This is a genomic window from Streptomyces sp. GL_148 (assembly GCF_057834205.1).
Genome location: NZ_CM174396.1, coordinates 7,383,605 through 7,439,929, shown reverse-complemented (window position 1 = coordinate 7,439,929; position 56,325 = coordinate 7,383,605). Strand labels below are relative to the sequence as shown.

The following is a 56,325-nucleotide window of genomic DNA, read 5'->3' as shown; positions in this document are numbered from 1 at the left end:
GTGGGATGAAGGCCGGCCCGGGCCCGCGCGGCGTTCCACGCCCCGAGCTCCCGGCGCCGTAGGCGATGCCCCACTCGTACGAACAGCATGTCCCCCGGCCGGATCCGGACCCCTTGGGCCGCCTCCGCCGCGGTCAGGTCATCGGCGGTCACGTGATCCCCTGGCTCCAGCCAGGGCACGCCCCGCAGCCGCGGAACGTCCAGGAGCACGCCACGGCCGACGATGCCGTCCCGGACGACCTCGACGGAGAGCGCACGGGCTCCCTCGGGCGTCACGGTGCTCGCCGGCACGCCGTTGTAGAGCTCCCCGTCGAACAGCACATGGCACAGCGCGTCGAGATGACTGTCCGCGTCCCCGTGCACGTTCATCGCGAACCGGTCGCGGGCGAAGTGCAGCCCGCCGGCACCGGTCTCACCGGCGGCGGGGGCGATCATCCGGTGGTGTGCGGGGTCGGGATTGTCCGGGCCGGGCAGGGTTTCGATGGGCGCGGCCAGGGACACCGTGAGTCCGGAGCGGACCTCGGCGGCGGCGGCCACCACCCGCTCGGACGTCAGGTGGCCGAGCGTACCGCGCCGGTCGCCCGGGGGACGCGGGCTCCTGTCGCGCAGCTCCTCGTACAACGCACGAAAGGCGTCATCGGTCATGGGCCTCGGCGTTGACGGCCCGGTGTCCGGGGTCACCAGGACCCCCACGGGGCCAGGCCCCACCGGAAGACGTGGCTGCCGCCCGGTTCCAGGACGGTGAGCGCCGTGCCACTGCGGAAGGCGTCGGCCGGACAGGACATCGGCTCGATGGCGACGCCGCGCCGACGCCGCCCGGGCTCCGACAGCGTGTCCCCGGTGTAGACCTGCACGTACCGGATGCCCTCGAGGAGCCGTACGTCGATGCCGCGGAGCCCCGAAGGGTGCACCAGCCGAACCACGCAGTGGCCTGCGGGGTCCCGGTCGAGCCCCGTGTAGGCGGTGTCCAGTCGTTGCTCGCCGATGGGCCGGGCGATGCGGAAGTCGTACGCCGTGCCGTCGACCGGCTCCTCACCGGTCGGCAGGCCGTGTTCGTCCGTACTGAGCCGGTGGCGGGCCGGCACGGTCAGCAGCGCGGTGTCCACCAATTCGGTGCCCACGGTCAGATAGGGGTGCTGGCCCACGCCGTAGGGTGCGGCCGTGTCCCCCACGTTGGTGGTGGTGACGGTGGTCTCGAGCCCCTCCCGGCCAAGCCGGTACTCGGCGGCGACCTCCAGCTGGTAAGGGTATCCAGGCTGCGGGAAGAGGACGGTGCCCACCGTGACCGCGTCCTCGCTGCGGGCGAGCAGCTGCCACGCCACCCACCTCAGGAGCCCGTGGATCGCATTGTTGTTCTCCGGTTCGGTCAGCGGGAGTTGCAGGTCTTCAGCCCCGAACCGATAGCGCCCGCCGTCCACCCGGTTCGGCCAGGGCACGAGAAGCTGCCCCCGTCCGCCGGTGATCCTCTCGTCGGCGGCGAATCCGTCGAGAAGCGGCCGCCCGCCCACCTCGTAGTGGCGCAGGGCGCCGCCCAGCTCGACCACCACCGCCGCCTGCGCACCGTGGCGCAGCCGCCACTGTTCTCCTGATGCTGTGGGGGGCATGTGCGGCTCCTCGGTCGGTACGGCGTAGAGCTGGGCGACGACGGCTGCGACAACGGCTTCCGGGGGCTGGTCGACGTCCACCACACAGGCGTGCTCGTCGGGCTCCGGCTCCTGGAGGTCGGCGAACTGACTGTCCAGCAGCTGTGCGGGGAAGAAGTGGCCGTGCCTGGACAGCAGCCGGGAGCGGATGAGTTGCCGTGAACCGTGCAGATGGACCAGACGTACTTCGGGCCGTCCCCCGGCCAGTTGGTCCCGGTAGGCGCGCTTGAGCGCGGAACAAGCCACGACAGCGGGTTCCCGCGCTGCGATCCGCCGGTCGATCCATGCCTCGAGGGCAGCCAGCCACGGGCGTCTGTCCTCGTCGGTCAGGGCCTCGCCGGCCGCCATCCTGGCCCGGTTCGCCGGGGTGTGGAAGTCGTCGGCGTCCCTGTGCGCCCAGCCGAGCCGGTCGGCCAGCAGCAGCGCCACCGTGGACTTCCCCGACCCCGCCACGCCTGTCACGAGCACCACGGTTGCGGGCACCTTCGTGCCGAGGGCTTCCGGCTCGTGCGGCGGTCCCCGCATGGGTTCGCGCACGTGGTGACGCGCCATGCGGCCTCCTTCGTTCGGTGCCACCGGCCGGTCCCGTCTCCGGCCGGGTACTTCCACTCTCGGTACGCGCAGTCCGCGGCGCACCTCGGCCACCGTGCGGGGCGACCTCAGGCGGAGCCGGACGGGCCGGCGGCAGGGGGATGCGCGGTCTGCGGTTCCGCGGGTTTGCCCACCGGTGGAACGGCGGATCCGGGCGGCAGCAACTGGGTCGTCACAAAAGCCACGACGGCCGCCAGGATCACCACGGGAACCATGGCGACGCTGCCGAGCACCAGGACGACGAGCACGATGCTGCTGACCGGCAGCCGCAAGGCACTGGTCGTCGCGGCCGCCATGCCCGCGGCCATTCCCGGTACGACCCCCAGGCCCGGCAGGGGCGCGAGCAGCACGCCCACGGCGCAGCCCAGGAACAGCGAGGGAAACACCGGGCCGCCTCGCAGGCTGCCCAGGCACAAGGAGTAGGCCACTCCCGTGCAGAGCAGTACGGCGATCAGGGCCCCGACCCCCCAGGAATGCGGATCGGCGGCCATCCGGCTCAGCGTCGCCTGGCCGGAAGACGCCACGTCCGCGGGCGACCGGCCGGTGGTGAGCGCGTACACAGCGGCGCAGGCGCCTGCTGCCAGGGCAGACAGGGTCGTATGGACGACGGGACGCTTCGCGACGAACCGCGCGGTCATCCGGCCCCCTCCCATGATCAGATGAACGACGACACCAATGGCCACTGCCATCAGGACCGCCCAGACCACGTCTCCGGCATCGAGCCGCGGAGCGGGCACGCCCACTTTCACCGAGAGGCTGGTCGCGCTGAATCCGGTCCAGCGGCCGAAGCCGGTGAACACGAGTGAACCCACCCCGCTCGACAAGAGCGCGGGCAGCATGACCGCGAACAGCTGTGGCCCGCCCACCCCGGCCACCTCGATGAGCATCACCCCCGCGATGAGCGGGTTTCCGAAGATCACCGCGACTGCAGCCGCTGCTCCTGCCGCGCCCAGGAGTGCCGTGCTCTTGGCCGTCGCCGGCACCCGCGCCAGATCCCTGAAGAGCAGGGCCAGGCCGCCGCCGAGGGCGATCAACGGCGCCTCCGGTCCGAGCGTGGCTCCGAGGGGAAGACTGATCACGGCGGCGAGGATCACGCCGGGCAGGGCCCGCGGCGTGATCCCGCCCGTGTGCAGTCCCGAGGCGGGGATGTGGCCTCCGGCGCCGGGCAGGTGGGTGACCACGAGCCCGACGGCCGCGCCGGCCACGAGCAGCAACGGCAGCGGCCACCACCACGGCGGGGCGCCCCACCCCAGAGCCTCAGGTAGATCGCCCCACATCAGGTGTTCCAGCTTGTGGAGTGCGACCAGGAACCAGAAAGCCACCAGCGACACCGGAACACCGATGAGGGCACAGAACACGAGCGCCTTCAGATAGCCGGGGCTGCGCAGCAGTTCACGCAGCCGGTCCGCCTCTTCGGGTTGTGTCCCCCCGCCAGGCCCCGCGGGGCGCGGATCCGACGCCGTCATCCGACGTGTCCCGTCTCGGTTCTGCACGTCATCACGGCTGTGCGGGCGATGCCACGAGGGGGTCCGGGCATGTTCGCTCATCTCCCAGGGGGTGCGGGTGGACCGTAGCGGACCGGGTTCGCCCGGCTGGAGTCTTCAGGCGACGGCCGGTTCGGCGGGAGCCGTCGTCGACTCTGCCGCGTCCAGCGAGGCCGGCAGGGCCCGGACGGGGGTGCGGCCGTTCGCCGCCAACTGGGCGCCGATGCCGTCGTGACCACTCCTCACGAGCGGATTGCGGTCTGGGCCGTACCCACAGCCCGTGGTCCAGGGGCGCTCGCCACGACACACGGCGACGGACAGACCTCCAGAGCCATTGCAGCATCCCGCCGGAGGCTTCGCATGTCCGGACGGAACTGCATGGCGGCCACGGTCTCCGGCGCGAAGAACGCCGGCGGCCAGGTCCCGGATGCCGGTGGGCAGTTCAGCGCAGCAGTGCGGCGACGGCAGCCGCCGGTTTGGTCGCGTCGGGTTCGTCGCCGGTGATCAGATCCGCGTATACGAAGGACTCGCCGATGCGGGTGATGACGTACGCGAGGTCCGGGAGTTCCATGGCCCCCGAGTCGAAAGGTACCTGTCGTCCGATGGCACAGCTTCGATCCCATAATCCCTAGGGCCTGTCGTCAAACTCCCGTCTGCCTCGCGACGCCTGGCACGCGCTCTCGTCGCACCGGGCGAAAGCCCGAGTACGTCCAGTACGCGGACTTTCGCCCGGCGCGCCGAGAGCACGCACCAGACGCCGCGCGGCCGCCCTTCGGGCGACGACGGGAGTTTGACGACAGGCCCTAGCGCCGCCCTGCTCCGGGAGCGCCACGGCGCCCAAGACTCGTTCTGGAAGCCAACCACCGCCCCACAGCCCGAACGGGATGCCACGCGCCTCCGCCTCGGGGCGGAATCGTCTCGGGCTAGGCGCATTGATCACTCAATGAGCCGCGGCCCCTCGAGAGCAATCCGATGCCTCGGATGGACCCTCAGCCAGCCGCACCCGCCAGCGGTCTCTTGCACCGACTCGCCCGATCGGCGTTCTGCGCCATCGCAAGGACCCCTTGTCATCCCAAGAATCCGTGAAGAGCGGACGAAACGTTTCCCCCGATCTGGTCACCGGCAAATGGCTAACGACCGATGAACTTGCAGGCATCTTGAACGTCGATCCCTCCACGCTCCGTCGCTGGCGCACTGCCCGTCCCCTGCAAGGGCCGCCGTTCGTCCCTGTGCCCGATCGCGTCACCCTCTACAGCGCGATTGACGTCGAACACTGGCTGCGCAGTCGCCGTGTCGATCCCGAACAGGCGGCCTGACATGGCGATAGCGACACCCAGCGCCGCCGTCGAAGCCGTTCCGATCGGGGTTCGTCTCACCGCTGATGTCGAGTGTCGGCCCAATCGCCCCTCGCCCTACCGGGCACGCGTGCGCTGGTGGGACCCCGAGACCAAGTCCCGCAAGTCCATCTCCGAGGCCAAGGAGACCGAGGATGAAGCTCAGGAGTGGATCTCGGCCCTGGTCGAAGCCGCCCAGGCCGGCATCAACCCGTCGCTTGCCACCATGCCGCTGGCCGACTACGGCACCGCGAACATGGACCTCGCGCTTCGAGGACTGGAACTCAAAACGCTCGACCCCTATATGGCCGGCTGGCGTCTGCGCGTAGTGCCCTCCCTCGGGCACCTGCCGGTTCGGATGATTACCAACGGTGCAGTGGACCGCACCGTCTACCGGTGGATCGCAGACGAGCTCAGCCGCTCCACCGTGAAGAACACCATCGCCGTCCTCGTTCGCGTCACGGAGCAGGCCGTTCGCGACGGGCTCATCAAGGTCAACCCTGCCCGGGTCAGTGGCTGGCAGCACCAGTACCAGCAGGTCGAGGACGAGCTGAACGACCCACGTGCGCTCGCTCTGCCCGACTGGGAGACCCTCCAGGCCCTTGCCAAGGCCCTGGTCGCTCGCTCATACGGCCAGTACCAGGGATGGGGCGACGTGGTCACGTTCGCCGCATCCACGGCAGCCCGCATCGGCGAGGTCTCCGGAGTCCGCGTCAAGGACATCGACACCGACAACTGGATCTGGACCGTACGACGGCAGACCACCCCCGCCCAAGGCGGGCTCGTCGACAAGGCCACCAAGGGCAAGCGCGCCCGCAAGGTACCCCTAATCGAGGAAGTACGGCCGATGGTTGCCCAGCGGCTGCTGGCCGTCGGCAATGACCCCGATGCCCGGATCTTCTTCGGACCGCGTGGCGGTCGCATCTCCACTGCGGTCCTGCGCGACGCCACTCACTGGGACGACGTCGTCACGGAACTCGGCTTCGAACACCTCCGACGGCACGACCTGCGCCACACCGGACTGACCTGGTTCGCCGACGCCGGCGTGCCGCTTCACGTCCTACGCAAGATCGCCGGGCACGGCTCGCTGACCACCACTCAGCGCTACCTGCACCCCGACGCCGGCCAGATCACCGCAGCTGGTGCCGCGCTGTCTGCGCACCTCATGGTGCTGCGTGCACCTCGTTCGCTGCCAGTCACGGCCGTCACCGCAATCTGACCCGCACTGACCGCCCTGGTCCCCAACTGGTCCCCAACTGGTCCCCAAAAACGATCAAGGGGCCGTTTTGGATTGCTCCAAAACGGCCCCTTGATCTGCGACTCTTTCGAGTCGGGACGACAGGATTTGAACCTGCGACCCCTTGACCCCCAGTCAAGTGCGCTACCAAGCTGCGCCACGTCCCGATGCCCGTTGACCTGGGGTTTCCCCTGGTTGAACGCGCAGGAGAACGATACCGCACTTCCGGCAGTGGTCGCGCGCACCTTTCTTCTTCGTGGCGGAGCGGGCGGGGGCGAGGTGGGAGGCGGAGTGGGGGCGGGGTGAGGGGGTGTTGACCTCAAGTGCACTTGAGGTTGCACGATCGGTTCATGACACCGACAGCACCCGCGGATGCCCGCTTCCGCTACGAAGATCTGGGGGCTCTCATGGCCCTCATGACCGGGGCCGAGAAGCACGGTCCCGCCGCCACCTCCACGCTCGACGCGCTGTGGGTGCTCTACGACCGGGTCCTGCGGGTCGGACCCGGCAGCGCCGGGGATCCGGGGCGGGACCGGTTCCTGCTGTCGAAGGGGCACGGGCCCATGGCCTACTACGCCGTCCTCGCCGCCAAGGGGTTCTTCCCCGTCGACTGGCTCAGCGGGTTCGGCGCGTACGACTCTCCCCTCGGGCACCACCCGGACCGCACTTTGATCCCCGGCGTGGAGATCGGCAGCGGCTCTCTCGGGCACGGGCTGCCGCTTGCCGTCGGGAGCGCGCTCGGACTGCGGGCCCAGGGGCTCACCGACCCGGCCGTGTGGGTGCTGATCGGGGACGCCGAGCTGGACGAGGGAAGCAACCACGAGGCGATCGCGTACGCCGGCTCGGCCGGTCTGGAGCGGTTGCACACGATCGTGATCGACAACGACTCCGCGACCCACGGCTGGCGGGGCGGCATCGCCTCCCGGTTCGAGGCGGCCGGCTGGTCGGCGGTCACCGTGGACGGCCGGGACCACGCGGCGCTGCACACGGCGTACACCACACCTCATCCGGGCCGGCCCCACGTCGTGGTCGCCCGGGTCGAGAAGAAGCACTAGCGAACTCCGAGGGGGAGACATGGACACCATGCGCGAACGGTTCATTTCAGTCACATCGCGTGCGCTCGACGAGGATCCCCGGCTGGCCCTCGTGCTGGCCGAGATCACCATGGACGGCTTCCGGCCCGCCCAAGGCCGCCATCCGGACCGGGTGATCAACGTCGGGATCCGCGAGCAGCTGCTGGTCAGCGTGGGCGGCGGCCTGGCCCTCACCGGGCTGCGCCCCGTGGTGCACACCTTCGCCAGCTTCCTCGTGGAGCGGCCCTTCGAGCAGGTCAAGCTCGACTTCGGGCACCAGGGCACGGGCGGGGTGCTCGTCAGCGCGAGCGCGAGCTACGACTGGCCGGCCGGCGGGTTCACCCACATGGCGCCGGGCGACGTGGCCCTGCTGGACACCCTGGACGGCTGGACCGTGCACGTCCCGGGCCACCCGGACGAGGCCGAGGCGCTGCTGCGCCACGCCTACGCCGCCGGGGACGACAAGGTCTACGTACGGCTCTCCGCCCAGTCGAACAGGGCGGCCCGCCCCGTCGCCGGACCGGGCTTCCAGACCGTACGGGAGGGGCGTGCGGGCGTCGTCGTCGCCGTCGGGCCCCTGCTCGACAACGTCCTCGCCGCGACCGAGGGCATGGATGTGAGCGTGCTGTACGCACCGACCGTACGGCCCTTCGACGACGCGGCGCTGCGCGCAGCCGTCGGGCCCGGCCCGGCCGACGTGGTGCTGGTCGAGCCGTACCTCGCCGGCACCTCCACGGCTGCCGCGAACCAGGCACTCGAAGCGGTCCCGCACCGGGTGCTCGGCCTGGGGGTCGGCCGGGCCGAGCTGCGCCGCTACGGCACGATCGACGAGCACACGGCGGCCCACGGACTCGACCCGGCCGCACTGCGCGCACGGATCGCCGCCTTCATTCCGCGGTGACCGGGCTCTTCATTCCGCGGTGACCGGCCCGTTCACTCCGCGGCGAGCGGCCACTTCACTCCGCGGCGAGCGGCCCCTTCGGCCCGGGACGGTCCAGTTCCGGATGGGCCGCCACCAGGCGCTTGGGGGCCGCCTGGCGCCAGGAGTCGGTCAGGATCGAGCGCAGCTCCGCCGCGTCCTCCACCGCCGCGAGCCGGACCCGTAGCCACGCGTAGTTGTCGTCGTGGCCGGGCCGTATGAAGAACTTCTCCGGCTCCGCCGCGATCAGCTCGGCTCGGTCCTCCTGGGGACACTTCACCCCGATCGAGGTGTCGTCGTCGGCCAGCGCCGCGAAGATCTTCCCGCTCTTGGCGCCTTTGCCGCCCTCGCCGCCCTCGCCGTTCGCTGCGCCGCCCACCCTGAAGGTGGGCATGCCCCAGGCCAGTTTCTCGCTGCTGTCCGGGAGTGACAGCGCGATCTTCCGGACGTCCTCCGCCGTCGTGGCCATCCCCCGACTCCTCTCCGGACACGGATGGTGCCTCGTCTGCGACCGTAGCCCCGGGCACTGACATTCACCCTCGGGCCGCGCGGTCCTCCCGTTCGTGCAGCAGCTCGACCAGCTCCGCCGCCAGCGCCTTCACCTTCGCCAGCCCCGCCAGGCCCCACCGCCTCGGCACCACGTCCACCGCGCACACCGTCCCCAGGACGATCCCGCGCCGGTCGGTCAGCGGCGCGCCCGCGTAGGAGCGCACCCCGCTCTCGTCCACGACGGCGTTGCCCGCGAAGCGCGCGAAGTCCCGTACGTCCTCCAGCACCAGCGCGCGCCGCCGTACCACCACGTGCGGGCAGTACCCGTGGTCCCGGGGGAGCGCCCGCGCCGGATAGCCGCTCGCCGGGGCCTCGGCCGCATGGTGCAGGCCGGCGAAGAACTGGCGTTCCTCACTGATGAAGTTGACGCCCGTGTACGGCGCCGCGAGCTCGTCGGCGACCCGCCGCGCGAACGCGTCCAGCTCACCGTCCGCCCGCTCTCCCAGCCCCAGTTCACGCAGTCTCAGCACGCGCGCGGGCGCCTCCCGGTCCACCGGTGTGAGCAGCAGGTGTCCGGTCGATTCGTAGTAGGTCATGCTGTCTCCCCCACATCGTCGGGTACGTCGTACGCGTCCGGTGCGACGCGTCGAGCAAGTGGTGGACCAGGGCCGCCAGCACCCCCGTCGCCGAGCTCGCCAGGCGTGCGTCGCAGCGCACGACGGGCACGTCCGGGCCGAGCCCCAGGGCGTCCCGCACCTCGCCGGCGGTGTAGCCGTGCCCGCCGTCGAACTCGTTGATGGCGACGACGAAGCCGATCCCCCGCCGCTCGAAGAAGTCCACGGCGGGGAAGCAGTCGGCGAGGCGGCGCGTGTCGGCGAGCACCACCGCCCCCAGCGCGCCCGCGCACAGCTCCTCCCAGAGGAACCAGAAGCGCTGCTGGCCGGGCGTGCCGAAGAGGTAGAGCACGTGCCCCTCGTCCAGGGTGATCCGGCCGAAGTCCAGCGCCACGGTCGTGGTCGTCTTCGCCTCGACCCCGTCCAGCGGGTCGGCGGCTTCGCTCAGCCCGCTCAGCAGTTCCTCCGTGCTCAGCGGCTCGATCTCGCTCACCGCGCCCACGAAGGTGGTCTTTCCCGCCCCGAACCCGCCCGCGACCAGGATCTTCAAGGTCGCGGAGGATCCGCGGGAGGCCTGGTCAGAGTCGTTTGCGCAGGCCATCGAGCACCGCCCGGAGCAGGGACTGATCGTCGTCGGCGAAGGAGCCGCCGGTCGGGAAGCAGGGCGCCCGTACCGTCACGGCCCCGTGTTCCATCAGGTCGCCGAGGACGACCTTGACCACCACCGCGGGCAGCCTCAGATGTCCCGCCACCTCGGCGACGGTGACCGCGGCCGAGCCCGCGCACAGCCGGAGCGCGAGGGCGTGCTCGGCGCCGAGCGGCGCGCGCGGGCGCACTCCGGTCGCCGTCACCAGCGACAGCAGGTCGAGGGCCACGGACGGCCGCGTCCGCCCGCCGCTCGCGGTGTACGGACGGATGACCCGGCCCGCCGAATCGTCCAGCCACGGCGCATCGCGCGGTCCCCCCGGTGCCGTTGCCCCCCTCGCACGGGCCCTCATCGCTCCGCGTCGGCGGCGGGCCGCCTCGGCGGGGCCGCCAGGTACGGGCGGACGCTCTTGACCAGCATGGCCATCTCGTAGCCGAGCACGCCCGCGTCGGCCTCCCGGTCGGCCAGTACGGCCAGGCAGGTGCCGGATCCGGCCGCCGAGACGAAGACGAGGGCGGTGTCGAGCTCGACCACCACCTGCCGGACCTCGGCGCCCTCCGCGAACCGGGACCCGGCGCTGCGGCCCAGCGCGTACAGCCCGGAGGCGAGGGCCGCCAGGTGGTCGGCGCTGTCGGCGTCGAGTCCGTGCACGCAGGTGACGAGCCCGTCGGCGGTGAGCAGGACCGCGCTGCGCGTGTAGGGCACCCGCTGGACCAGACCGCTGAGCAGCCAGTCGAGGTCCGAGAGCCGCGGGGTCGTCGTACTGATCGTGGTCGCCACTTCGCCGCCCATGGGGGTGCGCTCCTTCGCTGTCGGGTGAGAGGCCGGGGTCACGTCTGGTGCTCCGACTGGGCGAGGCCGAAGCCCCGTTGGAAGGCGGCCATCAGGCCCGGGTCGTGCACGGGCCGCTCCGCGCCTTCGGCGCCGCCCGGCCGGGGTACGGGGGCCTCGCGCAGCTGGGGCACCAGGTGTTCCTGGGCCCGCCTGCGGGGCAGCGGCGGCCGTTCTCCGCCGTCCCGGGCAGCGGGCACGGGCAGCGGCGGCGCGAGCGGCGCCACCACGGTCTCCGGCGGCGCCGCGACCGTGGAGGCCGCCAGCGTGGCCGCCCCCGCGATCACCACCGGTTCCGGACCTGCGGATTCCGCACCTGCCGGTTCCGCACCCGCGGGCCCCGTACGAGGCACCCTGCCCGGTGCGCCTGCGTCCCGGCCCGGTACGCCAAAGTCTCGGCCCGGTGCACCTGCGTCCCTGCCCGGCACCACCGGCGGGGCGCCGGACGGCTCCGGCGCGGGCAGGGGCACCCGTACCGGCTCCAGCCGTGGCGCGCCCGTCCCCTCGCCGGTCCCCCAGGAGGTGGCCCGGGAGCCGCCCAGGGCGTCGGCGGCGCTCGGCGCCTCGGCCCCCAACAGCTCCTGGGGCAGGACCAGTACGGCGAGCACGCCACCGTAGATGTTCGACTTGAGCTCAACGGCGATCCCGTGCCTGCGGGCCAGTGCCGAGACGACGAACAGGCCGATCCGCCCGTCGGCCAGCAGCTGCCGGACGCTGATCTGGTCGGGGTCGCCGAGCAGCGCGTTCATCCGGTGCGCTTCTTCGGGAGGCATGCCGAGGCCCCGGTCCTCCACTTCGACCGCGATCCCGGCGGTGACCCGCTCCGCGCGCACCACGACATCGGTGTCGGGGGCGGAGAACACGGTGGCGTTCTCGACGAGTTCGGCCAGCAGGTGCACGACGTCGGCGACGGCGTGGCCGCGTACGGAACCGCCCGCGGGGGGCACCACCTTGACCCGGGTGTACTGCTCGACCTCCGCGACCGAGGAGCGCAGTACTTCGCTCAGGTCGACGGGCCGGGTCCACTGGCGGCGCGAGGCGGCTCCGCCGAGCACCGCGAGGTTCTCCGCGTGGCGCCGGATCCGGGTGGCGAGGTGGTCGACGTGGAAGAGCTCCTTGAGCAGGTCCGGGTCCTCGACCGTGTCCTCCAGGTCGTCCAGCAGCGAGATCTCGCGGTGGACGAGGGACTGGAGGCGGCGCGCGAGGTTGACGAAGACCTCGACCTTGCGGTCACTGTCGGAGGGCGCGACGGGGCCGCCGAGGCGGACCAGGGTCGCGTGGGCCTGTTCGCGGGCGCCGCGCAGTTCCTGGGAGAGCAGCCAGAACTCGTCGATCCCCGCGGTCTCGCCGCCGAAGGACGGCGTGGCCGGACCGCCGCGCACCGGGCGGGCGGGCAGCTCGCCGCGCTCCAGCCGGTCGGCGGCGGTGTGCAGCTCGTGACGGCCCCGGACGCTGGAGCGGCGCAGCGCCTCGCAGCGGTCGCGCACGGTCTTGGCCGCGCGCTGGGCCCCGAGCAGGGCGGCCGCGAGCGCGCCGGCGAAGAGGAGGGCGCAGCCGCTGAGGACCGGATACAGCCGGGGGTCGCGGGCGCCCGCGCCCCCGCCGAGCTGGAGCGCGAAGATCACCGCGGCGGCACCGCTGAGCCCGGCGGCGAGCGTGGGCAGCAGGGCGGCACGGATCAGCTGGGGCCGTATCTGCCGGCCGGGACCGGTGACGGCATGTCTCGACGGGGAGTGGCGGGCGGCGCGGAGTCCGGACATCGTCGTCCTCGGTATGTGGGGCCCGGCCCCCGGGCTTCCCGGGATCCGGTGTTGATCACCGGATACCCACGCTAGACCGCACGCTCGGCCCCAGGACGGCCAGTTGGGGAACTTCGCCCGGGTGCTTCCCGCTCCCGATGGAGCGCTCGCACGACAGCCCGAATGCGCCGGGAGCGCGCACTCCCCGGCGCCCCGCGGGCACGCGCCGTCCCCCGGAGCCCCCGCCCGCACCTCACCCCTCTCCTGCCCCACCGACTGCGGCCGCCTACCGGAGAGTCACGTACTCGACTTCAGTATATGCAGTCCAATTCCAAGAATTTCCTATGTAGATGCAGCCCTAAAGGCCTGCTAGAGTCCGCATGCGCCGCTCACAAACGAGCGGCGGAATGGCCGGTCCGTACCCCTGGCCTGCCTCTGAGCGGCGTACATCCGCGAGGCAGACAGCCGTTGTGATGCCGTGACAGCTCCGCACCGACGACGCCCGTGCGCACCGGCTCAGCCAATCGCCTCATCAGATAGGGACATCCACATGACCGCAGGACGTCTGCGCCGCTTCGCCACGGGCAGGGCGCTGCTCCTGGGCGCCGTACTGGCCCTGGCCGTACCGGGAACCGCCCACGCCAACACCGTGGGCGTGACCGTGAAGACTCCCGGGGCCACCAGCGGACCCGGCTCCGCCAACTCCGAGATATCGACCCACGCGGACTGCGCATCCGGCCTCGCCTCCGGCGGCGGGATCAACCAGGCCATCGGCACCGGCGCGAGTGTGAACGGCAACCACGTCAACGGCACCTCGCCCAGCTCCGACGGCACCACCGAGTACACCGGCTCCACCGGGGTCGTCGCCGCCGACGTGACGCACTGGCTCGGCATCGGCGGAAGCGGGGGCCAGGTCAACGCCTCCTTCTCCACCACCCCCTACGCGATGTGCTTCACCAGCAGCCTGATCAACCACACCCAGGTCGTGATGAACAAGGCCAACACCCCCACCACCGGGGCGACGGTGGGCCGCGTCACGGCGACCTGCCCGGCCAACACCCGCTTGCTCGGCGGCGGCGCCCGCACCACCCCGGGCAACACGGGCAGCCTCAAGGTGATCGCGAGCTTCCCCACCTTCAACAACTCCGCCCACAGCTACGGCGCGAAGGCCGCCGCGAACGGGGAGACCAACCCCGACTCCTGGTCGGCCGTCGGCTGGGACTCCGGCGCCAACGCCGCCAACTACACCTACGCCTACGCGATCTGCAGCGGAAGCGGCATCACCGTCACCGGCGCCACGGTGACGGTCCGCTACGCCGAGGTGAGCGGCCCGACGTCCGGGAGCACCGGCCAGACGGCGACCGCCGGCTGTGGCGGCGGTGACGGGAACCTGGTCAGCGGCGGCGCCGCGATCAGCGGCGGCTCCGTGACCACCACCGACTTCACCGGTCCGGCTTCGGGCGGCGACCACCTCAACGGAGGCTTCCCCAGCACCTCCGGCGGCGCCGCGGTCGGCGACGGGACCACCACGGCGGCGTACTGGACGGCCGCCGCCCACACCGGAGGCCAGTCTTCGCCCGGCACCTACACGGACGTCTGGGCGCTGTGCGCCGACGACGGCGTCTGAGGCGACGGTTCCGGACGAGCGGCCCCGCACCTGACATCAAGAGAGAGAATCCGATGAGCACCACACTCCGGCGCAGTTCCGCCGCCGCCACCGGCAGGGCCCTGCTCTTGGCCGCCCTGCTGACCGTGGCCGTACCGGGAGCCGCGTACGCCAAGACCGTCGATGTCACCGTCGTCACCCCCGGGGCCACCATGGGCCCCGCGACCCCCTTCACCGGGGTCTCCTCGCACGCGGACTGCGCCAACGGCCTGGTCTCGGGCGGCGGCGCCGACCAGACCATCGGGAACGACGAGAGCTCCAACGGCAACCACGTGATGGGCATGGTGCCCAGTGCCGACGGCGCCAACGAGTACACCGACACGCCGGGGATCGTCGGCAGGGACGCCACGCACTGGATGGCGTTCGGCGGGAGCGGCAGCCACAGCAGCGCCGCCTTCTCCACCACCCCCTACGCGATCTGCCTCCAGAGCAACCTGATCCGGCACAGCCAGGTAGTCATGAACAAGGCCCCCGGGCCCTCCACCGCACTGACGCACCGTCTCGTGACGGCGACCTGCCCGGCCGGCACGGTCCTGATCGGCGGCGGCGCCCGCACCACTCCGGCCAGCGTCGGTAGCCTCAAGCCGATCGCCGGCTTCCCCACCTTCAACGACGCCGAGCACCACTTCGGCTCGATCGCCGCGGGCGACGGCGAGCGCGACCCCGATTCCTGGACGGCGGTCGGCGGGATCGGCGGCGGCCGCGGCGCGGACAACATGACCTACGCGTACGCGATCTGCAGCGCGGGCGACATCAACCTCGAGCACGTCTCCACGACGGTCCGCTTCACCGAGGTCAGCGGCCCGAACACGGCCTCGACGGGACAGACGGCGACGGCCGGCTGCTCCCGCGAGGACGGGACGCTGGTCAGCGGTGGCGCCGCGATCAGCGGTGGCAACGTGACCACGACCGACTTCAGCAAGGCGACCTCGGGCGGCCCCCACCTCAACGGCAGCTTCCCCAGCGACGCCGCCGGCACCCCGGCCGGTGACGGGGGTTCCGACCCGTCGTACTGGACGGCTGCCACCCACAGTGGCGGTTCGCCCTCCCAGGGCAGCTACTCCGACGTTTGGGCGCTGTGCCTGGACGTGCAGCACGGGCACAAGAAGTAGCTCGCCCGGCACCACCGGAGAGCGGGACTTCCTGATCCAGGAGGTCCCGCTCTCCGTCTTCCGAGGCCGACGAGCCTACGAGGCTACGAGCCCACCGCCTCCGGCTCCTCACGGGTCACGGGGGCCGCTCCGGCCGCACCGTCCGCTCCGGCCGCACCGTCCGGGCCGTCCGCCCGCACGGCCGCGGCGGGGCGGACCACCGTGACCGGCGGGGGCGAGCCCGCGGCCACGAAGGGCCGCCACCACGGCGCGCTCGGCGCGTCGGCCGCACCCGGCTCGAAGGGCTGCCCCGGGATCGGCAGGGCGATCGCCGCCCCGGCCCCCGCCGCGGCGGTCACCGTGCCTTCCCCGGGCTCGTCCCACGGGTGCGGGGCCAGGTTGAAGGTGCCCCAGTGGATCGGCAGCATCGTCCCGCGCGGGACGCCGCCCTGGAGATCGAGGTGGGCTCGTACGCCCTCCTCGGGAGTCATGTGGATGTCCGTCCAGAACTCCGAGTACGCCCCGATCTGGATCATCGTCGCGTCGAAGGGCCCGTGCGCCGCGCCGATCTCCTTGAAGCCGGGGAAGTAGCCGGTGTCCCCGCTGTGGTAGATCCGGTGCTCGTCGCCGGAGACGACCCAGGACGCCCACAGGGTGAACTGCTGGTTGCGCAGGCCGCGCCCGCAGAAGTGCTGGGCGGGGGTGGCGGTGAGCGAGAGTCCGGCGACCTTGGTGGTCTCGTTCCAGTCGAGCTCGCGCAGCCGGTCGGCCGGGACTCCCCAGCGCTCCAGGTGCGCGCCGACGCCCAGCGGGACGGCGAAGACCGTGTCCGTACCGGCCAGGGCCTTGATCGTCGGCAGGTCGAGGTGGTCGTAGTGGTCGTGCGAGATCACCACCACGTCCACCTCGCCCAGCGAGGCCAGCGGTACGGGTACGGGGTGCAGGCGCTTGGGCCCGGCGAAGGGGAAGGGGGAGCACCGCTCGCCCCAGACCGGGTCGAAGAGCACCCGGCGCCCGTCGATCTCGGCGAGCACGCTGGAGTGACCCATCCAGGTCAGCCGCAGGCCGCTGACCGGCGGCTTCGACAGCTCCGCGAGGGTCGTCGGGTAGACCGGGATGGGAGCGCCGGGGCTACGCCGGAGCCGCTGCTCCTTGTGGAAGTAGATCTTGGCGAACTCCGCCATGGACCCGGAGGGTCTGGTACGGGTCCCGGCCGGGTTCTGGAACACTCCGTCGGCGAAGTTCGGCGAACGCCGGATCCGCTCCAGCCGGGCACCGGACGGGTCCGCGCCGAAGGCTTCGGGCCGCAGTGCACGCAGCCGTGGACGCAAGGGACGGGAGCCGGTCAAGGCGCCTCCAGTGTGGGGGGTGCGGGCAGGGCGTTCTCATGGTTACCACCATCCCAACGCGTGACACTCCCCAAGGATTCCGCTACGCGCCTGCGAACGCGCCCGGGACCCTCCCCGCCCTGCCCCACACCGCCTCTACAGCGGCAGCAGGTCCGGCCGCTTCGCCTCCACGTGGTCCCCGGAGGACTCCCCGCGCAGCCTCCGGCCGATCCACGGCACCAGGTGCTCGCGGGCCCAGTGGATGTTGTCGCGGGTGGTGTCCACCGATCCGCGCGGGCGCATCGGCGGCCAGGGCTGGTCCGGGTCGGCCGGCGTGTCGAGGCCGAGCACCTGGGCGGCGCGCAGGGCGACCCGGGTGTGCCCCTCGGGCGAGAGGTGCAGCCGGTCGTCGTCCCAGGCCCGCCGGTCCTGTACGGATTTCAGCGACCAGAGGTCGAGTACGGGGCACTCGTACCGGTCGGCGATCGACCGGACGTGCGCGCTGAACGTCGCGATCTTGCCCCGCATGTGCTTGAGGACCGGCACGTCGCGCGTGTCGAAGCCGGTGGTGATCACGACCAGGCCGACGGATCCGGCGAGGTCGCGCACGGCCGCCTCGTACCGCTGCGCCACGTCGTCCGGATCGCTGCCGGGCCGGATGATGTCGTTGCCGCCCGCGCAGAAGGTCACCAGGTCCGGTGCGAGCTCCTTCGCCCGGGGGACCTGCTCGGCCACGATCTGGTCCAGCAGCCGGCCCCGTACGGCCAGGTTCGCGTAGCGGAACCCGCCGGAATCGGCGTACTCGCCGGAGTCGCCGGAGTCGCCGGATTCCTCGTGCCCCTCCTCGTGCCCCTCCTCGCGCCGGTCGGCCAGGAGGACGGCCAGCCGGTCCGCCCAGCCGAGGAAGGTGTCCCCCGGTCCCGGGTCCCCCACGCCCTCGGTGAAGCTGTCCCCGAGCGCCGCGTACGAGCCAATGGTCTTCGTCTTGGATGTCGTCGTCGCTGCCACGGGAGCCCATACTTCACCCCGGATCATGACCTACGCGACCGTAGCCAGGGCCTTACGGACCGTGATCTTCACCACCCCCGGGACGGGGAATAACAACGGCGGACCTGTCCGTGGTCGGACTCGGGCTCACCGGCGACGGAGGTGTACGAGAACGTGGCGCCGTCCCGGTTTCCGGGAGGCCGTAACAGCTTCCGAGAGGCAGGCTGGTCCCATGGGGTCACATCCTCGCCCGCCCGTTCGGTCAGGACCGTTCCCTCGACCAGGAGTGGGCGCTCACGGCGCGCTCCTGTTCACACTGGCCCAGTGTGCGCCCTTCGCGATCGCGCTGGGCGTGCTCGGCATCGAGCTCTCGCCCGCACACGATCTGGTCACCGGTCCCGTTCTCACCACGACGCCGGCGCTGGCCGCGCTGACGATGGGCCCGGTGGGCACGCTGTCCGCGGCGGCCCTGGCTGCGGGTGTGAACGCGACCTCCGCGACGTACAACCAGTCGTGGGGAACCCAGACCCAGCTGATCATCGGCAACTTCCTGGGGATCATCGTGGTGTCCGTGGCCAGTGTCACCTTGAGCAAGGCGGTGCGCGCGCGCAGGCAGAGCGAACTCGACCAGGTACGCCGGATCGCAGTGGCGGCCCAGGAGGTCGTCCTGCGGCCCGTCCCCGAGCTCCTGGGCCCGGTGCGGGCGGCCAGCATGTGCCTCGCGGCCGGGACCGGAGCACAGGTGGGCGGAGATCTGTACGAGGCCGTACAGACGCGCTACGGCGTCCGGCTGATCGTGGGGGACGTCCGGGGGAAAGGGCTGTCCGCCATACGCGCGGTCGCGGTGGCACTGGGCGCGTTCCGGGAGGCCGTGCACTACGAGGACGAACTGCAGGAGGTCATGAACCATTGCGCGGCCGCGCTGCGGCGGGAGGCCGCCGTCTCGGGTACCTACTCTCAGGCAGAACTTCCCGAAGTACTCCTGGAGGGGTTCACCACCGCGCTCATCGCCCAGGTGCCGGACGAACAGGTGGTGCACCTGGTCAACCGCGGCCATCCTCCTCCGCTGGCGCTCCGCCACGGCAAGGTTCAGACCCTGATGCCGACCTCGCCCATGCCGCCCCTCGGTCTCGAAGACCTCGTGGACGGCCCTCCCGCCACACCGGAGAGCTACCCGTTCCTGCCCGGTGACCGGCTGCTGCTCTACACCGACGGCGTGATCGAAGCCCGCAACCGTGCCGACGACTTCTTCCCGCTGCCGGAGACCATGGAGCAGATACCCGCGGACACCTCCCCACAGGAGTTCCTGGACGAACTGCACCAGGCGTTGATCCGCCATACCGAGGGCCTCTTGACGGACGACGTGGCGATGATCCTCATCGACCGGCTCGTATGAAGCGGGCCGGTACGCGGGCCCGCGCAGCCGGCGCGACGACCGTGTCACCACCCCGCAGCAGGCCTTTCTTCCGACCTGCGCGAGTGGGGCAAGCGGGACCGGGACCCCCCTCCGGTCCCGGCCCCGGCTCAGACGAGCAGCCGGGTCTCGGCGCTCGGCAGTTTGCTCCACCAGTGGCCGTACCGCCGGTAGACCTCCGGTTCGCGGTCGGCCAGGAAGGCCGTCAGCCCCCGGGCCTCGTCGGCGAGCGCCTCCCAGACCTCCTCCCGCAGGGGGTGGAAGGCGGTCGCCTCGATCCCGCCGCCGACGCCGGCCCGAACCCCTCCAGGTAGCGCATGACCAGCGTCCGCAGGGATTCCTCCGCCGCCTCCGGGTCCGCCGGTACCGTGCGCGGCCGGCGCGGGCGTGCAGGGTCAGCCGCATCAAGGTCGACTTGACGACCTCGCGCCCCGTGAAGGCGGCGTCGAGGTCCGCCGGGTCGAAGCCGGAGAGCCGGTTCCACAGCGCGAGGTACGGCGAGGCCGCGTGCTGCGCCTGCAGGGCGACCACCCGGCGGACCGCGTCACCGACGTCCATCACCTCGCGCCGCAGCAGCAACTGCCGTGCGAGCGTGGAGCGGTTGAGCTCCCCTGCGCTGACCTTCATGCCACGACGACCGTCCAGTCCCCCGTCGAAACGGGCAGCCTGACCGGCACCTCGGACAGCGCCTCGGATTCAGATGCTGACGCCCTTCGACCGGAGGTAGGCCAGCGGGTCGATGTCCGAGCCGTAGGAGGGCCCGGTACGGATCTCGAAGTGCAGGTGCGGGCCGGTCGAGTTGCCCGTGGAACCGGAGAGGCCGATGGTCTGCCCGCCGGTGACGTCCTGGCCGGACGAGACGGACAGCTGGGAGAGGTGCGCGTACTGGCTGTACTTGCCGTCGGCGTGCCGGATGACGACCTCGTTGCCGTACGCGCCGCTCCAGCCGGCGGAGACCACGGTGCCGGCGCCGACCGCCTTGACGGTGGTGCCGCTGCTCGCGGCGAAGTCGACACCGGTGTGGTAACCGCTGGACCACATGGAGCCGGCGGTCTTGTACGCGGTGGAGGTGCCGCCACCGACCGGGGCGACGAAGCCGGTCGACGTGGAGCCGCCCTGCTGCTGCTCGGCGGGTGCCTTGGCGGCGGGCGCGGCGGCCTCGTCGAAGGAATCCGACGAATCGCCGGAAGTGGAAGAATCGGAGGAATCGGAGGAAGCGGAGGAAGCGGAGGAAGCGGAGGAAGCGGAGGAAGCGGACTTCTTGGCCGGCTTCGGCGTTTCCGCCGGCGCGGACTCGGCCGGAGCCGAGCCCTTCGCACCGAGCGTGAGCTTGAGCCCCGGGTGGATCAGCGACGGGTTGGTGCCGACGGCCTCGAGGTTGTCCGCGTAGAGCTGTTCCCAGCCACCGGCGAGGTGCCGGTCCGCGGCGATCTTGGAGAGGTAGTCGCCGGGCACCACGGTGTAGACGGTGGGAGCGGCCTGCGCCGCGGCGGGCGCGGCGGCGGGCGCAGCCTGGAGCGCGGCCCCCACCTGCGGAGCCTTGACCGGAGCGGCGGCCGGGACGCCCGCGGCATGGGCGCCGGTGGCGCCGAGCAGCGGAAGCGCGAGGGCCGCGCCACCGGTGCCCGCGACGGCGAACCCGCGGGATATCGAGCGGGACTTGGGACGGCGGTGCTTACCCGTTCCGGACATGTCGAATTCCTCTCCGACGCCTGCGAGGTGAGCTGTCGGGTTCGGACTGGAGATGTCCGGCCGCCTCCGTGCCGGTGAACAGCACATGTACGGCTTCACCCCGAGCTGTCCCGTTATAAAGATCTCGACCGGAGATCCGGAACAGCGGCTTACCTGGTTCCCCCGCTCCTGCCACGCGCGTGAATAGTCGGGTGCGGTTTCCGGTCGGCGGCAGGATTAGGCGGTCCGTCCGGATCGATCGCGAACGTAATCGAGCCCGGCCACGCGGAACAAGTCATGAATTCCCCAACAGAATCTTGAAGATGACGGGCCGCCGGAATTCCGGTCACCCTCCGTCCATTCCGCACCTTCAACAACCGCCCCAGCAAGGCAATTCGCCATTCGCGATCAGCCACTCACCGTCACCGTATGATCTGGCTCACGGGGGCGCGTCCGATCTCGCCTCTCGCTATGGCAAGTTGCCCGCAAGTAGCGCAATTCGGACACGTGCGACGACGACCGCACGGACGACACGGAGGAGCCCTGTGACCCAGCAGATACCCCAGAGCACGCACACCGATCCGGCGGCGCCGGCGCCGGCCCTGACCGGAGTGCGCAACTTCCGCGACGTGGGCGGCTTGCCGACCGCGGACGGCCGAAGGGTCAAGTCAGGACGACTGTTCCGAAGCGGACATCTGGCGCATGCCACCGAAACCGACGCAGACTTCCTCGCCTCGCTCGGACTGCACACCGTCTTCGACTTCCGCAACGACGCCGACCACGCGCTGGAGGGTGCGGACGTGGAGCTGCCCGGCGTGCGCAACGTCGGCATTCCGCTGTCGGATCCGGCCGACGGCCGGGAGTTCTGGAAGATGGTCCGCGAGGGGGACCTGGCGCAGCTCCGCGAGATCCTGGGCGAGGGCAAGGCCGCCGCGCGGATGTCCCGTTCGTACCGGTCGATGATCTTGACCCGTACCGCCGAGCACAGCCGGGTCGTGCACGCGCTCGCCGAGGACAGCGTCCCGGCGCTCATGCACTGCGCCGCCGGGAAGGACCGGGCCGGCCTGTCGATCGCCGTCACCCTGCTCGCGCTGGGCGTCGGGCGGGAGGCGATCCTCGCGGACTACCTGGAGTCGAACGCCCCCCACAACCGCTACCGGGTCCGCCGGGGCAGCGACTCTCCCGAGGCCCGCGCCCCCGAGGTGATGGAGCTGCTCGCCCCGCTCTTCGACGCCCGCGCCCCGTATCTGACCACGGCCTTCGACACCATCGACGAGGAGTGGGGCGGCGTGGAGCGTTACCTCGCCGAGGGTCTCGGGCTGACGCCCGAGACCCTCGACAGGCTCCGCGACCGGCTGCTGGACTGACGCCCCACGAGGTGGGCCGTCGCCCGCCGAGCCACCGGCCCAGCGGTTGACTCAGCGGTTGGCGACGGCCTGCTTCACCAGCGTCCGCCCGAAGTCCCACATCAGCGCGCCGCCGCCGTGGGCCTCGTCCATGACCGCGCGGAAGGCGCCGACGAACCGGTCGACGTCCGCCTCGTCCACGATCAGCGGCGGGATCAGCTTGATCACCTCCAGGTGGTCGCCGGAGACCTGCGTGAGGATCCGGTGCTTCTGCAGCAGCGGCACCACGACCATCTGCGCGAACAGCCCCTTGCGCGCCGCCTGCAGCATGCTCCAGCGGCTCCGCAGACCCAGCGAGGACGGCCGGCCGAACTCGATGCCGATCATCAGCCCGCGTCCCCGTACCTCGTGGAGCAGTTCGTACTCGTCCACGAGCGCGGCGAGCCGCCCGTGCAGCAGGTCGCCCATCGCGCGGGCGCCGGCCACCACCTGCTCGTCCTCCATGACGGACAGGACCGCGAGCCCGGCCGCCATCGCCTGCGCGTTGGAGCCGAAGCTGGCGGAGTGGACGAGCACCCGGTCCATGGAGGAGTAGACCTTCTTGAAGATCCAGTCCTTGCCCAGGGTCGCGCCGACCGGCACGTAGCCGCCGGAGAGCGCCTTGGCCACGCAGACCAGGTCCGGTTCGACTCCGGCCTCGTGCTGGTAGGCGTAGAAGTCGCCGGTCCGTCCGAGGCCGGTCTGCACCTCGTCCGCGATCAGCAGCGCCCCCCGCCGGTGCAGCAGCTCCTGTGCGGCGAGCAGGAACCCGGGCGGGGCGGCGAGCACCCCCTTGCCCTGGATCGGCTCCACGACGAGGGCCGCCACGTCCCCCTTCTTCAGCTCCCGCTCCAGCGCGGCCAGGTCCCCGAGGGCGACCTTGGTGTCCGGCAGCAGCGGCGCGAAGCCGTCGCGGAAGCCGGCCTCGCCGTTGACCGAGAGCGAGCCCGTGGTGAGCCCGTGGAAGGCGTGGTCGCAGTAGAGGACCCTGGGCCGCCCGGTGGCGTACCGGGCGAACTTCAGGGCGGTCTCCACCGCCTCGGTGCCGCTGTTGCCGAAGAAGACCCGGTCCAGGTGCGGGCTGTGGGTGAGCAGCTTCTCGGCCAGCAGCCCGGGCAGCGGCTGGCAGTCGAAGCGGGTGAGGTCGGCGAGCTGGGCGTCCAGCACGTCGTGCAGGGCCTGTCTGACCACCGGGTGGTGGCGGCCCAGGCCCATCACCCCGAAGCCGGCCAGCATGTCGAGGTAGTCGTTGCCCTCGGCATCCCAGAAGTGGGCTCCCTCGGCCCGCACGTAGACCTTGTCGAAGCCGATGGTGTGCAGCATCCGGGGCAGCTGGTGGTTGAGGTGGCGGGCGTGTAGTTCGTACCGCTCGCCACCCCGCTCGGCCAGCAGGGCGCCGAGGTCGAAGCCTTCGCCCCGGCCGCGCTCGCCCGCCTCCTCCCGGCCCACCGGACCCGCGCTCATGCCGACTTGTCCGGCCGGTTCCCGCCCACGGTCTCGCGGACGGCCCGCAGCGACTCCTTCAGCGACCCCATGGTGGCCAGGACGGCCGTGGGCTCGTACCCGCAGTGCGCCATGCAGTTCGCGCAGCGCGGGTCCTTCCCGCGGCCGTACTTGCTCCAGTCGGTTTCCTCGATCAGTTCCCGGTACGTGGGCACGTACCCGTCGCTCATCAGATAGCAGGGGCGCTGCCATCCGAAGAGCGAGTAATTCGGAATGGCCCAGGCGGTGCAGGGGAAATCGGCTTTGCCTTCCAGGAAGTCCAGGAAGAGCGGGGAGTGGTTGAGCCGCCAGCGCCGCCGGTTGCCGCCCGCGAAGGCCTTCTTGAAGAGTTCGCGGGTCTGTTCGACGCCGAGGAAGTGCTCCTGGTCGGGGGCCTTTTCGTAGGCGTAGGCCGGCGAGATCATCATCTCGTCCACCTGGAGATCGTCATTGAGGTAGTTCAGGACCTCGATGATGGTCTGCGGGGTGTCGGTGTTGAAGAAGGTGGAGTTGGTCGTCACCCGGAATCCGCGCCGCTTCGCCTCCTTGATGGCCGCGACCGCCTCGTCGAAGACGCCTTCCTTCGCCACCGACTCGTCGTGTCGCTCGCGCAGACCGTCGATGTGCACGGCGAAGGCGAAGTACGGGGAGGGCGTGAACTTCTCGATCTTCTTGCGGAGCAGCATGGCGTTGGTGCAGAGGAAGACGTACTTCCGCTTCGCCACCAACTGGCGCACGATCTCGTCGATCTGCGGGTGCATCAAGGGCTCGCCGCCCGCGATGGACACCATCGGCGCGCCCGATTCCAGCACGGCGCCCACCGCCTGGGCCACGGGCATGCGCTGCTTGAGCACCCCGGCCGGGTGCTGGATCTTCCCGCACCCCTCGCAGGCCAGGTTGCAGGCGTAGAGCGGTTCCAGCTCGACGATCAGCGGGAACTTCTCACGCTTGCGGAGCTTCTGTTCGAGCAGGTACGTCCCGACCCTGATGGTCTGTCGCAGTGGCATGGCCATCTGGCTCACCTCCTGGGGAGCAGCAAAGAACGGTGCCATTCGTAAAACGCGGGCAGTACGGCACGCAGTACGCGAAAGGCTGATATTCCCCCGCGAACGGTGCCGATACGGACGAGCTCATGCTCCGGAGCGTCCACGATCACCCGGACGGCCGCAACCGGACGGTCCCGGGCCCCCGGGGCGCTCCCGCTCCGGGTCGCGGTCCAGAGGGTGGCGGCCGATTCCATGTCGACTCCGATGGAGCCGCCGGCGCGCAGTCTGGCGCGCTCCTGGCCCCGGACGACGTGGTCGGATCCGGTCAGTGCACCGAGGTGTACGGTTCGGCCGGGTACGGCCCGGGCCAGCGCCTCGGCGAGCAGGGCGGTACCGGCGCAGGCGACCGTGCCGCGCGGGTCCCGGGTCTCCTCGGCGACGATCAGGTCGCCGGGGCTCATGCCGGGCAGCAGCCCGGCGCAGAATCCGGTGGCGAGCACGGCGGCGCCGTGCAGCTCCGGTTCGGCCAGCTTCCGGCCGACGGCGCGCTCGGCCGCGCGCGGGCCCATGCCGGTGCGCAGGACCTCGTACCGCTCGGGCGCGCCCCGCGCCCGGCCGCCGCGGTACGAGGTGCTGCGCAGGGCCGTGCGTTCGATGCGCAGCGCGCAGGCGATCAGCAGCGGCGGCGGGACCGCGGCGGGGCCGTCGGCCATCAGCCCTCCCATCGGGCTTCCCCGGGGGACGGTGCCGTCTGCCGGAGGGCGGCGGGATCCGCGTACCGCCCGCCCGGGCCGAACGGTTCTCCGTACAGGTAGCGGCCGAGCGCGGTGAGCGGGAAGACCTGGCGGTACAGGTGGTAGTTGATGGAGAAGTCCCAGGGGAAGCCGGTACCGGTGAAGTACGGCTCGTCCCAGGTGCCGTCGGAGCCCTGGGTGGAGACGAGGTAGCCGATCCCCCGCTGCACGGACGGCGCGTCGCGCTCCCCGGCCGACAGCAGCGCCATCAGCGCCCACGCAGTCTGCGAGGCGGTCGAGGCGCCCTTCCCCGCCCAGGACGGGTCCTGGTAGGAGCGCTGGTCCTCGCCCCATCCCCCGTCCTCGTTCTGTACGGATTCCAGCCAGTGCACGGCCCGCCGGATCGCGGGGTGCGAAGGGGCGTAGCCGGCGGCGGTCAGGGCCGGGACCACGGAGCCGGTCCCGTAGACGTAGTTGGTGCCCCAGCGGCCGAACCAGCCGCCGTTCGGGTCCTGTTCGGCGAGTAGCCAGGCGATGCCGCGCCGGGTGCGCGCGTCGCCCGCCCGGCCCTCGACGGCGAGCATTTCCACCACGTGGGCGGTGACGTCGGCCGAGGGCGGGTCGATCACCTCGCCGAAGTCGCAGAAGGGCAGCTTGTTGGGGAAGGGGCTGGTGTTGTCGGCGTCGAAGGCTCCCCAGGCGCCGTTCTTCGACTGCATGCCGAGGTTCCAGGACACCCCCCGCGCGATGGCGCCCTCCACCCGTGCCGGGTCGGGGTGCCTGACGCGGCGCAGGGCAAGGACGACTTCGGCGGTGTCGTCGATATCGGGGTAGTTGTCGTTGTGGAACTCGAACGCCCAGCCGCCCGGGGCCAGTCCGGGCCGGCGCACGGCCCAGTCCCCGCTGCGCACGATCTCCTCGCCGAGCATCCAGTCGGCGGCCTTGACCAGGGCGGGGTGGTCGGGACGCAGTCCCGCGTCGGCCAGCGCGATGGCCGCCAGGCAGGTGTCCCAGACCGGGGACTGGCAGGCTTCGATCATGCGGGCGCCGTCCGCGCGCCAGACGGCGAAGCGGTCCAGTGACTCCAGTCCGGCGCGCATCACCGGGTGCCTCAGGTCGTAGCCGAGCAGGTGCAGGGCGATGACGGAGTACACGGCGGGCGGCTGGATGCCGCCCCAGCAGCCGTCGTTCTCCTGCCGTTCCACGATCCAGCGGCCGGCGCTCGCCATGGCCGCCGCGCGCAGCCGGCGCGGGGCGAACCGGCGGTAGACGTGCAGGGCCTTGTCCATCCGCTGGAAGGCGCCGTCCCAACTGGCCAGCGGAGCGAGCTTCTTGACGGGGTACGGAGTCCGCGCGTCGGTGTGCAGCTCGTCCAGGGCGAAGGGGGCCGGGCGGACCGGGCGCAGTGCGGAGACCACGGTGAGCGGGACGATCGTCTGCCGGGCCCAGCAGCCGAAGTCGTAGATGTTCAGCGGCACCCAGGGCGGCAGGAAGAGCAGTTCGGGCGGGAGTTCGGGCAGGTGGTCCCAGCTCCACCAACCGAAGAGCGCCAGCCAGATGCGGGTGAAGACGCGGGCGCCCGCGAGTCCTCCGTGAGCCCGGATCCACGCCGAGGCGCGAGCCATGTGCGGGGCGTCGGGTGCGTCTCCGGCGAGGCGCAGGGCCACGTAGGCCTCGATGGTGGCGGACAGGTCGCAGGGGCCGCCGTGGAAGGTGGTCCAGGTGCCGTCGTCCTGTTGCTCTCCGCGGATGAACAGGGCCGCGGCCCGGGTGGTGGCCTCGTCGCGGATCCCGAGGAACTGGCGCAGCAGCAGGTCCTCGGCGTCCATGGTGACGTTGGTCTCCAGGTCGCCCTTCCACCAGCCGGCCTCGTCCTGCCGGTCGAGCAGGTCCCGGACCGCCCGCTCGGTGGCCTCGCGGACCCCGCGCAGCCCGGCGGGGCCGGGGTCCGGGCCGGCGCCCGGGGCCGGGACCGGGGGCCCGGCGCCGGGCCCGGGACCGGGCTCGTTCGGGTCGGCGCCGCAGGCATGGGCGCCGCCGTTGGTCGTCGCAGTCATGGCTTCCCCTTTGCGTGCAGTGTCCTCTGCTGTCCTGGGGTTCGCCGTCGGCCGGTACTACTGGCAGGCAGTACCGACCGGCGACTCGCGATTCATATGCGCGTACGGGTGGCGATCACCTCTTGCGCACGACGACGAAGTCGGCGAGCGCCACGAGCTGGTCGCGCACGCGCTGGTCCATGTCCACGTCGTCGAGGGCCTTGATGGCGATCTCGTACTGGCGGCGCGCCTCGTCGGCGGTCCACCGGCGGCCGCCGGCCGCCTCGATGAGTGCGGCGCGGGCCGCGAACTCCTCCTCGGAGAAGTTCTCGAAGTCGTTGCTCTTGGCGTCGGCGGCGAGCAGTTCGGCGAGTTCCTCGCAGGCCGGTCCGCCGGCGGCGAGGGCGGCGACGACGGGCAGCGACTTCTTGCGCTGGCGCAGGTCGCTCCAGGTCTGCTTGCCGGTGGACTCCGGGTCGCCCCAGATGCCGAGGAGGTCGTCGACGGCCTGGAAGGCGAGGCCGAGGTGGTAGCCGTACTCCTCCAGCTTGTCGGCCGTACGGTCGTCCGCGCCGCCGAGCACGGCGCCGATGGAGACCGCGCAGGCGAGCAGGGCGCCGGTCTTGTTGCCCTCCATCTCCAGGCACTCCTCGACGGTGACGCTCTCGCGGTGCTCGTAGGAGATGTCCTGGGCCTGGCCGTCGATGAGCTTGCGGCTCGCGGTGGTCAGGCGGCGTGCCGCGCGGCCGGCCTCGACCGTGCCGAGCTCCAGGAGCACCTCGTTGGCCAGGGCGAACAGCGCGTCGCCGACCAGGATCGCGAGGGCGGGTCCGTGGACCTTCCACACCGTGTCGCGGTGGCGGCGCTGTTCGTCGCCGTCCATCAGGTCGTCGTGGAGCAGCGAGAAGTTGTGGACGAGCTCGACCGCGACGGCGCCGGGGATGCCGACCTCGGCGGCGGCGCCGGCGGCCTCCGCCGAGAGCAGGGCGAGGGCGGGGCGCACGGCCTTGCCGCCGTCGCCGTCCGCCGGGTTGCCGTGGGCGTCGATCCAGCCGAAGTGGTAGGCGGCGACGGTGTCCATGGGCGCGGCGAGCCGGTCCACGGCGGCGCGGAGCACGGGCGTCGAGAGCGTACGGCCTCGTTCGAGGAGGGCGAGGGTGTCCGCCTTCTCCCCGCCGGCCGGGCCCGCACTGGCGTCCGTGTTCTCGACGGCCGGATTCCCCGGGTTCACTGGCTCTCCTCTGGTTCCTGTACGTACTGCGGTGCGTGATGCTGCGGTGCCAATGATGCTGCCGGTACCGGTGGTACTGGTGGTACCGATGGCGCTGACGGTGCCGGTGCCGGTGGTGGTCATACCGCCTCCTGCAAGGGGTGTTCGCGGTGGCGGCCCAGCGGGACGAGCGCGGCATGGGCCGCGCTCAGTCCGCTGCGGACGGCGCTCTCCATGGTCGCGGGCCAACCCGTCGCGGTCCACGCACCGGCGAGGAAGAGCCCCGGCGTGTCGGTCCGGGGTCCGGGCCGCAGTCGGCCGACGCCCGGGGTGGGGGCGAAGGTCGCGGTGCGCTCCCGGGTGACGAAGAAGTCGCGCACCTTGGCTCCGCGCGCGGCGGGCAGCAGCCGTTCCAGCTCGGGAAGGTACTTGTCGCGCAGGACCGAGACCGGTTCGTCGATGTCCTCGTGGGCGACCGACTGGGACAGCGCCAGGTACTGGCCGCCGTCGGGGAGCCCGGAGGAGTCGGTGCGGTCGAAGACCCACTGAACCGGGGAGCCGAGGGCCGCGAAGAAGGGTGCCTTGAGCACCTTGCGGTCGTAGACGACATGCACGTTGAGGATCGGCGCGGTGCCGATGTCGAGCAGCTTGTCGGGGTCGGCGAGCGCTCCGGCGGGCAGCAGCCCGTGCGCCTCGCGCTGCGGGACGGCGAGGACGACGGTGCCGGCGTCGAACGAGCCGCCCTCGGTGGCCACCCGCCAACCGCCCTCCGGCGTACGGGAGATGTCCGTGACCCGGGTGCGCAGTTCGGTCCGCACCCCGGCGGCGTCCAGGGCCTTGCGGGCGAGGGTGTCGTGCAGGTCGCCGAGCGGCACGCGGGCCCAGCCGATGTCGGCCGCGCCGTTCTCGGAGAGCAGGCCGGTCTTGAAGACCATGGCGGCCAGGCCCAGCGAGGACTGCCCTGCGGTGGCGTTGAGGGTGGCGATGCCGACGAGGTCCCACAGCGCCTCGATGGTGCGCGGGGACTGGCCGTACCGGCCGAGCCAGGTCGCGAAGTCCACGCCGTCGAGCGCCGGATCGGCGGGGTCGAGGCGGCGCAGCGCGAGGGCGGCGCGCCCGACGGACGCCCGCTCCGCGAGCGAGAGGTGCGGGTAGCGGGCCAGCGAGGCGGCCAGGTGCAGCGGTACGGGCAGGGCGCTGCGGCGCAGCCGGCCGAGCCGGGGGCCGCCGGGGTGGGCGACGTCGAGCACGGGTACGTCGAGCCGGTCCTGCAGGGGCGCCAGGTCCGCGCCGCCGACGCGGTCGAGGAACCACCGGTAGGCGGTGCAGCAGCGCAGGTAGACGTGCTGGCCGTTGTCGACGGTCAGCTCGCCGCGCTTGAAGGAGAACGCCAGGCCGCCGAGGCGGGGGCGGCCCTCCAGCAGGGTCACCCGCAGCCCCGCGTCGGCGAGTTCCAGCGCGGTGGTGACGCCGGCGAGCCCGCCGCCGACGACCACGGCGTCGTGGTGCGCGGTCATGCGTCCTCCTCTGTCGCGTACGGGGGCCCTCCCACAGACGCCGCCGGGCGCCCTGGGGTTGCTCCCGTCCGCCGCCGCGCCGCGGCTCGCCGGCCCGCCGGCATCAGAGCCGCCTCCTGGTGCTCTGGCGTGCGATGGTCCGCGCGTCCAGGCCTGAGAGGCCGCGGACGGCCACGTACGCCTTCTCGTGCGGCGGCAGCGAGACCCGGCCGCGGAGCACCGCCTGCGGCTCGCGCTCGATGCGGTCGAGCAGGCGCCGGTAGATGCCGGCCATGGCCGCGACGCAGGCGCCGCTGCGCCGGTCGAGCAGGGGCAGCAGCCGGTAGCCCTCCACGAACAGGGCGCGGGCGCGCCGCACTTCGTGGTGGACGAGTCCGGCGAAGTCGGAGCCGCGGGGCATCCGCTCGCTGCGGAAGCCCTCCGAGCAGCCGAACTTGGCGAGGTCCTCGGCGGGCAGGTAGGTGCGGCCGTTGCCCGCGTCCTCACGGACGTCCCGCAGGATGTTGGTGAGTTGCAGGGCGAGACCGAGGGTGTCGGCGTACTCGCCGGCCCGTGCCGCGTCGTGCGCGCCGGACCCGGCGGTGCCGAACACGCCGAGCGAGAGCCGGCCGATGGCCCCGGCCACGCAGCGGCAGTAGACCTTGAGGTCGTCCCAGGTCTCGTACGTCTCGCCGCGGACGTCCATGAGGACGCCGTCGATGAGTTCGTCGAGCCCTTCGAGCGGGATCGGGAAGCGGCGCGAGGCGTGCGCGAGGGCGACCGCGACCGGGTCGGTGTCGTCCTCGTCGACCTCCTCGGCGCGGATCCGGCCGAGCAGGGTGCGGGTCTCCTCCAGCCGGGTCAGTTTGACCTCGTGCGGCAGCGTGCCGTCGCCGATGTCGTCGACCCGCCGGGAGAAGGCGTACAGCGCGGACATCGCGTGCCGCTTGTCTGCGGGCAGCAGCCGGATGCCGTAGGCGAAGTTGCGCGCCTGAGAGCCGGTCACGGCCTCGCAGTAACCGTAGGCCGCCGCAATCAGTGAAGACGTCGCGGCCGGTGCGGACATCGCTGTCGGCGCGTCCGGTGCGGACGCGTGTGTGGGGCCCTCCACGGTCGGGCTCACCCCTTTCTCGGCGCTGTGCGCAGGACGGCGGCCACCTCGCGGAGCAGGCCGCTCTTGGTGGCCTTGGGCGGGCCGGGAAGGACGTCGAAGCCGGCGGCGGTGACGGCTCGCAGGGCGGCGCGTCCCCCACCCACGAAGCCCGCGAGCAGCAGCCGGAGCCTTCCGTGGACGCTGCCCACGAGCGGCGTGCCTTCGTCGAGGAGTTCCCGCGCCCGTTCGGTTTCGAAGGCGACGAGGGCGCGTACGGACGCCCCCGCGGACGGGGCCTTCAGGTCGGTCTCGGTGACGTGGAAGCGGCGCATGTCCTCGCCCGGGAGGTAGATCCGGTCCCGGGCGAGGTCTTCGGCGACGTCCTGGAGGTGTTCGGCGATCTGCAGGGCGGTGCAGACGGCGTCGGAGCGGCGGATCCGCTCGGGGGTGCTGGTGCCGGTCAGGTCGAGCACGAGCCGGCCCACGGGGTTGGCGGAGAGCTCGCAGTAGCCGAGCAGGTCGCCGTACGTCGCGTAGCGCGCGACCCGCTGGTCCTGCCGGTTGGCCTCAATGAGCCCGAGAAACGATGCGGGGGTGAGCCCGTGGGCGCGCACGACGGGCTGCAGGGCCAGCATCAGCGGATGGCGCGGGGGCCCGTCGGTGCCGCCGAAGACGCGCCCGAGGTCGGCTTCGAGGGCGTCGAGCATCGCGGGCCGGTCGTCCGCGGCGGCGGGGTCGAGACCGAGCAGCACGGCGTCGCGGCCGCCCGGGGCGAGGTCGCCGTCGCCGATGTCGTCGACCAGGCGGGCATATCCGTAGACCGCCATCAGGCCCTCGCGCCAGGCGCGGGGCAGGAAGGCGGGGGCGACGGGGAAGTTCTCGGAGCGCGCCTTGCCGAGGGTGGCGGCGCCCGGGTGGGCGGGGAAGGAGCCGGAGGCGTCGGGCAGCTCGTGCGGCCGGGGGCTGGTGCCGTGCCCCGGGGTCACCGCCCGCCGCCCGCGGCGGGGACGGCCGTCGTGCCTGGGGGCCGGAGAATTCCCGTAGCCATTGCCGTCACATCTCCCGTTCTACACTGCCAACCCAATACATCCTATTTCGGACACGCCGCCGCGCATTCCCCGGGGTGTCCCGGGCTATTCACCTATGGGGGAATCGCCCCTTCTTGCCCGCGATTGAGGCCTGGCCCAGCTTACGCTGTACAACGCCGCCGGGGCTCGACGGGTATTCGGTCCACCACACAATGTCGCCCGCACGCCATCGCGTGAAAAGGGGGCCGCCCGGTACGGCGGGCATCCGTACGGCATGCGACGGCCCCCGCCGCCGGACGCGGTGGGGGCCGTCGGTGGAAAACCGTCAGCTGGTCGCCTTCTCGTACGCCGCGACGACTTCCTCGGTGGGGCCGTCCATCAGGAGTTCGCCCCGCTCCAGCCACAGCACCCGGTCGCAGGTGTCGCGGATGGACTTGTTGTTGTGACTCACGAGGAAAACGGTTCCGGCCGTCTTGCGCAGTTCGCGGATGCGCGCCTCGGAACGCACCTGGAACTTCCGGTCACCGGTGGCCAGCGCCTCGTCGATCATCAGGACGTCGTGGTCCTTCGCCGCGGCGATGGAGAAACGCAGGCGCGCGGCCATGCCGGAGGAGTAGGTCCGCATCGGCAGGGAGATGAAGTCCCCCTTCTCGTTGATGCCCGAGAAGTCGACGATGCCCTGGTAGCGCTCCCGGATCTGCGCGCGGGTCATGCCCATCGCGAGACCGCCGAGTACCACGTTCCGCTCGCCGGTGAGGTCGTTCATCAGCGCCGCATTGACACCCAGCAGCGAGGGCTGGCCGTCGGTGTAGACCTTGCCGGACTCGCAGGGCAGCAGACCCGCGATGGCGCGCAGCAGGGTGGACTTGCCGGAGCCGTTGGAGCCGATGACACCGATGGCCTCGCCCCGGTACGCCGTGAAGGAGACCCCGCGCACGGCGTGGACCCGGCGGACGCCCGGTGCGTCGCCGCCCCGGCGGACTATCTTGCTGAGCGCCGCCGTGGCGCTGCCTTTGCCGGAGCTGCCGGTGTTGACCCGGTAGACGATGTGCACGTCGTCGGCGATGACGGTGGGGATGTGCCCCTGATTGTTCTCAGCCACGGCCGTAACGCTCCTCAGCCTTCCAGAAGTACACGAATCCGCCGAGTCCGATCAGGACCGCCCAGCCGACGGCGAAGGCCCAGACGTGGGGCGGCAGGTTCTCCCGGCCGTACCCGTCGATGAGCGCGAAACGGATCAGGTCCATGTAGATCGCGGCCGGGTTCCACTGCAGCACGTCCGCGATCCACGCCGGCTTGTCCTCGAGCATCGTCTTGATCGAGAACATGACGCCGGAGGCGTACATCCACGTCCGCGTGACGAACGGCATGAGCTGCGCGAGGTCGGGGGTCTTGGAACCCATCCGGGCGAAGATCAGGGCGAGGCCGGTGTTGAAGGCGAACTGGAGGATCAGCGCCGGGATCACGAGCAGCCACGACAGGCTCGGGTAGTTGCCGAATCCGATCGCGACCACGAACACGACGATCATCGAGAACATCAGCTGCTGGAGCTGCTGCAGCGAGAAGGAGATCGGCAGCGAGGCGCGCGGGAAGTGCAGGGCGCGGACCAGGCCGATGTTGCCCGGGATCGCCCTGACGCCCGCCATCAGCGAGGACTGCGTGAAGGTGAAGACGAAGACGCCGATCACCAGGAAGGGGATGTAGTCCTGCTTGGCGATGCCCTTGCCGGCGTCCAGGATCAGCCCGAAGATCAGGTAGTAGACCAGCGCGTTCAGCAGTGGGGTCGCCACTTGCCAGATCTGGCCGAGCTTCGCCTGGCTGTACTGGGCCATCAGCTTGGCCCGGGAGAACGCGATGATGAAGTGGCGGCGGTCCCAGAGCTCGCGCACGTACGCGGCCAGGCCCGGCCGGGCTCCACTGACGGACAGACCGTACTTCCCGGCGAGCTCCGCGGGGCTCAGCCCGGCGTCTTCGGACGGCCGCTTGCTCGTGGCAAGGGCTCCGTCCTGCGTTGTGTCACTCACAAGATGAAACTTTCCGTCTTCATGATGCGGCAGAAGGTGGCATCGGGCCTGAGTCGATCGGTTCGTGATCGCGCCATGGTCTCAGACCCGGACGTGTCAGATGACAGGCGGTCGGCCCAGCCGGGTCAGCCGCCAGACCGTACGCCATTTCATGGGGCGCCGGGGACCACAGGAGGTGGTCCAGCCCTCCTTGAACCCACCGAACCAGGCCTTGAGCGCGGCGCCCGAGGGCTTGCGCAGAAGCGTCAGCAGGAGCCATACGCCCACGTAGACCGGGACCAGCGGGGCGGGCAGGTTGCGGCGGGCGAGCCAGACCCGGTTGCGAGCCACCATACGGTGGTAGACCGCGTGCCGGGAGGGGGCCGTGGCGGGGTGCAGGAGCACCATGTCCGCCCGGTAGTCGATCAGCCACCCGGCGTCGAGCGCCCGCCAGGCCAGATCCGTTTCCTCGTGCGCGTAGAAGAACTGCCCCGGAAGGTCTCCCACCTGTTCGAAGACCTTCGCGCGGACGGCGTTGGCGCCGCCCAGGAAGGTGGTGACGCGCGAGGAGCGCATCGGGTCGGCGGCCCGCAGCCTCGGGACGTGCCGGCGCTGGGTCTCGCCGGTCTGCGGATCGGCGATCCGGAAGCTGACGATGCCCAGCTCGGGGTCCTCGGTGAAGGCCTGCCGGCACAGCTCGGCGGTGTCGGTGCGCTCCAGCAGGCCGTCGTCGTCCAGGAAGAGCAGGACGTCTGCGCCGAAGCCGTCCAAGCCGTCGGCGCCCGCGGTGCGGAAGGCCTCGATGCCGACGTTGCGCCCGCCCGGGATGCCCAGGTTCTCGGGCAGCTCGACGGTGCGCACGCCCGCCGCCGGGTCCGCCAGGCCGGGGAGCCGTACCCCCTGGCCCACGACGACCACCTCGACCGGGGCCCCGTCCTGCCGGGCCACCGAGTCGAGGAGCGCCTTGAGCTCGTCCGGGCGGTTGCCCATGGTGATGATGACGGCGCCCAGCCGCAGCGGCGCCGTCACTTGAGCCTGCTGGAGGCCAGGACCGACACCAGGTGCAGCACCGTCTGCAGCAGGGCGATGCCGGCGAGCACCGCGACGCCGAGGCGGGAGAAGTACAGGTCGCCGCGGACCTGGTCCAGGACGGCCAGCACCAGGATGAGCAGCGAGGCCTCGATGCCGAGGACCAGGCGGTGGAACTTGAGCGCGGCGGCGGCCCGGCGGGCGAGCGCCATGCCGGACGAGCGGGGGGTTGCCGCCGCGTCCTGGACCACGGGCTTGCCGGCCTGGTGGCGGGCCACACCGACCAGGTCGGTCTCGGCCTTGATCAGGATCGCGCCGAGCGCCGCGAGGGTGCCCAGGAAGGCCCACAGCCAGTCGATGCGCCCGCTGCCCCAGAGGTCGGAGGCGCGCAGGCCGAAGCCGACGAGCACCGCGGCGTCGCACAGGTACGCACCGACCCGGTCCAGGTAGACCCCGGACAGCGAGAACTGCTTCTTCCAGCGGGCGACCTCGCCGTCGACGCAGTCGAGCAGCAGGTACATCTGGACCGCGACCACGCCGAGGACGGCGCCCCAGACGCCCGGCACCAGCAGGGCCGGGGCGGCGAGGACTCCGGCGAGGGTCATCACGTAGGTCAGCTGGTTCGGCGTGACCTTGGTGGTGACCAGGAGGCGGGTGATGCGCAGGGAGATCTCGCGCATGTAGAGGCGCCCGCCCCAGTGCTCGCCGCTGACCCGGTCCTTGACGCCCGCCGGGTGAACGACGGGCCGGAGTTCAGCTACGGATGGTCTTGGCATAGTCGGCGTAAGCGTCCCTGATCTCGGCGGCGGACAGGTTGAGGTGCTCCAGGATCGTGAAGCGTCCCGGACGGGTCTGGGGGGCGTACTCGACCGCCGCGACGAACTCGTCCACGCTGAACCCGATCTCCTCGGGCAGCACGGGCAGCCCGTGACCGCGCAGCACCTGGACGAAGAGCTCGGACTTGTCCGTGTCCCCGCGCAGGTGCATGGCGAAGGCCGCGCCGATGCCGACCTGCTCCCCGTGGAGCGCGGAGCGTCCCGGGTAGAGCAGGTCGAAGGCGTGGCTGATCTCGTGGCAGGCGCCGGACGAGGGGCGGGTGTCCCCGCTGATCGCCATGGCGATGCCGGAGAGGACGAGCGCCTCGGCCAGCACGGTGAGGAACTCGTCGTCGCCGACCCCGCCGGGGTGGCGCAGTACGGACTCGCCCGCGGTACGGGCCATGGCGGCGGCCAGGCCGTCGACGGGCTCGCCGTTGAGGCGGTGCGAGAGCTCCCAGTCGGCGATGGCCGAGATGTTGGAGATCGCGTCGCCGATGCCCGCGCGGACGAACCGCGCCGGGGCCTCACGGATGACGTCGAGGTCGACGACCATCGCGATCGGCATGGGCACGCCGTAGGAGCCCCGGCCGTTGTCGTTGTCCAGGATGGACACCGGCGAGCAGATGCCGTCGTGCGAGAGGTTGGTGGCGACGGCCACCATGGCCAGCCCGACCCGCGCCGCGGCGTACTTCGCCACGTCGATGATCTTTCCGCCGCCCAGGCCCACGACGGCGTCGTAGCGGCGTCCCTTTATGTCGTCGGCGAGCTTGACCGCGGAGTCGATGGTCCCGTCGACGACGGGGTACCAGTCGGCGTGCGGCAGCACGGGCTCCAGCTTGGCGCGCAGCACCGCGCCGGAGCCGCCGCTGATGGCGATCGCGAGCTTGCCGGACGCGGAGACGCGCTGGTCGGCCAGGAGGCCGGCCAGATCGTCCATCGCGCCGCGGCTGATGTCGACGACGACGGGCGAGGGGATGAGCCTCGTCAGTACTGGCATGCGATCGTCCGGCCCTTGGCGAGGTCGTCGTGGTTGTCGATCTCGACCCACTTGACATCACCGATGGGGGCCACGTCGATGGTGAAACCGTCGTTGACGAGCTGCTGGTAGCCGTCCTCGTAGTAGAGGTCGGGGTCGCGCTCGAAGGTGGTCTTCAGGGCCTCGGCCAGCGCCTCGGCGGCCTCCGGCTCGATGAGGGTGACGCCGATGTACTCGCCGGTCGCGGTGGCCGGGTCCATCAGCTTGGTGATGCGCTGGACACCCTTCTCACCGTCGGTGATGACCTTCATCTCCTCGTCGGCCAGGCTCTTGACCGTGTCGAGGGCGAGGATGATCTTCTGGCCCTGGCCGCGGGCGGCGAGCAGCGTCTTCTCGACGGAGACGGGGTGGACGGTGTCGCCGTTGGCGAGGATCACACCCTGCGTGAGGACGTCACGCGCGCACCACAGGGAGTAGGCGTTGTTCCACTCCTCGGCCTTGTCGTTGTCGATCAGCGTGATCTTGACCCCGTACTTGGCCTCCAGGGCCTCCCGGCGCTCGTACACGGCTTCCTTGCGGTAGCCGACGACGATGGCGACCTCGGTCAGGCCGACCTCGGCGAAGTTGCCGAGCGTCAGGTCGAGCACGGTGATGCTCTCCTCGGCCCCTTCGGGTCCGACGGGCACGAGGGCCTTGGGCAGGGTGTCGGTGTAGGGACGCAGGCGGCGTCCGGCTCCGGCAGCGAGGACGAGGCCGATCATGCTGGTTCTCCTTCGTCATGTACGGCGGGTGCCCCTGAGGACACCCAGAAGCGGATGCTCTCCACGAGCACCACGAGTGCCACGAACACGGCGAGGGCCGTGAGCGCGACGGGGAAGTCCACGGCGCGCGACGCCAGGACGGCGGCCAGGACCGTGATCAACAGAACCCGGCCCTCGTGCCCGCCGATCGTCCGCACCAGCCAGTGCGGGGGCGCGCCGGTGCCACCGCGGATGCGGTAGACCGTGTCGTAGTGATGGTAGGCGACCGCCGCGACCAGTCCGAATGCCGCCGGAAGGGCCCCGGGGACGTCCGCCTTCGCGGCGAGGATCAGGACGGTGGTGTATTCGGCGGCCCGGAAGACGGGCGGGACGAGCCAGTCGAGGGCTCCCTTGAGCGGTGCCATGACGGCGGCGCCCGCGAGGAGGACGTACATACCGGCCGCGGCGACGCTCTGCCAGCTGCCGAAGGGCTGCTGCCAGATCATGAAGACCGCCGTCGCCATCAGAGCGAGGCCGAGGATTCCCGGCGACTGGGCGCGCAGCCGGGTCAGCACCCGGCCGACGAGCTCGGCCAGCGGGCCCGAGTCGGCCAGGTCCGCGAGCGCCTGGGCGGCCCGGTCGGTACGGGTCGCCTTGCGGGTCAGCGAGCGCAGGACCCGGCCGGCGGTGGTGTAGAGGGCGCCGAAGGCGCAGCCGACGAGCAGGGCGTAGAAGACGATCCGGGGGGTGGTCACGGCGGTCAGCACCGCGATCATGGCCCAGCGCTCACCGATGGGCAGGATGATCATGCGCCGGACCCAGACGGTCCAGCCCACGCTGTCGAGCTTGTCGGAGAGGGCCGCCGTGGGGCTCGTATTGGCGGTGGCGTCGTGGTTGGCCTCGTTGAACGAGAAGTCCACGACGTGCCGGCAGGTCATCAGGATCATGGCGCCGAGCGCCAGGGCCCAGACGTCGTCGCCGTTGCGGGCCGCACCGAGCGCGAGGCCCGCGTAGAAGGAGTACTCCTTCGCACGGTCGAAGGTGGCGTCGAGCCAGGCGCCCATCGTCGAGTACTGGAGCGAGTAGCGGGCGAGCTGCCCGTCCGTGCAGTCCAGGACGAAGGAGACGAGGAGGAGCACACCGGAGGCCACGTAGCCCCAGCGGTCCCCGGTGGCGGCGCAGCCGGCCGCGATCAGCGCGGTGATCAGCGAGGCGGTGGTGACCTGGTTGGGGGTCAGTCCGCGGCGCGCGCACCAGCGGGCGATGTAGCGCGAGTACGGGCTGATGAAGAAGGTGGTGAAGAACCCGTCGCGGGACTTCACGGCGGTGCGCAGCCGGACGGCCTCGTCGTCGACGGCCGCGACGGCGGCGGCGGCCGCCGCGCGCTCGGCGGTGGTAGCGGGCACGGCGGCGACGAGGGTACCCAGCTCGGGGCGGTGCACGGGGGTGCCGGCGGCCTCGACGGCGGCGGCGAGCCGGTCGGGGGACGGGCCGTCGCCCGCAGGGGCGGACGCTTCGAGGGCGGCGGCCCGGTCCAGGGCCGCGCGGGCGCCGGACTGCACGGCGAGAGCCCCGGTGACGGCGCAGGCGTCGAACCGCGGGTCGGTCAGCGCGAGCCGCAGCGCGTGCACGTGCCCGACGAACTCCCCGTCCACGACGGCCACCCGCTGGTCCGCGGGTACGAGCGCCAACGCGGCGGCGGTGTCCGACGGGGTGGCCGCGGGGCGGACCTCGAAGCCGAGGGAGCGCAGCTCGTCGGCGAGCGCTGATCCGGGCACCGGCAGGCCGGTAAGGATGACGGTCGGCAGACGAACTCACTCCTTGCACGCACACGGGTAACGGCCGCCGGGTGGCCCGGCGGCACGTCGGCAGAGGCTATCGGATGAACGGAAGCAGAGGTTCACCGCCTGTTTACGCCCCGATAAGCCGAAAATCACGGGCCTGTCGACCCTGTGCCGATCATCATTGACGATCGGGAGGAGCGATCACAAACCGCTGCCGGCACCGCGGCTGTTAGGCTGGCCGCAGACGCGTACGAGTTCCGCTAAAGCGTCCCAATCGCCCGAATGTCACACGGGATGTGACGAAAGACAGAAAGAGGTGGGGTTGATGACCGTCGCAGGCGTCGCCGCCCAGCGCAGCGCACTCCGGTTCATCCCCCTCTCCTTCCGGGCGTCCGGCCGGGTCTGATCACACCGATCACCCCCGTCGGCCGGAGCCCCCTTTCAAGGGTTCACGTTGACCGACAACACCGGTAACACCAGCAACTCCCACAACTCCCACAACTCCCACACCACCGATTTCAGCACCGAGAGCGACCTGTTCTTCGAGGCGTTCTTCGAGCTGCACCGCGGCCTGCCCCGGCAGTCCCCCGGTTCCAAGGCGACCACCCGCCACCTGCTGTCCCTGTGCGGACCGCTGCCCGAGCGGCCGCGCGCCCTGGATCTGGGCTGCGGTCCCGGCCCCAGCGCCCTGCTGCTCGCCGCGGAAGCGGGTGGCCGCGGGGCCAACGTCACCGCCGTCGACCTCCACGACGGCTTCCTCGACGAGCTCCGTGCGGCCGCCGCGGCCCGCGGGCTCACCGACCGCGTCCGCGCCGTCAAGGCGGACATCGGCGACCTCGCGCATCCGGACGGTTCCTTCGACCTCGTCTGGGCCGAGGGCTCCGCCTACAACATCGGCTTCGCCACCGCGCTCGCACGGTGGAAGCGACTGCTCGCCCCCGGCGGCACCCTGGTGCTGAGCGAGTGCGAATGGACCGTCGACGAACCCTCCGCCGGCGTCCGCGCCTTCTGGGACCCGCACTACGCGCTGCGCTCCACCGCCCGCAACCTGGCCGCCGTCCAGGCCGCCGGCTACCAGGTCCTCGGCGTGCACCGGCAGCCCGACTCCGACTGGGCCGCCTACTACGGTCCGCTCGGTGAGCGGGTGGCCGGGGCACCGGAGCCCGCCGGGCCCGAGGCCGCGGCCGCGCTGGGATTCGTACGCGAGGAGATCGACGTACGGGAGCGGTACGGGCACGAGTACGGGTACACCGCCTACGTCCTGCGGCCGGTGACGGCCGGGGACGGCGGCGCCTGGACCGTCCGCCCCGAGGCGGCCGGGGACGCGGCCGCCGTGCACGCGCTGAACTCGGCCGCCTTCGGGACCCCGGCCGAGGCCGACCTCGTGGACGCGCTGCGCGCGGACGCCGCCTGGCTGCCCGGCCTCTCCTACGTGGCCGAGGACCCGGACGGGTCGGTCGCGGCGCACGCCCTGTTGACCCGGTGCGAGGTGGACGGGGTGGCGGCGCTCGCGCTCGCCCCGGTGGCCGCCGCTCCCGCGCTCCAGCGCTCGGGCGCCGGCAGCGCGGTCGTACGGGCACTGCTCGCGGCGGCCGCGGAGCGGGGGGAGAACCTCGTCCTCGTCCTCGGGCATCCCGAGTACTACCCGCGCTTCGGGTTCGTGCCGGCCTCGCGCTTCGGGATCAAGGCGCCCTTCGAGGTGCCCGACGAGGCCATGATGGCGCTGGTGCTCGACGATTCGGTGCCGGTTCCCACGGGCACGATCAAGTACCCGTCCCCCTTCGGGGTTTGATGCGGGATCCGGCCCGCGGCCGGATGAACTGACCGATCGGCACGCTCCGCCCCCCGTCGCATATCACGCGACGGGGGGCGGACATGCGCAGATCACCGAAGTGGGGGCAATCCCCATTTGTACGGCAGACTGAAAGCCGAAGTCCGAAGCGAAGGATGGGTATGCCGACCACACCAGCCACCGCCGCGAACAGTGCGACCACCGGCACCGGCGCTCAAGAACCGATCATGCTCGAACTGGTCGACGAGTCCGGCAACACCATCGGTACGGCGGAGAAGCTCTCCGCCCATCAGGCGCCCGGTCAGCTGCACCGGGCGTTCTCGGTGTTCCTCTTCGACGAGCAGGGCCGGATGCTGCTCCAGCAGCGCGCCCTCGGGAAGTACCACTCCCCCGGCGTCTGGTCGAACACCTGCTGCGGTCACCCCTACCCCGGGGAGTCGCCGTTCGCGGCGGCGGCCCGGCGGACCCACGAGGAGCTGGGGCTGTCGCCCTCGCTGCTCGCGGAGGCGGGGACGGTGCGCTACAACCATCCGGACCCGGCGTCGGGGCTGGTGGAGCAGGAGTACAACCACCTGTTCGTGGGACTCGCGCAGCGGTCGGTGCGGCCGGATCCGGAGGAGATCGCGGACACCGCCTTCGTGACCGCGGAGGAACTCGCGAAGCGGCACGCCGAGGCCCCGTTCTCGGCCTGGTTCATGACCGTGCTGGACGCGGCCCGGCCCGCGATCCGCGAGCTGACGGGCGACGCGACGGGCTGGTAGCAGCAGGCCCCGGCAGGTGACGCCCGATAACGGCCGGTGGCGGCCCGTGGCGGCCGGCGATGGCCGGTCGCGGCCCCGCGGCGGGCGTCAGACCGCCGAGGTCGGGGTGGCGGCGGGTGACGCGAGGGCCGTGGTGAGCGGCAGGGCCGCCCAGATCACCTTGCCGCCCGTGGAGGTGTGCTCCACGTCGCAGACCCCGCCGGCCTCCAGCGTGATCTCCCGGACGAGGAGCAGGCCCCGGCCGCCGGTCTGGCCGAAATCGGCCTCCAGCGCCTTGGGGCGGTACGGGTGGTTGTCCTCGACGGCCACCCGTACCCACTCCCGGCCGATGGCGACCTCCACCGCGACCTCCGGCGAGAGCAGGGCCGCGTGCCGGACCGAGTTCGTCACCAGTTCGGAGACGATCAGCAGCAGGGAGTAGACCAGGTCCCGGTCGGCCGGCACCTCCTGCCGGCCGAGCAGGTCACGGACCGCACGGCGGGCCTGCGGAACGGATTCTTCTACCGCGGGCGCCGTGAATCGCCACACTCCCTCGTACGCGAGGGGGGCGGCCGCGACCTCCGGCTCCTCCCCCTTGACTGGCGGGACGCTCCCGCTCACATCCATCTCCCGGCCCCCGTCTTCACGCTCGATCGTCTGCACACGTCAAGAGTGGGGACCGGACCGCTCCGGGCCCGACCACTGACCAGAAGTCAGCATCAATCGGACACTTTCTGACCGCTGGCGTATGACAGAGTCAGTTGTTCGACCGTTCCTGATCTTCTGGGGGACGACTCTCGGCCGCCTCGCGCGTCTCGGGCGCCGCGGCTCCCGCCCCGGCCGGCGTCACCGGAACCTCGTCGTCCCTGACCAAGCCCAGGATGCGGCGGGCTCCCATGCCCACGGCGATCAGGCTCAGGCCGTCGAACAGCAGCGCGAGGGAGAAGAACGTTCCGATCACGTACAGGCTGTTGCCGGGCCAGTTGGCGAGGATCAGGAGGCCCAGCAGGATGCCGAAGGCACCCTGGACCAGGGTCAGCCCGAGGTGTGCGCCGCGCACCACGACGGCGCCGGCCAGCCGGAACACCCCGCCGGTGAGGAACAGGAGCGCGGCGAACATGGTGAGCGCCTCAGCGCTCGCCTCCGGGCGGCGCAGGATCACGAAACCGGCCGCGATGTTGATCGCGGCGACGATGACGGCGAGCCAGAAGTAGTTGCTCTTGCGGGACTGGATCGCCTGGAGCAGGCCCACCACACCGCCGAACAGCAGCAGGCAGCCGAAGAGGAACATCGTGGTCAGGGTGGCGACGCCGGTGTAGACGAGGCCCACCAGCCCGGCCACCACCAGGAGCGCCCCGAGCAGGGCCATCAGCGCGAAGCTGCGGCTGACCTTCTTCTTGTCGTCCTTCATGTCCTGTGGACCCGTACGGTCCTTGCCGTCCTTGCCGTCCGTACGCTCGGCACGGTCTGCGCCCATGGACGCGCCACCTTTCAGCTGCCCCGACGGACCCCGCGGACCCCTCCTCGACTGCCTGCCGGTCCACCGAGCTGCCGGGTCCCGGTCTCTTGATCATAGGTTTGACCGCCCGGGATAGCATCCGGCGCATGGACGCAGCCCTCCTCTCCTCCGTCGCCGACGGGGTCGCCACCGTCGTGATCTCGCACCCCGCCAAGCGCAACGCCATGACGGCCGCGATGTGGCGCGGGCTGCCGGAGCTCCTGACCGGGCACGCGGCGGATCCCGCCGTACGGGTGCTGGTCCTGACGGGGGCCGGCGAGACCTTCTGCGCGGGGGCCGACATCTCCTCGCTGACCGGCGACCAGGACCCGCAGGCCCTGGCCGTGGCAGCGGAGGAGGCGCTCGCCGCCTTCCCCAAGCCCACGCTCGCCGCGATCCGCGGGTTCTGCGTGGGCGGGGGCAGTCAGCTGGCCGCCGCCTGCGATCTGCGGTTCGCCGAGGAAGGCGCCTCCTTCGGGGTCACGCCGGCGAAGCTGGGCATCGTGTACCCGGCCTCGTCCACCCGGCGCCTCGCCTCCCTGGTGGGCCCAGCCGCCGCCAAGTACCTCCTCTTCTCCGCCGAGTTGATCGACGCGGAGCGGGCGCTGCGCACCGGGCTGCTGGACGAGCTGCTGCCCGCGGGACAACTAGCCAAACGCGTGGCGGAGTTCACGCGGATCCTGGCCACGCGCTCCCAGCTCACGCAGAGTTCGGCGAAGGAGTTCGCGGACGGCCGCACGGACCGGGACGCCTACTGGGCCGCGCAGGCCGCCGCGAGCGGCGACATCGCGGAGGGGGTCGCCGCGTTCCTGGAACGCCGCACGCCCGCCTTCACCTGGACTCCGCCTTCGGAGTGATCGAGCGGAGCAGCGCGACGATCTCGGCAGGGGCCTTGTCGGGAGAGCCCGCGTCGTAGGGCGGCTGGGGATCGTACTCGGTCATCAGCTGCACTGTCTGCGCGTACTCGTCTCCCGCGATGCGGCCGAGGAGCGTGAGCCCCATGTCGATGCCCGCGGACACCCCGGCGGCCGTCACGTACTTCCCGTCGAAGACCACCCGCTCCGAGACGGGCTCCACCCCGAACGGGGGCAACCGGTCCAGGTACAGCCAGTGGCTCGTGGCCCGGCGCCCCTCGAGCAGGCCCGCGGCGGCGAGCAGGGTCGAGCCGGTGCAGACGGACGTGGTCCACGTGCTGGTGGCGTCGACGGTCCGCAGCCAGTCCAGTACCACGGGGTTCTTCATCTCCCGGTCCGTGACCCGCCCACCGGGCACGAGGAGGATGTCCGGCCTCGTCACCTCGTCGAGCCCCTTGTCGGCGACGAGCGCGAGCGAACTCAGGTCGGTCCGTACGGGCCCCGGCCGCTCGGCCACGAACACGGTCTCGGCGCCCTGGAGGCGGCCCAGGGTGTCGAAGGGCCCGATGGCGTCCAGAGCGGTGAATCCGTCGAAAAGCAGTACGGCGATCTGCATGGCTCCTCCGGAGCGGTGGTCGGGGTCCGACGGTTGCACGGCCGGGGCGTGGCCGGGGCGTGGCCGGGCGCGGTTCCCGGGCACGTTTCGCGACGACATGACCTCATCGTGTGGCACTCCACGCGATGGCCGCAATGACGTCTAACCCACCCATCCTGATCGGGGTGAACATCGGGCCGAACCTGGCCTAGCCACGCTGCTGTGGCGGCGGATCCTGCACGTGGAGGGGTACGGCGGGGTCGCCCTCGCGGGCTTCGCCCGGCTCGGCCCGCTGACCACCGTGCCGGCCCCCGCCGCGGCGGTGACGGCCCTGTGCACGGCCCTGCGGCTCGTCGGCGCGTGACCCTCCGGGCCGGCCGCCGCTCCGCCCCGGCCCCGGGACCCGGACGGGCGGGGCGCGGATAGGATCGGGGCATCATGACTGCAACCCTCGTCGCCAAGAAGCTCACCGCCGCGCACGGTGAGCGCACGCTCTTCGCCGATCTCGACCTCGTCGTCGCCCCGGGCGACGTCATCGGCCTCGTCGGCGTCAACGGCGCCGGGAAGTCGACCCTGCTGCGGATGCTCGCCGGGCTGGACGCCCCCGAGACCGGTGAGCTGCGCCTCTCCCCGCCCACCGCGGCCGTCGGCCACCTGCCGCAGGAGCCCGAGCGGCGCCCCGGCGAGTCGATCCGCGAGTTCCTGGCCCGCCGTACCGGTGTGGCCGCGGCGCAGGCCGAGCTCGACGCGGCGACGCAGGGTCTGGTGGACGGCACCCCGGGCTCGGACGACGCGTACGCGGACGCCCTCGACCGGTGGCTGAACCTCGGCGGGGCCGACCTCGACGAGCGGGCCCTGCAGGTCGCCGACGACCTCGGGCTGTCCGTCGGCCTCGACCTGCCGATGACCGCGCTGTCCGGCGGCCAGGCCGCCCGCGCCGGACTGGCCTCGCTGCTGCTGTCCCGCTACGACGTCTTCCTGCTCGACGAGCCCACCAACGACCTCGACCTCGACGGTCTGGAGCGCCTGGAGCAGTTCGTGAAGGGGCTGCGCGCCGGCACGGTCGTGATCAGCCACGACCGCGAGTTCCTCACGCGCACCGTCACCAAGGTCCTCGAACTCGACCTGGCCCAGCAGCAGATCAACCTCTACGGCGGCGGCTACGACGCCTACCTGGAAGAGCGCGAGCGGGCCCGCAACCACGCCCGCGAGGAGTACGACGAGTACTCCGACAAGCGCTCCGCCCTGGAGGACCGGGCGACGATGCAGCGCGGCTGGATGGACAAGGGCGTAAAGAACGCCAAGCGCAAGGCCACCGACAACGACAAGTCCGCCAGGAAGTTCAGCGCCGACGCGAGCGAGAAGCAGGCCTCGAAGGCCCGCCAGACGCAGCGCGCGATCGAGCGGCTCGAGGTGGTCGATGAACCCCGCAAGGAGTGGGAGCTGCGCCTGGAGATCGCGGCGGCCCCGCGCTCCGGCTCGGTGGTCGCCACCCTGCGCGAAGCGGCAGTGCGGCGCGGGGACTTCGACTTCGGACCGGCCAGCCTGCAGATCGACTGGGCGGACCGCGTCGCCATCACCGGCGCCAACGGGGCCGGGAAGTCGACCCTGCTGGCCGTGCTCCTGGGCCGCCTCGCCCCGGACTCCGGCTCCGCCACCCTCGGCTCGGGCGTGCGGGTCGGCGAAGTCGACCAGGCCCGCGGCCTGTTCCTCGGTGACGAACCCCTCATCGATGCCTTCTGCGCGGCCGTCCCGGACACCGAACCGGCCGAAGTCCGTACCCTGCTGGCCAAGTTCGGGCTGAAGGCCGCGCACGTGACCCGCCCGGCGGCCACCCTCTCCCCCGGCGAGCGCACCCGGGCGGCCCTGGCGCTGCTCCAGGGGCGCGGGGTGAACCTCCTGGTGCTGGACGAGCCGACGAACCACCTCGACCTGCCGGCGATCGAGCAGCTGGAGTCCGCGCTGGACTCCTACGAGGGCACCCTGCTGCTGGTCACCCACGACCGCCGGATGCTCGACGCGGTCCATGTCACCCGCCGGCTGCACGTCGCGGACGGCAAGGTCACCGAGCTCTGAGGGCCCCGCCCCTCGTCGTCTAGTGCTGTGGCCGGAAAGGTTTGCCGGGTCGCGGTGTTCGGTGCGGTGCCTCGCAAGGCGGAGGGCCGTGCCTCGTACTGGACGTACTTGCACGGTCCGACAACGCGGCGAGGTGCCGTGCCGGGCGCCGCGACACGGTGAACCTTTCCGGTCACAGCACTAGGCTCCCGGGTATGGACGAACGGGGGGCCGGGACACCCTGGCACGAGCTCGAAGGGGTGGCGGCGGGGCGGGAGAAGGTTCCCGGGCTGCTGCGCGGACTGCGGATTCCTGGGCTGCGGCGCTCCTCCTGGGCCGAGTTGGAGAAGCTGATCGGCTGGCAGAGCGACGAGCCGCTGTTCGTGGAAGTCACCGGGCGGCTCATCGAGCTGCTTCCGCGCCTCGACCGGCGCCGGCGGGCCCTGGCCCTCGGCCTGCTGGCCCGGCGCGCCCAGGGCGTCGGCGAGCGCCGCGTCGGCGTGCACCGCCCGGCCTTCCTCGCCTTCGCGGCCCGTGCGCACCACCTCGTCCCGCTGGTGTCGGACCGGTCGGCCCGGGTCCGGACCGGCGCGTCCTGGGCGCTGCGCGAGCTCGGGCACGAGGATCCCACGACGCTGGACGCTCTGCGGCGGCAGGCTGCGGTGGAACGCGACCCGACGGCGCTGGTCTCCCAACTGCTCGCGGTGGGAGTGCTGTCGGGAACGGGCGACCGGGCGGCCGCCGCGGGGTGGGCCCGGGCCTGGCTGGACCACCGGCACCCCTTCGTACGACTGGCCGCCGCGCGGGTGGTGCTGCTCACGGCCGTGCCCGGGGGTGCGCAGGGCGCGGGCCGCCGCGTCGCCGGGGTCTTCGCCGAGATCGGTACCGGCCTGCTGCCGGTGGTGCCCTGGTTTCCCGAGGGCTACGCAACGATGGACCGGTTCGCGGTTCAGGTCGCGGCACATCCGCGCGAGGGGGAAGCGCTGGTCGAGGGCCTGGCCCGGCACCGGGATCCGGCCCTGCGGACCCAAGCCGTCCGGGCGGCCGGCCTCCAGCTCCGCTCCTGGCGCCACCCCGCGGCGCACCTGTGGGAGACGGTGGCCGGTGGACTGGAGGACGAGGCCGAGGTCGCGGGCGAAGCACTGATGGCGCTGGCCGACTGCGGGAAGGCGGCGGCCCCGTACGCGGACCGGATCGTGCGCGCGATCGAGCGGCCCGCCGGTCGCGTGTGGCCGGACTCGCACGCCGCGGTACGGGCCCTGGTCCACATCGGAGACCAGCGGGCGGTGCCCCTGTACCGCGAGCTGTTCGGGGACTCCTTCCTGAAGGTCGGCGCGCTGCCCGTGCACTGGGCACCGGAGCTGCTGCCCGCCTTCCGGAACCGGCTCGCGGACGGTCCCGGGGCCCCCGGCGCCGACGCGGTCCTGCGGATCCTCGCCCGGTGGGGCCCGGCCGCCGCTCCGGCCGTGCCGGAGCTGTCCGGTCTGCTGGACGGCCGGGCCGCCCGGCCGGCCGCCGAGGCTCTGGGCCGGATCGGACCGGCCGCCTCGGCTGCCGTCGGGGCGCTCGCCGGGCTCGCCCGGGGTGACGTGGTCCCGTGGCGCTTCGGCCCCGGCGGCGAACGCTCGCCGAAGCCGTGGCAGGGTGCGCAGACCGCGGCCTGGGCGTACTGGCGCGTGACGGGCGACCCTGAACTGGCGCTGAGGGCAGGCGGACCGGCGGCCCGGGCGGGATTCGGCCGCCCGGTGCTGCGCTACCTCGCCGACCTCGGGCCGCTCGCAGCCCCGTACGCCGACTCCGTGCGTGGCCTGCTCGACAGCCCGGGCGAGTGGACCAGGGTGGGCGCGGCCGAAGCCTGGTGGCGGATCACCGGCGACCCGGCGCCCGCCGTCGCGGCGCTGCTGCCGGAGCTGGCGCCGCTGGCCGAACACCGCGTCACGGAGGTGACGTTGCGGACCGTGCGCGCGCTGGGGGCGATCGGCCCGCCCGCGGCGGCCGCCCTGCCCGCGCTGCGGGCCGTTGCGGCCGCGCCGCCGCGCCGGTACGGCGCGAGCTTCCTCATGGACGAGGAACTGCTCCGGGACGCGCGGGAGGCGCTGGACCGGATCGGCGGTCCCTGACGGCTCGTACCGGGGTCGGCGGACGGGCGGACGGGCAGGGCCGGCGGACGCGCAGGGCCTATCCGGCGTCCGCCGGAGGGCGGCGGGTGCGGGCCATCTTCCGGGCCACGAAGGCCCGCGGGAGGTGGCGGACCGCCAGGGCGTACGCCCGGTAGTGCCGTCCCGTGATGCTCACCGGCCGGCGCCGGGCCAGGTCCTTCAGCGCCTGGGCCACCACGTCGTGCGGCTCCAGCCACACCGCGTCGCGCAGGGCGGTGACGTCCATCCCGGCGCGCTCCTGGAACTCGGTGCGGGTGAATCCCGGCACCACCGCCAGCACGCGGACCCCGTACGGCTCCATGTCCACGCGCAGCGACTCGCTGAAGGCCGTGATCCAGGCCTTCGCCGCGCCGTAGGTCCCGGTCGGGAGCAGTCCGGCCACCGAGGAGACGTTGAGCACCGCGCCGCGGCGGCGCTCGCGCAGGCCCGGCAGCACCGCGTGGGTGAGCCGGAGCGGCACCTTGACCAGCAGGTCGAGCATCCGCTCCTCGTCCTCGACCGGGCTGTACGGGAAGGGCGCCGGGAGTCCGAAGCCGGCGTTGTTGACGAGGATGTCCACGGGCCGGGCCCGGTCGGCGAGCCGCTCGGCGACGGCTCCGAGCCCGCCCGCGTCGAGCAGGTCGGCGGGCAACACCTCGCAGACGGAGCCGAATTCCCGGGCGAGGTCGGCGGCAACCCCCTCGAGGCGGCCCTTGTCCCGGGCGACGAGGACGAGGTCGCAGCCCTTGGCGGCGAACCCGCGGGCGAAGGCCGCGCCGAGTCCGGCGCTGGCCCCTGTGATCAGTACGGTGGTGGTCAAGAGACGTTCACTTCCTGGCTGTCGAGCACGGTGCGGAGGTCACGCGGTGAAGCCCGCCGTGGCCGGTGAGGCGTAGGCCTGGGCGACGTCCACGAGGAAGCGGGTCTCGCCTTCCAGGTCTCCTCCCTCGGCCGAGGTCTGGAGGGCCGCGGGCAGCTCCAAGGCGTTCTCGTCGGACCGCTGTTGCGGGATCCCGGCCAGCTTCGCCTGCCGCGCCTCCTTCAGTACGCAGGCCAGCGCGGCCGCACTGGCCCGCTGTTCGGGTACTCCGCTGCCGGCCACGTGGCTGCGCGCGAGCTCCGGCACGCCCGGGGCGACGTACTCGCCCAGGATCAAGATGGCGTCGCGGGTCTCGATGACCTTGCGGTAGACGAGCAGGTTGCGCGGGACCGGCGGCCACAGCAGTTCCAGCACCCGGCCGGCGCGCGGCTTGTTGAGGGCGACGTGCGGGACGGCGTGGACAAGGTCGCGCCAGAGCGGCCACAGCCGCCAGGCCGTGGCGATGTCCGAGGCCGTGCGACGGAAGGTGAACAGTGTCGGCACGAGGATCGCGGCGGCGCGGAGCAGCCCGTGCACGTTCATCAGCAGCGGGTTCGCGGGCACCGCCCAGGTGAATCCGAACAGCGCCTTGAGCAGGTACACGAACCAGAACACCCCGGCGAGCGCGGTGCCCAGGCCGAACAGCAGCAGTCCGGCGGCGAGGCCCCGGCTCTCGGCGCGACGGCTGTAGCGCCAGCAGACGGACACGCAGATGGTGTTGGCGAGCAGGTGGGCGGAGATCAGCACCAGCCAGTACGCGAGGGAGGGCACCGGGTCGCCGACGGGCGGGATGGTGTGCGTGCCGTGGTCGGGCGCGGCCGTGTCCAGGGCGATGAGGACGCTCAGCCAGAGGACCGTGCCGGCGCCGGAGGCGATCTGGAGCCGGCGGCCCCGGGTGGCGGCGGCCACGAAGTAGAGCACGGCGCCGGCCGACAGGACGCCGATGAGGTTGCGCACCAGCCCGATGGTGTGCGCGTAGCCCGGGTCGCGGCCCATGGCGTAGGCGACGACGTCGGGGAGGTTCAGGGTCATCGCGGCCGCGGCGGTGGCGACGGCGAGCCACAGGCCCCGCTGGTGCGGGGCGCGCAGGGCGCCGGGCGCGCGGAGCAGGACGGCGATCCAGAGGCAGACGACGCTGGGGACGGCGAGCGCGTCGCCGAAGGCGATCAGATCAGAGGCCACGGTGGACCGGCCCCCGTCCGCGCCGCTCGTAGCCCATCGCGGACTCCAGCCGGGCGAGCGTGTCCCGGCCTCCGCCGGCGCCGCGGCCGAGGTGCGGACCGCGGGTCCCCGTGCGGGTGCGGATCATGCTGGCGAGCATCTCCGCCTCCCGCTCCTGGCGGGTGGTGTAGTTGGTGCGCCCGAGCACGGTGGGAACGGATCCGTCCGTCCCGCCGGCGCCCGGGGAGTCCTCGGCGGGGGCTTCCAGCGAGTGGTGCCCGAAGAGGATGTGGCCGATCTCGTGGAGCACGATGTGCTCCCGGTGCAGTGGGGTGGTCTGGGCCTCGTAGAAGACGTAGTCCACGTCGGCGGTGCCGACCCACAGTCCGCACACTCCGGACTCCGCGGCCTCCTTGGGCAGCGGGTGGAGCCGGATGGGGCGGCCGCGCTGCGCCGCTATCCGCTCGCACAGTCCTTCGAGCGAGAAGGGGTGTGTCAGCTCAAGACGGCCGAGAATCGCCTCGCACCGTTTGCGCAGACTGGGTTGAGGGTGGCGCATATGTTCCCTCTTCGGACCCTTTCTCGGGCAACGATGATAGGCGTGCGGGGGCTGGGGCATGACGTCCTTAGCCTTCAAGGCGACCTCGGGAGTGCGGTCCTGAGGGGAAAATGGGGAAGCCCGCTCGCCTGAAGACGAACGGGCGTTCCGTCATCCCTACAGATCATCCGGATAGCTTGGCAAGGTATGTCCCCAGGTCGGGTGCGTATTCAGCCAATCCGGTGCGCGCTGCCACGAGCGCTCAGCGCTTGCGGCCGCCCCGCTCGTCGGGGCCGCTGAGCCCCGCGCGGCGCAGGGCGTCGGCCATCGCGCTGTTGGCGGGGGCCGGAGCGCCGCCGCCCTGACCGCCCTGACGCTGGCCGCCGCCGCCCTGACCGCCTTGACCGCCTTGGCGGCGGCCCTTGCCGCCGTCGCGGGAGCCGCCCTGGCCACCCTGGCCGCCCTCGCCGCGCTCGCCGCCACCCTGGCCGCCCTGGCCGCCCGCCGGGCCGCGCTGCTGCGGGGGCCGGCCGCCGCCTCGCCGTTCGCCCCGCTCCTCGCGCTGCCTCGGGGCGCCGCCCTCGGCGCCGCCCCGCTCCGCCTCGTCGTCCAGCCGCAGCGTCAGCGAGATCCGCTTGCGCGGGATGTCCACGTCCATGACCTTGACCCGGACGATGTCGCCCGGCTTCACCACGTCCCGCGGGTCCTTGACGAAGTTCTTCGACAGGGCCGAGACGTGCGCGAGCCCGTCCTGGTGGACGCCGATGTCGATGAAGGCGCCGAAGGCGGCCACATTGGTGACCACGCCCTCCAGGATCATCCCGGGGGCCAGGTCGCCGATCTTCTCGACGCCCTCCTTGAAGGTCGCCGTCTTGAACGCGGGCCGCGGGTCCCGGCCCGGCTTCTCCAGCTCGCGCAGGATGTCGGTGACCGTCGGCAGGCCGAAGGCCTCGGTGACGAACTGCTCCGGCCGCAGCGAGCGCAGCACCCCGGTGTTGCCGATCAGGGCCGCCACCTCGCTGCCCGCCGTCTTGCCCATGGTGCGGACCACCGGGTAGGCCTCGGGGTGCACGCTGGAGGAGTCCAGCGGGTCGTCCCCGCCGCGGATCCGCAGGAAGCCCGCGCACTGCTCGTACGCCTTCGGGCCCAGCCGGGCCACGTCCTTGAGCCCCTTGCGGTTGCGGAAGGGGCCGTTGGCGTCGCGGTGCGCCACGATGTTCTCGGCGAGTCCGCCGCTGATGCCCGACACGCGCGAAAGCAGCGGCGCGGAGGCGGTGTTGACGTCGACACCGACGCCGTTCACGCAGTCCTCGACCACGGCGTCGAGCGAACGCGAGAGCTTCACCTCGGACAGGTCGTGCTGGTACTGGCCGACGCCGATCGACTTCGGGTCGATCTTCACCAGCTCGGCGAGCGGGTCCTGCAGGCGCCGGGCGATGGAGACCGCGCCGCGCAACGACACGTCCATGTCGGGGAGTTCCTGCGAGGCGAAGGCGGACGCCGAGTACACGGAGGCGCCTGCCTCCGAGACCATCACCTTGGTGAGGTTCAGCTCGGGGTGTCGGGTGATGAGGTCGGCGGCGAGCTTGTCGGTCTCCCGGGAGGCCGTTCCGTTGCCGATGGCGACGAGGTCGACCGCGTGCTCCTTGGCGAGGCGCGCCAGCTTGGCCAGCGCGTCGTCCCACTTGTTCGCGGGCACGTGCGGGTAGATCACCTCGGTGGCGACCACCTTGCCGGTGGCGTCCACCACGGCCACCTTGACGCCGGTGCGGAAGCCCGGGTCCAGCCCGAGCGTCGCGCGGGTGCCGGCGGGTGCGGCGAGCAGCAGGTCGCGCAGGTTGGACGCGAAGACCCGTACCGCCTCGTCCTCGGCGGCGGCGCGCAGCCTGGAGCGCAGGTCGATGCCGAGGTGCACCTGGATCTTCGTGCGCCAGGCCCAGCGGACGGTGTCGGCGAGCCACTTGTCGCCGGGGCGGCCACGGTCGTTGATGCCGAAGCGCCGCGCGACCATGCCCTCGTACGTGGACGGGCCGGGAGTCTCGCTCGGCTCCTCCGGCTCCAGGGTGAGGTCGAGGACGTCCTCCTTCTCGCCGCGGAGCATGGCGAGCACGCGGTGCGAGGGGAGGGCGGTGAACGGCTCGGTGAAGTCGAAGTAGTCGGCGAACTTGGCTCCCGCCTCCTCCTTGCCCTCGCGGACCTTCGCGGCGAGCCGGCCGCGGCCCCACATGCGCTCGCGCAGTTCGCCGATGAGGTCGGCGTCCTCGCCGAACTTCTCGGTGAGGATGGAGCGGGCGCCCTCCAGGGCGGCGGCCGCGTCGGCCACGCCCTTGTCCGTGTCGACGAACGCGGCGGCGGCCACGGCCGGTTCCTGCGAGGGGTCGGCGAGCAGCCCCTCGGCCAGCGGCGCGAGGCCGGCCTCGCGGGCGATCTGCGCCTTGGTGCGGCGCTTGGTCTTGAAGGGGAGGTAGATGTCCTCCAGCCGGGCCTTGGTGTCGGCCGCGTTGATCCGGGCCTCCAGCTCGGCGTCGAGCTTGCCCTGCTCCCGTACGGAGTCGAGGATCGCCGCCCGCCGGTCCTCCAGCTCGCGCAGATAGCGCAGGCGCTCCTCCAGGGTGCGCAGCTGGGCGTCGTCGAGCATCTCGGTCGCTTCCTTGCGGTAGCGCGCGATGAACGGCACGGTCGAGCCGCCGTCGAGCAGCTCGACGGCGGACTTGACCTGCCGCTCCCGTACGCCGAGCTCCTCGGCGATCCTGCCTTCGATGGACATCGTCACTGTGCGGTCCCGCCTGCCTTCGTACGTATGCGTGATGCTGGTGCGTGCTGCGTGCTGCGTGCTGCGTCGGAAGGCTGCCAATTGTGGCAGGTGGCGGCGGCGGACGTCGGGAGCCGGGCCCGGTCCGGTCTCAGGCCTTGCCCATGAGGTCTGCCGGGAAGGCTCCGGCGACGAAGGCCTGGACGGTGAAACCGCCGCCGATCTCCGCGAGCCGGGCGACTCCGGCCGCGCCGAGGTGCTCGTACGGAGCCTCGTCCAGGCGGTCGGTCTCCGTCTCCAGCGCTTCGCGCAGGGCCGCGCCCTCGGGCGTGAGCTCGCCCTCGGCGTCGAGCAGGCCCCGCCCGCGCAGGCGGTCCGCAGCCGCGTCGAGGTCGGCCTGGTCCCAGCCGCGGATGTACTTGACGTACTTCGGGGTCATGCCGTGGCCGCTGGCCGTGTGGCTGACCAGGGCCTCGAGCGGATCCAGGCCGAGGGTGAGCAGGGCGACGAGGTGCCCGTCGCCGCGGTGCTCGCGCAGCAGGGTGGTGGCGTGCCACAGCTTGAGGTGCGGCTCCTCGGGTACGGGGAGGTCCGCGTGGGCCGAGTAGAGCGTACGGGCGTGCCGGGTGCAGGCCTCGGTCGCGCGCAGCGCCAGCCCGGCGGCCTCGGCCATCTCGGGAGAGGCGATGGTCTCCTCGCCGAGGAGCCGGCGCAGCGTGGTGTCCACGGCCCGCAGCCGGGCGGCGAGGACCTGCTCGGGGGTGGCGGTGTCCCAGACGGCGGGCAAGTGCCGGGCGACGAGGTCGTGGCGGTAGTTGTAGAAGGTGGCCGTCACCGTGCCCGCGCCGACCGCGCCCATGGCGGCGGAACGTGAGGCGAGGTTCACGGCGTTGGGGTCGGTGATCCCGAGGGCGGCGAACTCCTTGCCGAGGTCGGGCGAGAAGTAGACGGTGGAGTGCAGCGGGTTGATCGCCCCGTGCCAGCAGCTGCGGGCGGCGTGCGCCGGAAGAGTCATGCGGGCAGGGTCGCATGCAGTTGGTCGGTTGGCCTGGGTTTCATGGGCGATCCGTTGATCCGTTGATCGGAACTTGGCCGTGTCCTGGTGGCTGGGCCCTCGTTGTACGGGGCGTAACGGCCTGCCGCAACTAGGCGGGCCCATGAGAATCCGCCCCGTGCCCAGGAAGCGACGCGGGGTCCCCGCCCCGTCCGGGTCCACACCGGGCGGAAAGCGTCCGGCGGGGCGGTTGCTGTAGCCACCGAATTGCCGCACCCAGCGGCGGCACAGGCGGCAGGCACCGCACACGATGAGCAACCGAACCGCATCCAGCGGCACGGGCACGCGGCACACCGCAGGCGTCCACACCCTGCCCAGCACCACGAGCCGCCTTCCTGGCAGACCTGAAAGCTCATGGCCTGCCCAGGAAAACCTAAGCTCATCCGCGACGCTAACGACTGCTTGGTATCAAGCCGGAAATATGGCCGTCCCCCTCTTCCACACCGACCTGCGGGAGAGAGGGGCCAGCCCGGCCCTACTTCAGCTCGGCTCCGGTCGCGACGACCACCCCGTAGAGCTCGGTGACCGTGGCGAGGGCCGCCTGGTGGATCTGCTGCGCCGTCAGGGCGCCGGCCGGGCTTTCCAGCGCCCGCGTCGCCGAGGCGTCGGCGACGACCGTCGGGGCGTAGCCGTGCAGGAAGGCGCCCTCGGTGGTGAACAGGGTGCACATGTTGGTCATGAACCCGGCGATAATCAGGTTCTTGCGGCCGGTGGCCTCGATGATCTCGTGGAG

Annotated in this window: 52 protein-coding genes, 1 tRNA gene, 1 pseudogene and 1 riboswitch (2 of these 55 only partly in view); of the genes and pseudogenes, 14 read left to right on the top strand and 40 right to left on the bottom strand. The window is 72.0% G+C overall.

The genetic code is table 11. The features are described from left to right. From AC3IYI_RS33615 to AC3IYI_RS33595, 5 genes are all read right to left on the bottom strand, one after another. On the bottom strand, positions 1-644 hold the 5' portion of the coding sequence (locus AC3IYI_RS33615) for a cyclase family protein (protein ID WP_489407210.1). Its footprint begins 271 nt before the window's first position; 644 of the gene's 915 nt are visible here — the first part of the coding sequence; its start codon is at positions 642-644; the stop codon falls past the left edge of the window. Positions 645-676: 32 nt separating this feature from the next. Further along, positions 677-2,194 carry a gluconokinase, GntK/IdnK-type gene (locus tag AC3IYI_RS33610; protein ID WP_489407209.1) on the bottom strand — a complete coding sequence of 506 codons (1,518 nt, stop codon included), beginning with the start codon at positions 2,192-2,194 and terminating at the stop codon, positions 677-679. Between the two features lie 107 nt (positions 2,195-2,301). After that, entirely contained in the window at positions 2,302-3,699 is a 1,398-nt protein-coding gene (locus AC3IYI_RS33605; protein WP_329389664.1) for a chloride channel protein, read from the bottom strand. Between the two features lie 135 nt (positions 3,700-3,834). Continuing rightward, positions 3,835-3,963 carry a hypothetical protein gene (locus AC3IYI_RS33600; protein ID WP_489407208.1) on the bottom strand — a complete coding sequence of 43 codons (129 nt, stop codon included), beginning with the start codon at positions 3,961-3,963 and terminating at the stop codon, positions 3,835-3,837. Positions 3,964-4,159: 196 nt separating this feature from the next. Beyond that, positions 4,160-4,288, bottom strand: a complete 129-nt coding sequence (locus AC3IYI_RS33595) for a QsdR family transcriptional regulator (RefSeq protein WP_489407207.1) — start codon at positions 4,286-4,288, stop codon at positions 4,160-4,162. A gap of 511 nt (positions 4,289-4,799) precedes the next feature. On the opposite strand from AC3IYI_RS33595, the gene AC3IYI_RS33590 reads away from it, so the two are divergent. Beyond that, entirely contained in the window at positions 4,800-5,033 is a 234-nt protein-coding gene (locus tag AC3IYI_RS33590; protein WP_489407206.1) for a helix-turn-helix domain-containing protein, read from the top strand. A 1-nt stretch (position 5,034) separates the two neighbouring features. Beyond that, positions 5,035-6,270 (top strand): tyrosine-type recombinase/integrase, encoded by a 1,236-nt coding sequence (locus tag AC3IYI_RS33585; RefSeq protein ID WP_489411770.1) that lies wholly within the window; start codon positions 5,035-5,037, stop codon positions 6,268-6,270. Between the two features lie 111 nt (positions 6,271-6,381). On the opposite strand, the gene AC3IYI_RS33580 is transcribed toward AC3IYI_RS33585, so the two are convergent. Further along, positions 6,382-6,455, bottom strand: a tRNA-Pro gene (locus tag AC3IYI_RS33580). 183 nt (positions 6,456-6,638) lie between these two features. Here AC3IYI_RS33580 and AC3IYI_RS33575 point away from each other — a divergent pair. Both AC3IYI_RS33575 and AC3IYI_RS33570 read left to right on the top strand, forming a co-directional pair. Continuing rightward, positions 6,639-7,343: a transketolase gene (locus AC3IYI_RS33575; RefSeq protein ID WP_489407205.1), complete on the top strand. Its 705-nt coding sequence runs from the start codon at positions 6,639-6,641 to the stop codon at positions 7,341-7,343. 19 nt (positions 7,344-7,362) lie between these two features. Beyond that, positions 7,363-8,262 carry a transketolase family protein gene (locus AC3IYI_RS33570; protein WP_489407204.1) on the top strand — a complete coding sequence of 300 codons (900 nt, stop codon included), beginning with the start codon at positions 7,363-7,365 and terminating at the stop codon, positions 8,260-8,262. A 55-nt stretch (positions 8,263-8,317) separates the two neighbouring features. Here AC3IYI_RS33570 and AC3IYI_RS33565 read toward each other — a convergent pair whose 3' ends face one another. From AC3IYI_RS33565 to AC3IYI_RS33540, 6 genes are all read right to left on the bottom strand, one after another. Beyond that, positions 8,318-8,749, bottom strand: a complete 432-nt coding sequence (locus AC3IYI_RS33565; RefSeq protein ID WP_489407203.1) for an MmcQ/YjbR family DNA-binding protein — start codon at positions 8,747-8,749, stop codon at positions 8,318-8,320. Between the two features lie 64 nt (positions 8,750-8,813). Continuing rightward, positions 8,814-9,365: a GAF domain-containing protein gene (locus AC3IYI_RS33560; protein WP_489407202.1), complete on the bottom strand. Its 552-nt coding sequence runs from the start codon at positions 9,363-9,365 to the stop codon at positions 8,814-8,816. After that, positions 9,283-9,984: a GTP-binding protein gene (locus AC3IYI_RS33555; protein ID WP_489407201.1), complete on the bottom strand. Its 702-nt coding sequence runs from the start codon at positions 9,982-9,984 to the stop codon at positions 9,283-9,285. Before AC3IYI_RS33555 ends, AC3IYI_RS33560 begins: the two co-directional genes overlap by 83 nt. Continuing rightward, positions 9,962-10,381, bottom strand: a complete 420-nt coding sequence (locus AC3IYI_RS33550; RefSeq protein WP_243339028.1) for a DUF742 domain-containing protein — start codon at positions 10,379-10,381, stop codon at positions 9,962-9,964. Before AC3IYI_RS33550 ends, AC3IYI_RS33555 begins: the two co-directional genes overlap by 23 nt. Continuing rightward, positions 10,378-10,821 carry a roadblock/LC7 domain-containing protein gene (locus tag AC3IYI_RS33545; RefSeq protein ID WP_489407200.1) on the bottom strand — a complete coding sequence of 148 codons (444 nt, stop codon included), beginning with the start codon at positions 10,819-10,821 and terminating at the stop codon, positions 10,378-10,380. Before AC3IYI_RS33545 ends, AC3IYI_RS33550 begins: the two co-directional genes overlap by 4 nt. Before the next feature lie 38 nt (positions 10,822-10,859). After that, positions 10,860-12,620 (bottom strand): sensor histidine kinase, encoded by a 1,761-nt coding sequence (locus AC3IYI_RS33540; protein ID WP_489407199.1) that lies wholly within the window; start codon positions 12,618-12,620, stop codon positions 10,860-10,862. Between the two features lie 529 nt (positions 12,621-13,149). Here AC3IYI_RS33540 and AC3IYI_RS33535 point away from each other — a divergent pair. Together AC3IYI_RS33535 and AC3IYI_RS33530 are read left to right on the top strand one after the other, a co-directional pair. Then, positions 13,150-14,226: a hypothetical protein gene (locus AC3IYI_RS33535; protein ID WP_489407198.1), complete on the top strand. Its 1,077-nt coding sequence runs from the start codon at positions 13,150-13,152 to the stop codon at positions 14,224-14,226. A gap of 53 nt (positions 14,227-14,279) precedes the next feature. After that, entirely contained in the window at positions 14,280-15,377 is a 1,098-nt protein-coding gene (locus tag AC3IYI_RS33530; RefSeq protein ID WP_489407197.1) for a hypothetical protein, read from the top strand. An 83-nt stretch (positions 15,378-15,460) separates the two neighbouring features. Here the strand turns inward: AC3IYI_RS33530 and AC3IYI_RS33525 are convergent, their stop codons facing one another. Beyond that, positions 15,461-16,705: an MBL fold metallo-hydrolase gene (locus AC3IYI_RS33525; RefSeq protein WP_489407196.1), complete on the bottom strand. Its 1,245-nt coding sequence runs from the start codon at positions 16,703-16,705 to the stop codon at positions 15,461-15,463. 135 nt (positions 16,706-16,840) lie between these two features. Beyond that, the gene (locus AC3IYI_RS33520) at positions 16,841-17,719 is read right to left on the bottom strand and encodes an SGNH/GDSL hydrolase family protein (protein ID WP_489407195.1); all 879 of its coding nucleotides are present in this window, start codon (positions 17,717-17,719) and stop codon (positions 16,841-16,843) included. Between the two features lie 238 nt (positions 17,720-17,957). Between AC3IYI_RS33520 and AC3IYI_RS33515 the strand changes: the two genes are divergently transcribed. After that, complete coding sequence (locus AC3IYI_RS33515) at positions 17,958-19,067, top strand: PP2C family protein-serine/threonine phosphatase (protein ID WP_489407194.1); 1,110 nt, start codon at positions 17,958-17,960, stop codon at positions 19,065-19,067. Between the two features lie 351 nt (positions 19,068-19,418). Here the strand turns inward: AC3IYI_RS33515 and AC3IYI_RS33510 are convergent. Both AC3IYI_RS33510 and AC3IYI_RS33505 read right to left on the bottom strand, forming a co-directional pair. Beyond that, positions 19,419-19,712, bottom strand: a pseudogene (locus tag AC3IYI_RS33510) (DNA glycosylase AlkZ-like family protein); the annotation flags it as partial. A 69-nt stretch (positions 19,713-19,781) separates the two neighbouring features. Next, positions 19,782-20,777: a peptidoglycan DD-metalloendopeptidase family protein gene (locus AC3IYI_RS33505; protein ID WP_489407193.1), complete on the bottom strand. Its 996-nt coding sequence runs from the start codon at positions 20,775-20,777 to the stop codon at positions 19,782-19,784. Between the two features lie 2 nt (positions 20,778-20,779). Further along, positions 20,780-20,977: riboswitch (cyclic di-AMP (ydaO/yuaA leader) on the bottom strand. Positions 20,978-21,301: 324 nt separating this feature from the next. On the opposite strand from AC3IYI_RS33505, the gene AC3IYI_RS33500 reads away from it, so the two are divergent. Continuing rightward, a complete protein-coding gene (locus AC3IYI_RS33500; protein ID WP_489407192.1) occupies positions 21,302-22,123 on the top strand; it encodes a tyrosine-protein phosphatase in 822 nt (273 codons plus the stop codon). A gap of 51 nt (positions 22,124-22,174) precedes the next feature. Here AC3IYI_RS33500 and AC3IYI_RS33495 read toward each other — a convergent pair whose 3' ends face one another. The 15 genes from AC3IYI_RS33495 to AC3IYI_RS33425 form a co-directional block, all read right to left on the bottom strand. After that, positions 22,175-23,605: an aspartate aminotransferase family protein gene (locus AC3IYI_RS33495; RefSeq protein WP_489407191.1), complete on the bottom strand. Its 1,431-nt coding sequence runs from the start codon at positions 23,603-23,605 to the stop codon at positions 22,175-22,177. Next, complete coding sequence (hpnH, locus tag AC3IYI_RS33490; RefSeq protein WP_489407190.1) at positions 23,602-24,636, bottom strand: adenosyl-hopene transferase HpnH; 1,035 nt, start codon at positions 24,634-24,636, stop codon at positions 23,602-23,604. Before hpnH ends, AC3IYI_RS33495 begins: the two co-directional genes overlap by 4 nt. Before the next feature lie 5 nt (positions 24,637-24,641). Further along, positions 24,642-25,322 carry a phosphorylase family protein gene (locus AC3IYI_RS33485; protein WP_489411769.1) on the bottom strand — a complete coding sequence of 227 codons (681 nt, stop codon included), beginning with the start codon at positions 25,320-25,322 and terminating at the stop codon, positions 24,642-24,644. Continuing rightward, positions 25,322-27,400, bottom strand: coding sequence for a squalene--hopene cyclase (shc, locus tag AC3IYI_RS33480; protein WP_489407189.1), 2,079 nt, complete (start codon positions 27,398-27,400; stop codon positions 25,322-25,324). The genes AC3IYI_RS33485 and shc overlap by 1 nt, the downstream gene beginning before the upstream one ends. Positions 27,401-27,515: 115 nt before the next feature. Then, the gene (locus AC3IYI_RS33475; protein WP_489407188.1) at positions 27,516-28,610 is read right to left on the bottom strand and encodes a polyprenyl synthetase family protein; all 1,095 of its coding nucleotides are present in this window, start codon (positions 28,608-28,610) and stop codon (positions 27,516-27,518) included. A gap of 119 nt (positions 28,611-28,729) precedes the next feature. Beyond that, the gene (gene hpnE / locus AC3IYI_RS33470; RefSeq protein ID WP_489407187.1) at positions 28,730-30,106 is read right to left on the bottom strand and encodes a hydroxysqualene dehydroxylase HpnE; all 1,377 of its coding nucleotides are present in this window, start codon (positions 30,104-30,106) and stop codon (positions 28,730-28,732) included. A 103-nt stretch (positions 30,107-30,209) separates the two neighbouring features. Beyond that, positions 30,210-31,208 carry a presqualene diphosphate synthase HpnD gene (gene hpnD / locus AC3IYI_RS33465; RefSeq protein ID WP_489407186.1) on the bottom strand — a complete coding sequence of 333 codons (999 nt, stop codon included), beginning with the start codon at positions 31,206-31,208 and terminating at the stop codon, positions 30,210-30,212. Beyond that, entirely contained in the window at positions 31,205-32,125 is a 921-nt protein-coding gene (hpnC, locus tag AC3IYI_RS33460; protein ID WP_489411768.1) for a squalene synthase HpnC, read from the bottom strand. Before hpnC ends, hpnD begins: the two co-directional genes overlap by 4 nt. Before the next feature lie 406 nt (positions 32,126-32,531). After that, positions 32,532-33,308, bottom strand: coding sequence for an ABC transporter ATP-binding protein (locus AC3IYI_RS33455; RefSeq protein WP_489407185.1), 777 nt, complete (start codon positions 33,306-33,308; stop codon positions 32,532-32,534). Continuing rightward, on the bottom strand, positions 33,301-34,230 hold the full coding sequence (locus tag AC3IYI_RS33450; RefSeq protein WP_489407184.1) for an ABC transporter permease: 930 nt from the start codon (positions 34,228-34,230) through the stop codon (positions 33,301-33,303). The genes AC3IYI_RS33455 and AC3IYI_RS33450 overlap by 8 nt, the downstream gene beginning before the upstream one ends. 96 nt (positions 34,231-34,326) lie before the next feature. Beyond that, positions 34,327-35,199 carry a glycosyltransferase family 2 protein gene (locus tag AC3IYI_RS33445; RefSeq protein WP_489411767.1) on the bottom strand — a complete coding sequence of 291 codons (873 nt, stop codon included), beginning with the start codon at positions 35,197-35,199 and terminating at the stop codon, positions 34,327-34,329. Between the two features lie 35 nt (positions 35,200-35,234). Beyond that, positions 35,235-36,014, bottom strand: a complete 780-nt coding sequence (locus AC3IYI_RS33440) for a CDP-alcohol phosphatidyltransferase family protein (RefSeq protein ID WP_243339004.1) — start codon at positions 36,012-36,014, stop codon at positions 35,235-35,237. Beyond that, positions 35,992-37,053: an iron-containing alcohol dehydrogenase family protein gene (locus AC3IYI_RS33435; RefSeq protein WP_243339003.1), complete on the bottom strand. Its 1,062-nt coding sequence runs from the start codon at positions 37,051-37,053 to the stop codon at positions 35,992-35,994. The genes AC3IYI_RS33440 and AC3IYI_RS33435 overlap by 23 nt, the downstream gene beginning before the upstream one ends. After that, positions 37,041-37,793 carry a phosphocholine cytidylyltransferase family protein gene (locus AC3IYI_RS33430; protein ID WP_489407183.1) on the bottom strand — a complete coding sequence of 251 codons (753 nt, stop codon included), beginning with the start codon at positions 37,791-37,793 and terminating at the stop codon, positions 37,041-37,043. Before AC3IYI_RS33430 ends, AC3IYI_RS33435 begins: the two co-directional genes overlap by 13 nt. After that, positions 37,790-39,580, bottom strand: coding sequence for a DUF5941 domain-containing protein (locus AC3IYI_RS33425; protein ID WP_489411766.1), 1,791 nt, complete (start codon positions 39,578-39,580; stop codon positions 37,790-37,792). Before AC3IYI_RS33425 ends, AC3IYI_RS33430 begins: the two co-directional genes overlap by 4 nt. Before the next feature lie 511 nt (positions 39,581-40,091). On the opposite strand from AC3IYI_RS33425, the gene AC3IYI_RS33420 reads away from it, so the two are divergent. Both AC3IYI_RS33420 and idi read left to right on the top strand, forming a co-directional pair. Next, positions 40,092-41,348 carry a GNAT family N-acetyltransferase gene (locus AC3IYI_RS33420; RefSeq protein WP_489411765.1) on the top strand — a complete coding sequence of 419 codons (1,257 nt, stop codon included), beginning with the start codon at positions 40,092-40,094 and terminating at the stop codon, positions 41,346-41,348. Positions 41,349-41,509: 161 nt separating this feature from the next. After that, a complete protein-coding gene (gene idi, locus AC3IYI_RS33415; RefSeq protein ID WP_489407182.1) occupies positions 41,510-42,109 on the top strand; it encodes an isopentenyl-diphosphate Delta-isomerase in 600 nt (199 codons plus the stop codon). An 87-nt stretch (positions 42,110-42,196) separates the two neighbouring features. Here idi and AC3IYI_RS33410 read toward each other — a convergent pair whose 3' ends face one another. Together AC3IYI_RS33410 and AC3IYI_RS33405 are read right to left on the bottom strand one after the other, a co-directional pair. Then, complete coding sequence (locus tag AC3IYI_RS33410) at positions 42,197-42,751, bottom strand: ATP-binding protein (RefSeq protein WP_389686717.1); 555 nt, start codon at positions 42,749-42,751, stop codon at positions 42,197-42,199. 94 nt (positions 42,752-42,845) lie between these two features. Further along, positions 42,846-43,499 carry an HdeD family acid-resistance protein gene (locus AC3IYI_RS33405; RefSeq protein WP_489411764.1) on the bottom strand — a complete coding sequence of 218 codons (654 nt, stop codon included), beginning with the start codon at positions 43,497-43,499 and terminating at the stop codon, positions 42,846-42,848. Between the two features lie 194 nt (positions 43,500-43,693). On the opposite strand from AC3IYI_RS33405, the gene AC3IYI_RS33400 reads away from it, so the two are divergent. Beyond that, a complete protein-coding gene (locus AC3IYI_RS33400; RefSeq protein ID WP_489407181.1) occupies positions 43,694-44,443 on the top strand; it encodes an enoyl-CoA hydratase/isomerase family protein in 750 nt (249 codons plus the stop codon). On the opposite strand, the gene AC3IYI_RS33395 is transcribed toward AC3IYI_RS33400, so the two are convergent. Beyond that, entirely contained in the window at positions 44,418-45,056 is a 639-nt protein-coding gene (locus tag AC3IYI_RS33395) for a DJ-1/PfpI family protein (protein ID WP_489411763.1), read from the bottom strand. The two genes, AC3IYI_RS33400 and AC3IYI_RS33395, sit on opposite strands and share 26 nt — an antisense overlap. A 220-nt stretch (positions 45,057-45,276) precedes the next feature. Between AC3IYI_RS33395 and AC3IYI_RS33390 the strand changes: the two genes are divergently transcribed. From AC3IYI_RS33390 to AC3IYI_RS33380, 3 genes are all read left to right on the top strand, one after another. Next, the gene (locus AC3IYI_RS33390) at positions 45,277-45,399 is read left to right on the top strand and encodes a hypothetical protein (protein WP_489407180.1); all 123 of its coding nucleotides are present in this window, start codon (positions 45,277-45,279) and stop codon (positions 45,397-45,399) included. Positions 45,400-45,473: 74 nt separating this feature from the next. Further along, positions 45,474-47,111, top strand: a complete 1,638-nt coding sequence (locus AC3IYI_RS33385; protein ID WP_489407179.1) for an ABC-F family ATP-binding cassette domain-containing protein — start codon at positions 45,474-45,476, stop codon at positions 47,109-47,111. Positions 47,112-47,305: 194 nt separating this feature from the next. Beyond that, positions 47,306-49,210, top strand: a complete 1,905-nt coding sequence (locus AC3IYI_RS33380; protein ID WP_489407178.1) for a hypothetical protein — start codon at positions 47,306-47,308, stop codon at positions 49,208-49,210. A gap of 58 nt (positions 49,211-49,268) precedes the next feature. Here the strand turns inward: AC3IYI_RS33380 and AC3IYI_RS33375 are convergent, their stop codons facing one another. From AC3IYI_RS33375 to AC3IYI_RS33350, 6 genes are all read right to left on the bottom strand, one after another. Beyond that, positions 49,269-50,048: an SDR family NAD(P)-dependent oxidoreductase gene (locus tag AC3IYI_RS33375; RefSeq protein WP_489407177.1), complete on the bottom strand. Its 780-nt coding sequence runs from the start codon at positions 50,046-50,048 to the stop codon at positions 49,269-49,271. A gap of 39 nt (positions 50,049-50,087) precedes the next feature. Continuing rightward, positions 50,088-51,269, bottom strand: a complete 1,182-nt coding sequence (locus AC3IYI_RS33370) for an MAB_1171c family putative transporter (RefSeq protein ID WP_489407176.1) — start codon at positions 51,267-51,269, stop codon at positions 50,088-50,090. Next, on the bottom strand, positions 51,259-51,807 hold the full coding sequence (locus AC3IYI_RS33365; protein ID WP_489407175.1) for a hypothetical protein: 549 nt from the start codon (positions 51,805-51,807) through the stop codon (positions 51,259-51,261). The genes AC3IYI_RS33370 and AC3IYI_RS33365 overlap by 11 nt, the downstream gene beginning before the upstream one ends. 241 nt (positions 51,808-52,048) lie before the next feature. Next, entirely contained in the window at positions 52,049-54,559 is a 2,511-nt protein-coding gene (locus AC3IYI_RS33360) for a Tex family protein (protein WP_489407174.1), read from the bottom strand. A gap of 130 nt (positions 54,560-54,689) precedes the next feature. After that, a complete protein-coding gene (locus AC3IYI_RS33355; RefSeq protein WP_489407173.1) occupies positions 54,690-55,553 on the bottom strand; it encodes an SCO6745 family protein in 864 nt (287 codons plus the stop codon). Between the two features lie 514 nt (positions 55,554-56,067). Then, positions 56,068-56,325 carry the 3' portion of a cysteine hydrolase family protein gene (locus AC3IYI_RS33350; RefSeq protein ID WP_489407172.1) on the bottom strand. 318 nt of this gene lie beyond the right edge of the window, so 258 of the gene's 576 nt are visible here — the last part of the coding sequence; its start codon lies off the right edge, out of view; its stop codon occupies positions 56,068-56,070.

Coding starts and splice junctions, on each gene's coding strand:
- AC3IYI_RS33610 (WP_489407209.1), bottom strand. CDS start 2,194: ATGGCGCGTCACCACGTGCGCGAACCCATGCGGGGACCGCCGCACGAG.
- AC3IYI_RS33605 (WP_329389664.1), bottom strand. CDS start 3,699: ATGACGGCGTCGGATCCGCGCCCCGCGGGGCCTGGCGGGGGGACACAA.
- AC3IYI_RS33595 (WP_489407207.1), bottom strand. CDS start 4,288: ATGGAACTCCCGGACCTCGCGTACGTCATCACCCGCATCGGCGAGTCC.
- AC3IYI_RS33585 (WP_489411770.1), top strand. CDS start 5,035: ATGGCGATAGCGACACCCAGCGCCGCCGTCGAAGCCGTTCCGATCGGG.
- AC3IYI_RS33575 (WP_489407205.1), top strand. CDS start 6,639: ATGACACCGACAGCACCCGCGGATGCCCGCTTCCGCTACGAAGATCTG.
- AC3IYI_RS33570 (WP_489407204.1), top strand. CDS start 7,363: ATGGACACCATGCGCGAACGGTTCATTTCAGTCACATCGCGTGCGCTC.
- AC3IYI_RS33565 (WP_489407203.1), bottom strand. CDS start 8,749: ATGGCCACGACGGCGGAGGACGTCCGGAAGATCGCGCTGTCACTCCCG.
- AC3IYI_RS33560 (WP_489407202.1), bottom strand. CDS start 9,365: ATGACCTACTACGAATCGACCGGACACCTGCTGCTCACACCGGTGGAC.
- AC3IYI_RS33555 (WP_489407201.1), bottom strand. CDS start 9,984: ATGGCCTGCGCAAACGACTCTGACCAGGCCTCCCGCGGATCCTCCGCG.
- AC3IYI_RS33550 (WP_243339028.1), bottom strand. CDS start 10,381: ATGAGGGCCCGTGCGAGGGGGGCAACGGCACCGGGGGGACCGCGCGAT.
- AC3IYI_RS33545 (WP_489407200.1), bottom strand. CDS start 10,821: ATGGGCGGCGAAGTGGCGACCACGATCAGTACGACGACCCCGCGGCTC.
- AC3IYI_RS33540 (WP_489407199.1), bottom strand. CDS start 12,620: ATGTCCGGACTCCGCGCCGCCCGCCACTCCCCGTCGAGACATGCCGTC.
- AC3IYI_RS33535 (WP_489407198.1), top strand. CDS start 13,150: ATGACCGCAGGACGTCTGCGCCGCTTCGCCACGGGCAGGGCGCTGCTC.
- AC3IYI_RS33530 (WP_489407197.1), top strand. CDS start 14,280: ATGAGCACCACACTCCGGCGCAGTTCCGCCGCCGCCACCGGCAGGGCC.
- AC3IYI_RS33520 (WP_489407195.1), bottom strand. CDS start 17,719: ATGATCCGGGGTGAAGTATGGGCTCCCGTGGCAGCGACGACGACATCC.
- AC3IYI_RS33505 (WP_489407193.1), bottom strand. CDS start 20,777: ATGTCCGGAACGGGTAAGCACCGCCGTCCCAAGTCCCGCTCGATATCC.
- AC3IYI_RS33495 (WP_489407191.1), bottom strand. CDS start 23,605: ATGAGCGCGGGTCCGGTGGGCCGGGAGGAGGCGGGCGAGCGCGGCCGG.
- hpnH (WP_489407190.1), bottom strand. CDS start 24,636: ATGGCCATGCCACTGCGACAGACCATCAGGGTCGGGACGTACCTGCTC.
- AC3IYI_RS33485 (WP_489411769.1), bottom strand. CDS start 25,322: ATGGCCGACGGCCCCGCCGCGGTCCCGCCGCCGCTGCTGATCGCCTGC.
- shc (WP_489407189.1), bottom strand. CDS start 27,400: ATGACTGCGACGACCAACGGCGGCGCCCATGCCTGCGGCGCCGACCCG.
- hpnE (WP_489407187.1), bottom strand. CDS start 30,106: ATGACCGCGCACCACGACGCCGTGGTCGTCGGCGGCGGGCTCGCCGGC.
- AC3IYI_RS33445 (WP_489411767.1), bottom strand. CDS start 35,199: ATGGGCAACCGCCCGGACGAGCTCAAGGCGCTCCTCGACTCGGTGGCC.
- AC3IYI_RS33440 (WP_243339004.1), bottom strand. CDS start 36,014: ATGCCAAGACCATCCGTAGCTGAACTCCGGCCCGTCGTTCACCCGGCG.
- AC3IYI_RS33435 (WP_243339003.1), bottom strand. CDS start 37,053: ATGCCAGTACTGACGAGGCTCATCCCCTCGCCCGTCGTCGTCGACATC.
- AC3IYI_RS33430 (WP_489407183.1), bottom strand. CDS start 37,793: ATGATCGGCCTCGTCCTCGCTGCCGGAGCCGGACGCCGCCTGCGTCCC.
- idi (WP_489407182.1), top strand. CDS start 41,510: ATGCCGACCACACCAGCCACCGCCGCGAACAGTGCGACCACCGGCACC.
- AC3IYI_RS33405 (WP_489411764.1), bottom strand. CDS start 43,499: ATGAAGGACGACAAGAAGAAGGTCAGCCGCAGCTTCGCGCTGATGGCC.
- AC3IYI_RS33400 (WP_489407181.1), top strand. CDS start 43,694: ATGGACGCAGCCCTCCTCTCCTCCGTCGCCGACGGGGTCGCCACCGTC.
- AC3IYI_RS33395 (WP_489411763.1), bottom strand. CDS start 45,056: ATGCAGATCGCCGTACTGCTTTTCGACGGATTCACCGCTCTGGACGCC.
- AC3IYI_RS33385 (WP_489407179.1), top strand. CDS start 45,474: ATGACTGCAACCCTCGTCGCCAAGAAGCTCACCGCCGCGCACGGTGAG.
- AC3IYI_RS33380 (WP_489407178.1), top strand. CDS start 47,306: ATGGACGAACGGGGGGCCGGGACACCCTGGCACGAGCTCGAAGGGGTG.
- AC3IYI_RS33365 (WP_489407175.1), bottom strand. CDS start 51,807: ATGCGCCACCCTCAACCCAGTCTGCGCAAACGGTGCGAGGCGATTCTC.
- AC3IYI_RS33355 (WP_489407173.1), bottom strand. CDS start 55,553: ATGACTCTTCCGGCGCACGCCGCCCGCAGCTGCTGGCACGGGGCGATC.